At 38.1% G+C, this 56350-nt stretch carries 67 protein-coding genes and 1 riboswitch (2 of these 68 running past the window's edge); of the genes, 51 read left to right on the top strand and 16 right to left on the bottom strand.

Annotated features, from left to right (window positions below):
- From zwf to MMB69_RS14980, 3 genes are all read left to right on the top strand, one after another.
- Positions 1-389, top strand: partial view of a glucose-6-phosphate dehydrogenase gene (gene zwf / locus MMB69_RS14990; RefSeq protein WP_264409093.1) — the final stretch only. 1111 nt of this gene lie to the left of the window's left edge; only the last 389 of its 1500 coding nucleotides appear in the window; its start codon lies beyond the left edge, outside the window; it ends in the stop codon at positions 387-389.
- Positions 390-537: 148 nt separating this feature from the next.
- Positions 538-1593: a tartrate dehydrogenase gene (locus MMB69_RS14985; protein WP_264409094.1), complete on the top strand. Its 1056-nt coding sequence runs from the start codon at positions 538-540 to the stop codon at positions 1591-1593.
- Positions 1594-1866: 273 nt separating this feature from the next.
- Positions 1867-3075 carry an MFS transporter gene (locus MMB69_RS14980; RefSeq protein WP_264409095.1) on the top strand — a complete coding sequence of 403 codons (1209 nt, stop codon included), beginning with the start codon at positions 1867-1869 and terminating at the stop codon, positions 3073-3075.
- A 118-nt stretch (positions 3076-3193) separates the two neighbouring features.
- Here the strand turns inward: MMB69_RS14980 and MMB69_RS14975 are convergent, their stop codons facing one another.
- Entirely contained in the window at positions 3194-3517 is a 324-nt protein-coding gene (locus MMB69_RS14975; RefSeq protein WP_014460492.1) for a winged helix-turn-helix transcriptional regulator, read from the bottom strand.
- Positions 3518-3879: 362 nt separating this feature from the next.
- Between MMB69_RS14975 and MMB69_RS14970 the strand changes: the two genes are divergently transcribed.
- The 3 genes from MMB69_RS14970 to MMB69_RS14960 all read left to right on the top strand — a co-directional run bounded on the left by MMB69_RS14970 (position 3880) and on the right by MMB69_RS14960 (position 7014).
- Positions 3880-4623, top strand: a complete 744-nt coding sequence (locus MMB69_RS14970) for a GTP cyclohydrolase II (RefSeq protein WP_013056667.1) — start codon at positions 3880-3882, stop codon at positions 4621-4623.
- Positions 4620-5711 (top strand): bifunctional diaminohydroxyphosphoribosylaminopyrimidine deaminase/5-amino-6-(5-phosphoribosylamino)uracil reductase RibD, encoded by a 1092-nt coding sequence (gene ribD / locus MMB69_RS14965; RefSeq protein WP_277447921.1) that lies wholly within the window; start codon positions 4620-4622, stop codon positions 5709-5711. The genes MMB69_RS14970 and ribD overlap by 4 nt, the downstream gene beginning before the upstream one ends.
- 427 nt (positions 5712-6138) lie before the next feature.
- On the top strand, positions 6139-7014 hold the full coding sequence (locus tag MMB69_RS14960) for a helix-turn-helix domain-containing protein (RefSeq protein ID WP_014460489.1): 876 nt from the start codon (positions 6139-6141) through the stop codon (positions 7012-7014).
- Between the two features lie 305 nt (positions 7015-7319).
- Here MMB69_RS14960 and MMB69_RS14955 read toward each other — a convergent pair whose 3' ends face one another.
- Together MMB69_RS14955 and MMB69_RS14950 are read right to left on the bottom strand one after the other, a co-directional pair.
- Positions 7320-7466 carry a hypothetical protein gene (locus MMB69_RS14955; protein WP_013056671.1) on the bottom strand — a complete coding sequence of 49 codons (147 nt, stop codon included), beginning with the start codon at positions 7464-7466 and terminating at the stop codon, positions 7320-7322.
- Between the two features lie 12 nt (positions 7467-7478).
- Positions 7479-7703, bottom strand: a complete 225-nt coding sequence (locus MMB69_RS14950; RefSeq protein WP_221782725.1) for a DUF3892 domain-containing protein — start codon at positions 7701-7703, stop codon at positions 7479-7481.
- A gap of 104 nt (positions 7704-7807) precedes the next feature.
- Between MMB69_RS14950 and MMB69_RS14945 the strand changes: the two genes are divergently transcribed.
- The 4 genes from MMB69_RS14945 (at position 7808) to MMB69_RS14930 (ending at position 10107) form a co-directional block, all read left to right on the top strand.
- Entirely contained in the window at positions 7808-8488 is a 681-nt protein-coding gene (locus MMB69_RS14945; protein ID WP_221782727.1) for a class I SAM-dependent methyltransferase, read from the top strand.
- A gap of 65 nt (positions 8489-8553) precedes the next feature.
- On the top strand, positions 8554-8682 hold the full coding sequence (locus tag MMB69_RS14940; protein ID WP_013056674.1) for a YuzL family protein: 129 nt from the start codon (positions 8554-8556) through the stop codon (positions 8680-8682).
- A gap of 366 nt (positions 8683-9048) precedes the next feature.
- On the top strand, positions 9049-9327 hold the full coding sequence (locus MMB69_RS14935; protein ID WP_308123221.1) for a CD3324 family protein: 279 nt from the start codon (positions 9049-9051) through the stop codon (positions 9325-9327).
- A 135-nt stretch (positions 9328-9462) separates the two neighbouring features.
- Positions 9463-10107 (top strand): FusB/FusC family EF-G-binding protein, encoded by a 645-nt coding sequence (locus MMB69_RS14930; protein WP_221782729.1) that lies wholly within the window; start codon positions 9463-9465, stop codon positions 10105-10107.
- Between the two features lie 75 nt (positions 10108-10182).
- On the opposite strand, the gene MMB69_RS14925 is transcribed toward MMB69_RS14930, so the two are convergent.
- Positions 10183-11025: a sulfurtransferase gene (locus tag MMB69_RS14925; protein ID WP_221782731.1), complete on the bottom strand. Its 843-nt coding sequence runs from the start codon at positions 11023-11025 to the stop codon at positions 10183-10185.
- Positions 11026-11270: 245 nt separating this feature from the next.
- On the opposite strand from MMB69_RS14925, the gene MMB69_RS14920 reads away from it, so the two are divergent.
- Entirely contained in the window at positions 11271-12020 is a 750-nt protein-coding gene (locus tag MMB69_RS14920) for a Cof-type HAD-IIB family hydrolase (RefSeq protein ID WP_221782732.1), read from the top strand.
- Between the two features lie 122 nt (positions 12021-12142).
- Positions 12143-12838: a peptidoglycan-binding protein gene (locus MMB69_RS14915; protein ID WP_221782734.1), complete on the top strand. Its 696-nt coding sequence runs from the start codon at positions 12143-12145 to the stop codon at positions 12836-12838.
- Between the two features lie 123 nt (positions 12839-12961).
- Here MMB69_RS14915 and MMB69_RS14910 read toward each other — a convergent pair whose 3' ends face one another.
- Both MMB69_RS14910 and MMB69_RS14905 read right to left on the bottom strand, forming a co-directional pair.
- The gene (locus MMB69_RS14910; protein WP_013056680.1) at positions 12962-13126 is read right to left on the bottom strand and encodes a hypothetical protein; all 165 of its coding nucleotides are present in this window, start codon (positions 13124-13126) and stop codon (positions 12962-12964) included.
- A gap of 463 nt (positions 13127-13589) precedes the next feature.
- Entirely contained in the window at positions 13590-14321 is a 732-nt protein-coding gene (locus MMB69_RS14905) for a polysaccharide deacetylase family protein (protein ID WP_221782736.1), read from the bottom strand.
- A gap of 160 nt (positions 14322-14481) precedes the next feature.
- Here MMB69_RS14905 and MMB69_RS14900 point away from each other — a divergent pair, with 160 nt between their 5' ends.
- Both MMB69_RS14900 and MMB69_RS14895 read left to right on the top strand, forming a co-directional pair.
- Positions 14482-14892, top strand: coding sequence for a hypothetical protein (locus tag MMB69_RS14900; protein ID WP_221782738.1), 411 nt, complete (start codon positions 14482-14484; stop codon positions 14890-14892).
- Positions 14893-14976: 84 nt separating this feature from the next.
- Entirely contained in the window at positions 14977-15165 is a 189-nt protein-coding gene (locus tag MMB69_RS14895) for a hypothetical protein (protein ID WP_014460480.1), read from the top strand.
- 261 nt (positions 15166-15426) lie between these two features.
- Here the strand turns inward: MMB69_RS14895 and metA are convergent, their stop codons facing one another.
- Complete coding sequence (gene metA / locus MMB69_RS14890; RefSeq protein ID WP_013056685.1) at positions 15427-16338, bottom strand: homoserine O-acetyltransferase MetA; 912 nt, start codon at positions 16336-16338, stop codon at positions 15427-15429.
- A 351-nt stretch (positions 16339-16689) separates the two neighbouring features.
- On the opposite strand from metA, the gene MMB69_RS14885 reads away from it, so the two are divergent.
- From MMB69_RS14885 to MMB69_RS14860, 6 genes are all read left to right on the top strand, one after another.
- Entirely contained in the window at positions 16690-18378 is a 1689-nt protein-coding gene (locus MMB69_RS14885; protein WP_221782740.1) for a formate--tetrahydrofolate ligase, read from the top strand.
- A 278-nt stretch (positions 18379-18656) separates the two neighbouring features.
- On the top strand, positions 18657-19175 hold the full coding sequence (locus MMB69_RS14880) for a hypothetical protein (protein WP_028408806.1): 519 nt from the start codon (positions 18657-18659) through the stop codon (positions 19173-19175).
- Positions 19176-19236: 61 nt separating this feature from the next.
- On the top strand, positions 19237-19713 hold the full coding sequence (locus MMB69_RS14875) for a glutathione peroxidase (RefSeq protein ID WP_221782742.1): 477 nt from the start codon (positions 19237-19239) through the stop codon (positions 19711-19713).
- A gap of 124 nt (positions 19714-19837) precedes the next feature.
- The gene (locus MMB69_RS14870; RefSeq protein WP_277447914.1) at positions 19838-20491 is read left to right on the top strand and encodes an HD domain-containing protein; all 654 of its coding nucleotides are present in this window, start codon (positions 19838-19840) and stop codon (positions 20489-20491) included.
- Positions 20472-22370, top strand: coding sequence for an ABC-F family ATP-binding cassette domain-containing protein (locus MMB69_RS14865; protein WP_277447913.1), 1899 nt, complete (start codon positions 20472-20474; stop codon positions 22368-22370). Before MMB69_RS14870 ends, MMB69_RS14865 begins: the two co-directional genes overlap by 20 nt.
- A gap of 63 nt (positions 22371-22433) precedes the next feature.
- On the top strand, positions 22434-23558 hold the full coding sequence (locus MMB69_RS14860; RefSeq protein ID WP_277447912.1) for a conserved virulence factor C family protein: 1125 nt from the start codon (positions 22434-22436) through the stop codon (positions 23556-23558).
- Positions 23559-23590: 32 nt separating this feature from the next.
- Here MMB69_RS14860 and MMB69_RS14855 read toward each other — a convergent pair whose 3' ends face one another.
- A complete protein-coding gene (locus tag MMB69_RS14855; protein WP_269871581.1) occupies positions 23591-24475 on the bottom strand; it encodes a polysaccharide deacetylase family protein in 885 nt (294 codons plus the stop codon).
- Positions 24476-24716: 241 nt separating this feature from the next.
- On the opposite strand from MMB69_RS14855, the gene MMB69_RS14850 reads away from it, so the two are divergent.
- The 15 genes from MMB69_RS14850 (at position 24717) to rarD (ending at position 35967) form a co-directional block, all read left to right on the top strand.
- Positions 24717-25154 (top strand): BrxA/BrxB family bacilliredoxin, encoded by a 438-nt coding sequence (locus MMB69_RS14850; protein ID WP_057243854.1) that lies wholly within the window; start codon positions 24717-24719, stop codon positions 25152-25154.
- Positions 25155-25288: 134 nt separating this feature from the next.
- On the top strand, positions 25289-26068 hold the full coding sequence (locus tag MMB69_RS14845; RefSeq protein WP_277448057.1) for a class I SAM-dependent methyltransferase: 780 nt from the start codon (positions 25289-25291) through the stop codon (positions 26066-26068).
- Positions 26069-26448: 380 nt separating this feature from the next.
- Positions 26449-27051 carry a YpjP family protein gene (locus MMB69_RS14840; protein WP_194273252.1) on the top strand — a complete coding sequence of 201 codons (603 nt, stop codon included), beginning with the start codon at positions 26449-26451 and terminating at the stop codon, positions 27049-27051.
- A 188-nt stretch (positions 27052-27239) separates the two neighbouring features.
- Entirely contained in the window at positions 27240-27554 is a 315-nt protein-coding gene (locus MMB69_RS14835; RefSeq protein ID WP_050690020.1) for a thioredoxin family protein, read from the top strand.
- Positions 27555-27700: 146 nt separating this feature from the next.
- A complete protein-coding gene (locus MMB69_RS14830) occupies positions 27701-27835 on the top strand; it encodes a hypothetical protein (RefSeq protein ID WP_277447911.1) in 135 nt (44 codons plus the stop codon).
- 135 nt (positions 27836-27970) lie between these two features.
- A riboswitch (cobalamin riboswitch) is annotated at positions 27971-28103 on the top strand.
- A 258-nt stretch (positions 28104-28361) separates the two neighbouring features.
- Positions 28362-29321 carry an ABC transporter substrate-binding protein gene (locus tag MMB69_RS14825; protein WP_277447910.1) on the top strand — a complete coding sequence of 320 codons (960 nt, stop codon included), beginning with the start codon at positions 28362-28364 and terminating at the stop codon, positions 29319-29321.
- An 88-nt stretch (positions 29322-29409) separates the two neighbouring features.
- A complete protein-coding gene (locus MMB69_RS14820) occupies positions 29410-30018 on the top strand; it encodes an adenosylcobinamide amidohydrolase (protein WP_153252464.1) in 609 nt (202 codons plus the stop codon).
- A gap of 4 nt (positions 30019-30022) precedes the next feature.
- Positions 30023-31009, top strand: coding sequence for an adenosylcobinamide-phosphate synthase CbiB (gene cbiB, locus MMB69_RS14815; protein WP_277447909.1), 987 nt, complete (start codon positions 30023-30025; stop codon positions 31007-31009).
- Positions 30984-32063: a threonine-phosphate decarboxylase CobD gene (cobD, locus tag MMB69_RS14810; protein ID WP_277447908.1), complete on the top strand. Its 1080-nt coding sequence runs from the start codon at positions 30984-30986 to the stop codon at positions 32061-32063. The genes cbiB and cobD overlap by 26 nt, the downstream gene beginning before the upstream one ends.
- Complete coding sequence (locus MMB69_RS14805) at positions 32060-32620, top strand: bifunctional adenosylcobinamide kinase/adenosylcobinamide-phosphate guanylyltransferase (RefSeq protein WP_277447907.1); 561 nt, start codon at positions 32060-32062, stop codon at positions 32618-32620. Before cobD ends, MMB69_RS14805 begins: the two co-directional genes overlap by 4 nt.
- On the top strand, positions 32617-33390 hold the full coding sequence (gene cobS, locus MMB69_RS14800) for an adenosylcobinamide-GDP ribazoletransferase (RefSeq protein WP_277447906.1): 774 nt from the start codon (positions 32617-32619) through the stop codon (positions 33388-33390). The genes MMB69_RS14805 and cobS overlap by 4 nt, the downstream gene beginning before the upstream one ends.
- Positions 33348-33962 carry a histidine phosphatase family protein gene (locus MMB69_RS14795; RefSeq protein WP_221782758.1) on the top strand — a complete coding sequence of 205 codons (615 nt, stop codon included), beginning with the start codon at positions 33348-33350 and terminating at the stop codon, positions 33960-33962. The genes cobS and MMB69_RS14795 overlap by 43 nt, the downstream gene beginning before the upstream one ends.
- Complete coding sequence (locus tag MMB69_RS14790) at positions 33914-34339, top strand: bifunctional adenosylcobinamide kinase/adenosylcobinamide-phosphate guanylyltransferase (RefSeq protein WP_153252470.1); 426 nt, start codon at positions 33914-33916, stop codon at positions 34337-34339. Before MMB69_RS14795 ends, MMB69_RS14790 begins: the two co-directional genes overlap by 49 nt.
- Positions 34336-34905, top strand: coding sequence for a cob(I)yrinic acid a,c-diamide adenosyltransferase (locus tag MMB69_RS14785; protein ID WP_029714471.1), 570 nt, complete (start codon positions 34336-34338; stop codon positions 34903-34905). The genes MMB69_RS14790 and MMB69_RS14785 overlap by 4 nt, the downstream gene beginning before the upstream one ends.
- Before the next feature lie 135 nt (positions 34906-35040).
- Positions 35041-35967: an EamA family transporter RarD gene (rarD, locus tag MMB69_RS14780; RefSeq protein ID WP_277447904.1), complete on the top strand. Its 927-nt coding sequence runs from the start codon at positions 35041-35043 to the stop codon at positions 35965-35967.
- A gap of 91 nt (positions 35968-36058) precedes the next feature.
- Here rarD and MMB69_RS14775 read toward each other — a convergent pair whose 3' ends face one another.
- A complete protein-coding gene (locus tag MMB69_RS14775) occupies positions 36059-36385 on the bottom strand; it encodes a MerR family transcriptional regulator (protein ID WP_013082852.1) in 327 nt (108 codons plus the stop codon).
- A 294-nt stretch (positions 36386-36679) separates the two neighbouring features.
- Between MMB69_RS14775 and MMB69_RS14770 the strand changes: the two genes are divergently transcribed.
- The gene (locus tag MMB69_RS14770) at positions 36680-36838 is read left to right on the top strand and encodes a hypothetical protein (protein ID WP_013056708.1); all 159 of its coding nucleotides are present in this window, start codon (positions 36680-36682) and stop codon (positions 36836-36838) included.
- A gap of 32 nt (positions 36839-36870) precedes the next feature.
- Here the strand turns inward: MMB69_RS14770 and MMB69_RS14765 are convergent, their stop codons facing one another.
- Positions 36871-37791: a CobW family GTP-binding protein gene (locus MMB69_RS14765; protein WP_269871579.1), complete on the bottom strand. Its 921-nt coding sequence runs from the start codon at positions 37789-37791 to the stop codon at positions 36871-36873.
- A 253-nt stretch (positions 37792-38044) separates the two neighbouring features.
- Here MMB69_RS14765 and panE point away from each other — a divergent pair, with 253 nt between their 5' ends.
- Together panE and MMB69_RS14755 are read left to right on the top strand one after the other, a co-directional pair.
- Positions 38045-38974 carry a 2-dehydropantoate 2-reductase gene (gene panE, locus MMB69_RS14760; protein WP_221782765.1) on the top strand — a complete coding sequence of 310 codons (930 nt, stop codon included), beginning with the start codon at positions 38045-38047 and terminating at the stop codon, positions 38972-38974.
- The gene (locus tag MMB69_RS14755) at positions 38974-39774 is read left to right on the top strand and encodes a GIY-YIG nuclease family protein (protein WP_277447901.1); all 801 of its coding nucleotides are present in this window, start codon (positions 38974-38976) and stop codon (positions 39772-39774) included. Before panE ends, MMB69_RS14755 begins: the two co-directional genes overlap by 1 nt.
- A 50-nt stretch (positions 39775-39824) precedes the next feature.
- Here MMB69_RS14755 and MMB69_RS14750 read toward each other — a convergent pair whose 3' ends face one another.
- Positions 39825-40136, bottom strand: a complete 312-nt coding sequence (locus MMB69_RS14750; protein WP_016763842.1) for a hypothetical protein — start codon at positions 40134-40136, stop codon at positions 39825-39827.
- A gap of 243 nt (positions 40137-40379) precedes the next feature.
- On the opposite strand from MMB69_RS14750, the gene MMB69_RS14745 reads away from it, so the two are divergent.
- The 4 genes from MMB69_RS14745 to proC are packed head-to-tail and all read left to right on the top strand — an operon-like array spanning position 40380 to position 43154.
- On the top strand, positions 40380-41267 hold the full coding sequence (locus MMB69_RS14745; RefSeq protein WP_277447900.1) for a 5'-3' exonuclease: 888 nt from the start codon (positions 40380-40382) through the stop codon (positions 41265-41267).
- A gap of 46 nt (positions 41268-41313) precedes the next feature.
- Positions 41314-41661: a YojF family protein gene (locus MMB69_RS14740; RefSeq protein ID WP_013056714.1), complete on the top strand. Its 348-nt coding sequence runs from the start codon at positions 41314-41316 to the stop codon at positions 41659-41661.
- Positions 41662-41684: 23 nt separating this feature from the next.
- Positions 41685-42347, top strand: a complete 663-nt coding sequence (gene bshB2 / locus MMB69_RS14735) for a bacillithiol biosynthesis deacetylase BshB2 (RefSeq protein ID WP_013056715.1) — start codon at positions 41685-41687, stop codon at positions 42345-42347.
- A gap of 3 nt (positions 42348-42350) precedes the next feature.
- The gene (proC, locus tag MMB69_RS14730) at positions 42351-43154 is read left to right on the top strand and encodes a pyrroline-5-carboxylate reductase (protein ID WP_277447898.1); all 804 of its coding nucleotides are present in this window, start codon (positions 42351-42353) and stop codon (positions 43152-43154) included.
- Between the two features lie 158 nt (positions 43155-43312).
- Here proC and MMB69_RS14725 read toward each other — a convergent pair whose 3' ends face one another.
- The gene (locus MMB69_RS14725; RefSeq protein ID WP_221782775.1) at positions 43313-43711 is read right to left on the bottom strand and encodes a thiol-disulfide oxidoreductase DCC family protein; all 399 of its coding nucleotides are present in this window, start codon (positions 43709-43711) and stop codon (positions 43313-43315) included.
- Positions 43712-43752: 41 nt separating this feature from the next.
- Between MMB69_RS14725 and MMB69_RS14720 the strand changes: the two genes are divergently transcribed.
- Positions 43753-44274: an anti-sigma factor gene (locus tag MMB69_RS14720; RefSeq protein ID WP_277447897.1), complete on the top strand. Its 522-nt coding sequence runs from the start codon at positions 43753-43755 to the stop codon at positions 44272-44274.
- Positions 44275-44359: 85 nt separating this feature from the next.
- Here MMB69_RS14720 and MMB69_RS14715 read toward each other — a convergent pair whose 3' ends face one another.
- A complete protein-coding gene (locus MMB69_RS14715) occupies positions 44360-44794 on the bottom strand; it encodes an Hsp20/alpha crystallin family protein (RefSeq protein WP_221782777.1) in 435 nt (144 codons plus the stop codon).
- A 229-nt stretch (positions 44795-45023) separates the two neighbouring features.
- On the opposite strand from MMB69_RS14715, the gene MMB69_RS14710 reads away from it, so the two are divergent.
- Positions 45024-45404 carry a replication termination protein gene (locus MMB69_RS14710; protein ID WP_013056721.1) on the top strand — a complete coding sequence of 127 codons (381 nt, stop codon included), beginning with the start codon at positions 45024-45026 and terminating at the stop codon, positions 45402-45404.
- A 374-nt stretch (positions 45405-45778) separates the two neighbouring features.
- Positions 45779-46057: an AbrB/MazE/SpoVT family DNA-binding domain-containing protein gene (locus tag MMB69_RS14705; RefSeq protein WP_025752053.1), complete on the top strand. Its 279-nt coding sequence runs from the start codon at positions 45779-45781 to the stop codon at positions 46055-46057.
- An 86-nt stretch (positions 46058-46143) separates the two neighbouring features.
- Here MMB69_RS14705 and MMB69_RS14700 read toward each other — a convergent pair whose 3' ends face one another.
- Positions 46144-47517, bottom strand: a complete 1374-nt coding sequence (locus MMB69_RS14700; protein ID WP_016763847.1) for an MATE family efflux transporter — start codon at positions 47515-47517, stop codon at positions 46144-46146.
- A 220-nt stretch (positions 47518-47737) separates the two neighbouring features.
- Here MMB69_RS14700 and MMB69_RS14695 point away from each other — a divergent pair, with 220 nt between their 5' ends.
- Complete coding sequence (locus MMB69_RS14695) at positions 47738-48490, top strand: SDR family NAD(P)-dependent oxidoreductase (protein WP_221782779.1); 753 nt, start codon at positions 47738-47740, stop codon at positions 48488-48490.
- 31 nt (positions 48491-48521) lie between these two features.
- On the opposite strand, the gene MMB69_RS14690 is transcribed toward MMB69_RS14695, so the two are convergent.
- Positions 48522-50033, bottom strand: coding sequence for a phytoene desaturase family protein (locus MMB69_RS14690; RefSeq protein WP_277447896.1), 1512 nt, complete (start codon positions 50031-50033; stop codon positions 48522-48524).
- A gap of 136 nt (positions 50034-50169) precedes the next feature.
- On the opposite strand from MMB69_RS14690, the gene MMB69_RS14685 reads away from it, so the two are divergent.
- Positions 50170-51273, top strand: a complete 1104-nt coding sequence (locus MMB69_RS14685) for a glycosyltransferase family 2 protein (RefSeq protein ID WP_277447895.1) — start codon at positions 50170-50172, stop codon at positions 51271-51273.
- Positions 51216-51734: a glycosyl-4,4'-diaponeurosporenoate acyltransferase CrtO family protein gene (locus MMB69_RS14680; RefSeq protein WP_277447894.1), complete on the top strand. Its 519-nt coding sequence runs from the start codon at positions 51216-51218 to the stop codon at positions 51732-51734. The genes MMB69_RS14685 and MMB69_RS14680 overlap by 58 nt, the downstream gene beginning before the upstream one ends.
- Here the strand turns inward: MMB69_RS14680 and MMB69_RS14675 are convergent.
- Positions 51731-52183 (bottom strand): hypothetical protein, encoded by a 453-nt coding sequence (locus tag MMB69_RS14675; protein WP_013082868.1) that lies wholly within the window; start codon positions 52181-52183, stop codon positions 51731-51733. The genes MMB69_RS14680 and MMB69_RS14675 overlap by 4 nt on opposite strands.
- Positions 52184-52852: 669 nt before the next feature.
- Here MMB69_RS14675 and ltaS point away from each other — a divergent pair.
- The 3 genes from ltaS to MMB69_RS14660 all read left to right on the top strand — a co-directional run.
- Positions 52853-54790: a lipoteichoic acid synthase gene (gene ltaS, locus MMB69_RS14670; RefSeq protein WP_013056729.1), complete on the top strand. Its 1938-nt coding sequence runs from the start codon at positions 52853-52855 to the stop codon at positions 54788-54790.
- 166 nt (positions 54791-54956) lie between these two features.
- Complete coding sequence (locus MMB69_RS14665; RefSeq protein WP_221782787.1) at positions 54957-55601, top strand: 5-bromo-4-chloroindolyl phosphate hydrolysis family protein; 645 nt, start codon at positions 54957-54959, stop codon at positions 55599-55601.
- Between the two features lie 24 nt (positions 55602-55625).
- Positions 55626-56350 carry the 5' portion of a toxic anion resistance protein gene (locus tag MMB69_RS14660; RefSeq protein WP_221782789.1) on the top strand. It continues 421 nt past the right edge of the window, so only the first 725 of its 1146 coding nucleotides appear in the window; it begins with the start codon at positions 55626-55628; its stop codon lies off the right edge, out of view.

Here is a 56350-nt window from a genome sequence, read left to right as displayed (position 1 = left end):
ACTTATTTATTATTGAAATTAGTCCAAGCGAAAACGTCGCTTTGCAGCTTAACAGCAAAAATCCATTAAAAAATGGTGTTATTGAGCCGGTTCGTATTACGTTCTCAAGAGAAGAAGAAAGTGTGCCAGAAGCATATGAACGAATTATTTACGACGCATTAATCGGCGACTCCACATTTTTTGCCCATTGGAAAGAAGTAGAGCTATCTTGGCAATGGGTGCAGCATGTATTAGATGCATTTGAAGCTGACATGCTGCCGCTTTATGAATATCCATCCGGCTCACAAGGTCCTGAAGAAGCACAAAAATTAGTTGCACAAGAAGGCTTTAAATGGTGGCTCGATGACGATGAACATGGGGAAGCACCTGGAGTGTTTTTGCCGATTTAATAAAGACATCTCTTTTAGAGGTGTCTTTTTCATACTTTGTATATTCTGAATTTTCTTGAGGCTCTTATGTTCCCTGCGTATAATCAAAAGAGTAGATGCATGAAGTATTGTGTAAAGATTAATATAAAAAGACGCAGGGGGATTTTTGATGAAAACGTTAAAAATAGCGAACATACCAGGAGATGGAGTAGGAAAAGAAGTTGTGCCGGAGGCGGTTAGAGTCCTTCGTACGATTGCAGATCTTCACGGGGGATTAAAATTTGAATTTACAGAATTTCCTTGGAGCTGTGATTATTACTTGAAGTACGGCCATATGATGCCGGAAGATGGGCTAAAGCAGCTTCAAGACTTTGACGCAATTTTTTTAGGAGCCGTAGGAAATTTAAATCTTGTGCCAGATCACGTGTCGCTATGGGGTCTGCTCATTAAGATTCGTCGAGAATTTCAGCAGGTAATTAATATTCGTCCAGCCAAGAGGTTAAAAGGCATTGCATCTCCACTAATGAACCCAAAAGATTTTGATTTAATTGTTGTTCGTGAAAATAGTGAAGGAGAATACAGTGAAGTAGGAGGCCGGATTTATCAAGGAGAAGATCAAATTTCTATTCAAAATGCGGTTTTTTCTCGAAAAGGAACAGAACGAGTGATGCGCTACGCATTCGAATTAGCTTCTAAAAGAAAAGCAAAAGTTACAAGCGCAACGAAGTCAAATGGAATTGTTCATTCCATGCCGTTTTGGGACGAAGTGTTTCAAGATGTTGCAAAGAGTTATCCTCATATTGAAACAGACTCACAGCACATCGATGCGCTGGCCGCTTTTTTCGTTACAAAACCAAGTCGTTTTGATGTAATTGTGGCAAGTAATTTATTTGGAGATATTTTAACAGATATCGGAGCTGCTATTATGGGGAGTATTGGCGTTGCTCCTGCTGCAAATATTAATGTGAATGGAAAACATCCTTCGATGTTTGAACCGGTACACGGGTCTGCTCCTGATATTGTCGGAAAAGGAATTGCAAACCCAATCGGACAGATTTGGACAGCCAAAATGATGTTGGATCATTTTGGTGAACAAGAATTAGGCAGTCATTTGTTAGAGGTTATTGAACAAGTGACGGAATCTGGCATCATTACACCAGATGTTGGAGGCAGCGCAACTACTAGTGAAGTAACGGATCAAATTATTTCTCATTTAAAAAAGTGACGCTTCTAAAAGAGGCTGAGATAAAAGTAATGTAGTTGAAGGAAAATCCGAACGATTAATCGTTCGGATTTTTTCATTGTGGTGGTGAATGTAGGTTTCATTTATCGATTTGTTTCTATAGAAAAATGGAATCGATAAATACATGTTGACACTTACATATATGAACCCTATAATAGTTTGAGTTGATATAATTCGTATACATATTATTTCCTGACTATGCTTTAGTTTGTTTTAATAAATAGGTACGAATGAAAAGGTAAAAGGAGGAAAATCATGCAGAAATCGAAATTATGGACAAAAGATTTTTTAGCGGTCTCATTGACTAGCTTTTTTGTTTTTGTCATTTTTTATATGTTAACTGTCACATTGCCGCTGTTTGCAACGGATGAACTTCATGCAAGTAAGCAAAGCTTAGGGCTAATTGTGACAATCTTTTTAGTGTCCGGCATTGTGTTCAGACCGCTAGCCGGTAAGTGGATGACAACATTAGGACAAAAGAAAGTCCTATTAATAGGTGTCTTTATCTTTTTAATTGGTTCTATTTTATATATGAATATTCACTCATTATCTGCGCTGATGCTGCTGCGTGTGCTTCATGGTATTGGTTTTGGAATGAGCACAACTGCTACAGGAGCAATTGTTGCAAATGTAATCCCAGAACAGAGAAAAGGCGAAGGGATGGGGTACTATGCGACGTTTATGAACTTAGCAATGGTAGTAGGTCCGTTTGTAGGCTTAACGTTAACAAATACTTTGGGTCATACAGCGGTCTTTACCGTTGCGGTTGTATCTTCTGTTTTAGCAGTATTATGCAGTCTAGTACTTCGTATACCTGAGGTGCAAGCTTCTTCTGCAACAAATGAAATACAGCCAGCTAAAGGTCTTGCGGCATTTTTTGAATACCGTTCGCTGCCTATTTCTGTTGCTGGCCTTGTGGTAGCTTTTTCATATGCAAGTGTTATTTCGTTTGTGTCTATTTATGCAAAAGAAATGGGCTTTACGCAAGCTTCAAGCTTTTTCTTCGTTGTATACGCGGTGTGCTTATTAGCTTCTAGACCTTTTACCGGAAAATGGTTTGATCAATACGGAGAAAACAGCGTGGTATATCCGTCCATTTTATCTTTAGCTATTGGTATCTTTTTGCTTAGCCAAGCGACAACAAGCTGGGTGTTTTTATTAGCTGGAGCATTGATTGGGTTAGGCTTTGGAACGATTACATCAAGTTTTCAATCCATTGCTGTAAAAAAAGCTTCTCCTCATCGCCGAGGTGTCGCCACGGCTACGTTTTTTGTGTTTTTTGACTCTGGAATGGGATTAGGGTCCTTTTTATTAGGTATTTTATCTACAGCAGCCGGATATAAAGGAATGTATGTATTCTGTTCTATTGTTGCTCTTTTAGCTATAGCAGTATATCTTGTATTGCACGGCCGAAAAAGCCAGAAACAGCGCATTATTTCTCAAAATGAATCATTAGGAAAATAACATAAATAAAAAAAGGCGTGCTCAAGGGGAGCATGCCTTTTTTATTTATGGAGCTCTAAAGAAAACGGCTGTGAGCATATCGATATAGAAGCCCTCCTGATTTCTTTAGAGATTTCTTTTATTCCACTTCTTCTTTTGTAATCCACTCACTGGACCATGTCTGAATTTCCTGAATTACCGGCGCCAGTGCTAATCCTTTGTCGGATAACGAATACTCAATTCGAACAGGAGTTTCCGGAATAACCGTACGAATGACGATTCCTTCATGCTCTAATTCTTTTAAGCGCTCGGATAAGAGCCTTCCGCTTACTGGAAGTGCTTCTTGCATTTGAGAAAACCGTTGTGAGCCGGAAAGCAGCTGAAAAATGATCAAACTCGTCCAACGTTTCGTTAGTATAGTAACAGCCTTTTCAAAACGCGGGCAGAGTGCTAAACCGTCCATGTTATTACCTCCATTCTCTTCCTATATTATAAAACAAAGTCGGCATTTTATCTAGTGTTATGTAATTTAATTACTTAAAGAATATAAATTACTTTACGTTTTTATATTTTAATTATATAATTTATATAATTAAAGAAGTTAATTACTAAAAGTAACTAATAGAGCATAAAAGCTTTACAAGATAAATGTATCGTCATATAATACTTTAAGCAAGTAAAGTTACTTACTTTTAGTAAGCTGATACATCAATTAAAAAAGATAAATGTAGTGAAGTGCTAGAAAAAATATTTGTTCATGTGAGAGATTGAGCACAATGTGAAAATAGTAGATAAGTGAAAGACACATAAGAGGAGGAAATGACTGTGATTAACGAAAAAGTTGTTTCAATTTTAAAAGATAAAATTAACGTAGTAAAAAATGATGATCATTTTATTTATATAGTAGGACCTATCACGCTTCCTGTGAATCTAGATGGCGAGACACAAGTATTTAGTTGGTATTCATGGCTGCGTTCTGATAATGTAAAAGAAGGATCTTTAAGTACGGAAGAGCTTATTGAAAAAATGCAAGGAGCTAATTTAGCTGACATGCAGCAATCGAGTGTTCTTGTGTACGGAGATTTTCAAGAATCGCATGAGGCACTCATTCGTATGCACAGTATCTGCCATACCGGAGATATATTCGGAAGCAAACGCTGCGACTGCGGTTTTCAATTAAAACAATCGATGAAAATGATCGTCGAAAATGGAAGCGGAGCGCTATTTTATTTAGCAAATCATGAAGGACGCGGCATTGGCCTATTCAGCAAAGCAATGGCATACGTTCTTCAAGAAAACGGATTTGATACGGTAGAGGCGAATGAAGGGTTAGGATTTGAAGATGATACTCGCAGCTATAGTGATGCCATCAGCGTGTTAAAAGTGCTGCGTCAAAAACCGGTTACGCTGATTACCAATAATCCGAAAAAGCTAATCGCGCTTGAGAAAAACGGCGCACTTTTATCAGGGCGCGTTCCACTTTGGGGAGATGTATCTCAGTTTAATGAAAAGTATTTAGATACTAAAGTTAAACGTTCAGGACACTTAAAAGAGGAGGTTCTTCTTTGATCAATCACGAATTTTATATGAACATAGCTTTACAAAATGCAAAAGCAACAAAAGGACAAACAGAGCCAAATCCGCTTGTAGGATCGGTCATTGTAAACGATAATCGAATCGTTGGAATTGGTACGCATTTAAAAGCTGGCGAACCGCACGCTGAAATTCACGCGCTGCGAATGGCTGGTGAACAAGCAAAAGGAGCGACTGCTTACGTAACGCTAGAGCCTTGTTCACACCACGGACGTACAGGTCCTTGTGCTGAAGCGCTAGTTGAAGCCGGTGTAAAAAAAGTGGTCATAGCAACTTTAGACCCCAATCCTTTAGTAGCAGGTAATGGAGTTAAAATTTTAGAAAACGCAGGCATTGAGGTCATAACAGGTGTATGTGAAGAAGAGTCACGTCAAATGAATGAGGTCTTCAATAAGTATATTGTAACGAAGAAGCCGTTTGTTTCATTAAAGTCAGCGATTACGTTAGACGGTAAAATAGCAACTGCTTCTTCTCACAGCAAGTGGATTACGTCTGAGGAAGCTCGTTTGGATGTACATCAGCTGCGTCATGAAACAGCGGGTATCTTAGTAGGGGTGAACACGGTCATTAAGGACAACCCCGAGCTGACAACTCGCATTGAAGGCGGCCGAAGTCCAATTCGCATTGTGATGGATTCGAAGCTGCGCATGCCGCTTGCTTCGAAGCTAGCAACTGATTCTTTAGCTCCAACGTGGGTATTTACAAGTCAGAACTATTCAAAAGAAAAAAAAGAACAGCTCGAAAAGCAAGGCGTCGAAGTATTTGTCACAAGCGGTGAGGACAAAGTAAATCTTGAAGATATGCTTTCTATACTAGGTGAGAAATTCGTGTCGTCTCTTTTAATTGAAGGAGGGGGCGAAGTGAATGCCGCATTCCTAGAAAATCGTTTAATTGATAAACTGGTGCTGTACATGGCACCAAAGCTTTCAGGAGGAAAAGAGGCTCCTACTTTCCTAGAAGGAAAAGGCGTAGAGAAAATGTGGGATGCAGTGGACGTCGAGCGTCTTTCTGTGACCTCCATTGGCAAAGACTTTAAATTTGTTGGATATCCTGTTTATAAATAAAAAATGTGAATGAGACTGTAACAAAAATATGCTAGTTGAAGGAAGATCCGAACGATTTATCGTTCGGATCTTTTGCTGTTATGGTGAACATAGGTTTCACGGATGCAGGTGCTTTTGCGATTGATTGGAGGACAAGGCGAAGCCTTGCACGGAAATCGACAGCGATGTAGCAAGTGATCTATATTAGCTTATTCATCCTATTTGTTCGTCTGTAGATTGGATTGATGGAGCTATGTCGCAATCTCATTTTTTAGAGAAGAGAAATAATACACTATTTTACTCTTATAGATTAATTTGCTATTATAGGGAATGGTCAATTTCGAAACATTGTATAAATTTTTAACGTGTTTACAGTTGACTATCTAAATAAAAGCACTATATGTTTATAGAGAGAATATATTATGTGAAAGTAAGGGTGAGAAAAGAGATGAGAGAGTATAGAATTGGGAGTGTTATGAGAGACCTTCGCAAAATGGCAGGGTTGACACAACAAGAATTATCAAGAGACATTTGTACACAAGCGCAAATCAGCAAAATTGAAAACGGTGAAGAATATCCATCAAGCATTACCCTCTATAAAATTTCTAAGCGCCTTGGCGTAGATGTTAACTACTTTTTTGATAGTGTAGAATCACCTCGACTTGATTACGTAGATGCGGTTCAATCGTTAATTCGTCAATATATTCGTCAGAGAGATTATGATGCTATTCATAATATCATTGTAAAAGAAAAAGAAAGTCCCCTGTTTCAAAACCCGCTGAACAAGCAATTTTTAATGTGGCACGAAGGTATTTGCGTGTATTACATTCATCACAACAAAGAAGATGCGCTGTCTAAAATGTACCAAGCGATCGAGCTTACTAAACAATCGGCAACATTTTATAAGGAAAGAGAAATTGAAATTTTAAATAGCATTGGGATTATTCTTTATGAAGAGAAAGAGTATGAACAGGCTCTAGATACATATCAAACAGCACTCAAAAGCTTAAATGAGCTGCCCCAAACAAAAGATGAAAATATAAAAATTAGAATTTTAAATGCACTTGCCAAAACGCTTGGAGATATGAGTAACTATGATGAATCACTAATATATAGCAATCGAGGAATCGATTTGTGCATTAGTAATGAATCAATGTATTTATTTGGAGAACTTCATTACCAAGCAGGAGAGAGCTTAATCAAGTTAGGTAAAATTGAACAAGGTAAAGAATATATGGAAAAGTCTATGACCATTTTCACCCTGCAACGAAATGAGCGATTCGTCAAGCTAGTAGAAAAAGAACTTGAAGCTCTATTTGTTTAAAATATTCCTATCATTATAATTTTTGAGAAATTTCTATTAAAATGGAGGAAATCCATGGTTTTAAGGCGATAAATGCTGATAGAAAGGAATTCATCTACTTTTATCCTGTGATACACTAGAGTCAAATCAAAGAAAGAGGAGGAAATAATTATGAAAAAAGTATTAGTCGGTATGGCATTAGCGTTTACATTAGTAGCAGGTGTTGCTTCAGTTGGAACAAGCGTAGCAACAGGAGATTTTTCAACATTAGGTCTTCCTAGCCAACATTAATAAGAAAAAGCCGTGCTAAGAAGCACGGCTTTTTCTTATTGTGTTTTACTTGACTGATCCTTGTTGCGTTTGTTTCCTTTTGAATTATCCCCGCTTGAAATTTCTTCACCCATTTCTACAAGGTGGTGCTGCGTTTTTGGATTACTTTGATTAGCGCTTCCTTTGTTATTCTTTTTAGTCATCTTCATTCTCCTTTAAAACGATGGCAATGCATCGAGGTTATTTGTTTTGTCATGATCAGGAATGCTGCGAATATACGTACCGCCGTCTTTCCCTACAAAGGTACTCACATGCTCAACGTCCCCGGCTTCTACTTTCTTTAACGCTTCTTCATAGGTTAAAACGTCTCCTGAAGCCGTTTGGAATTCTAAGAGGTCCCCGTTTGCATTTTTACGTACTGCAACGAAACGTTCTTTCATACAAATAAACACCTTCCTTTACATCTATATGGTTGCTGAAATAGTCGTTTTTATTCATTATAAAAAGTGATAAGGTAAAGAAAAGAGTGCAAAGGGGATAAAAAATGACAACATTTAATTGGCATGTTCAAGCTCAAGACGAGTGGAACCAAAAAGTATCATTTTGGAATAGCCGAAGTGAAGAAATGTGGAAAAACGGAAGCCGCAAAACAGTGATTCCATTTATTCAAAAACATCTTAAATCAGGTGGTATGGTGGCAGACGTGGGCTGCGGTGATGGGTTTGGAACGTCTCTTCTAGCTGCTTCTGGATATAAAGCAATCGGTCTTGATTTATCGGAAGAAATGATTCAAAAAGCATCCCAGCTGCATAAAAGTGAAAATTTGTCGTTCGCTCAAGCTGATATTATGAAGCTTCCGCTGTCTTCTGAATCAGTAGAAGGGGTTATGGTAATCAACGCCCTAGAATGGACGGAGCACCCGCGATTAGCTTTGAAGGAATTGCACCGAATTGTAAAGCCAGAAGGATATGCATGTGTAGGTATTCTTGGGCCAACTGCTCAGCCTCGTACCAATAGCTTTCGACGATTATACGGTGAAGACGTTATTTGCAATACGATGATGCCCTGGGAGTTTGAACAGCTTGCAAAAGAAAATGGATGGGAAGTAATCGATGGCGAAGGTGTATATAAGCGAAATGTTACTGATAAGCTGATTGGACACCTCCCAAATGAATTAAAGCAAGCCTTAACGTTTCTATGGCTATTTATGCTCAAGAAACAATAAAAACAGCACACCTCTCCTTATATGTAGCTGTACAAAGGGTACACTACAAACTGGAGGTGAGTGACATGAGTAAAATTAAAAAAGACCGCTCAAAATCAGAGCTAGGTTCACCAAATGTAGAAGGACAAGGGACGACCACTTCTGAACAAGGTGTTCAAAGCAGTTCAGCTAACAAAAAGCAGAAGCGTTCATAACAAAAATAAAACGAACTTGCAGGGAGAACAACGAGCTCCCTGCAAGTTCGTTTTATTTATGGTGTCATCTTTATAAGTAAGAAGGTGTTGTGTGCAAGATTATAGATAGCTTATAATAAAATCTGAGCCAATAATTGTAATTTTCTACAAGTTTGGTTTACATTCGATGTAAAGTGGAGGTGTAATAAATGGTAAATAAAAGATGTTTACCGGATACTGCAGCGTCTCATGCAAAGCCTGATATTAGAAAGGCGATACTTTGCATGGGGTGGACGATTTAGTAATAGACATCGCCTAACCGCGCATATCTCATTTCTAATATATACGGCTTTGCCCCTTATTGTATAAGTAAAAACACATAAGGAGCTGGCAGAAATGACGTATGTAAAAGCAACAAATATTTTACCTGAAGAGCTGATTAGTGAAATTCAAAAATATATTCAAGGAGAAACCATTTATATTCCAAAGCCGCAGAAGGCAAAAAGAAAATGGGGAACTTGCTCTGGTGGAAGAAAGTTGATTGACGAGCGAAACGAACGGATTAAGAATTTGTTTAAAAAAGGAACTTCAATTGAGGAACTAGCTCGTGAATACTTTTTATCAACCGAAACCATCAAAAAAATTGTATATAAAAAGCAACGGTAGAAATCAAGCGCTGGCAACTGAATGCCCGCGCTTTTTTAGGTATAGTTTATTTCTGATTTATTTTTTACATTTCGTAAAAGGAATCCGTACGGTAAAGTAAAAAGTAGCTGATTAAATGAAGAAGGAGTGAAGAACGTGGAAGCGTTTATAAGAAATGATCAATATAACTTTATCAAAAGCCAAACGCAAATCCTTATCAATGGGCATGGAACAGTAAACAATTCAGATGTGCTGCAGGCTTTAAAAGCTCTTGCAAAAGAAAAAGTATTAAATGTGTTTGATGTTCTTAGCGAGGAACAAGAAGAATTACTGCTGTCAGTTGCTGAAGTTAGAAATAAAGAACAAGCAGAGGTGTTTTTAGAAACGATAAAGCCTTACGTGATTCCATTTAAATCTTTTACAGAAGCTGGCGTGAAAAAGCTGTTTCCAAAAGTGAAAAAGTTAAAGATTCCTTCTGCTGATAACATTGATCTAACGAGCATTTCCTATGTCAGCTGGATCGATAAAGGCTCAAACAAAAAGTTTATCGTAGCGCAGGATCCGGATACCCAGAAGTTAAAAGGTATTCAAGGAACGTTTAAACCTATCAACCAGAAGGGAATATGCACACTTTGCCACAGCTACGAGGAAGTCGGTATGTTCACTGCTGAAATCAAAGGAACTGTTCAAGGGACATTTACACAACGAGGAAATTATATTTGTCAAGATAGCGAAGCATGTAATCAAAATTTGCTTACCTTAGAGCGGCTTCATGATTTTATGTTAAGGCTCAGCAAATAACATGCGGCTAATAAGAAGAATACAAAAAAAGAAGGTTCAGTCCCTATACTTTTGGTGAGACTGAGCCTTCTTTGTCTATCTGTTTTTCTCGATTGGATTGTCACGATAGCTAATCCAATCGCTCCAGCTGCCGGCATATAATTTTACATTTGGAAAACCTGCTGATTTTAAAGCCAAAACGTTAGGGCAAGCAGATACACCCGATCCGCAGTATACAATGATTTCAGCGGGAGAATCAATAGCAGAGAACATCTCCTTCCACTCTTTATCTGTTTTCCATAAACCTTCTGAAGTTAACACATCTTGCCAAAAAGAATGAATGGCGCCTGGAATATGTCCTGCTACAAAGTCAATGGGTTCTTCTAAGCCGAGATACCTCTTTTTTTCGCGAGAGTCGACAAGAACAACATTAGGGTTATGAAGATTCTCTTTTACGTATTCAACTCCTGCAAGTCCCCAATCTTGTTGCACGAAAGGTACAAACGTTTGAGGAGAACCTTCTGGTACGTTCTTCGTTGTTTCATATCCCGATTGTTTCCAGTTAGTAAAACCTCCATTTAAAATTTGTACGTATTCAATTCCTATATATCGCAGTAGCCACCATGCTCTTGAAGCCATCATTCCGTTTTGTTCATCATAAACGACGACTCTGGAATCAGCATTAATTCCTAAGCTGCCGAGCTTCTGAGCTAGCTTTTGAACATCGGGCAGCGGGTGTCTGCCTCCGTGGGAAGTAGCCACAGAGGACAAATCTTTTTCTAAATCCAAATAATGAGCATCTGGGAGGTGCTCATTTTGATAAGCATCTGCGCCTGCCTCAGGCTTTCCAAGAGTAAATCGGCAGTCGAGCAAAACAATGGAGTGTTGGGGTTGCTGTAATGCAGTATGTAAGTCAGCTGGTGAAATAATAGTATTCATAACATTCACATCCTTTTACCAAAATTCTAGTTGAAATAACTAAAAATGAAAAGCGTTATATGTAAATTACGGCAAAGCCATTTTGTCTTCCTTCAATTATTCCCCGTAGAATAATTGACCATTTTAGCGCTTATCTGATGCAGAGTGAAATGCTCCTGTGCTACAGTTATAGTAAGAGTTACATAGTATAAGCCAAATGCTCAGCGTAATGTCATACTTACTATTGATGAGAAGGAGAGAGAAAGATGCAAACAAATGAAAAGAAAGAATTTAAACTGATTGCACTAGATATGGATGGGACCCTGCTGAACAATCAGCAAGAAATTTCTGAAGAAAATCGTGCGGCCATTGCTAAAGCTCAAGAACAAGGTGTTCATGTGGTATTAAGCACGGGGCGATCTCTTTTAACATGCCGTGAATACGCGCAGTCTCTTCAGCTGTCTTCTTACCTTATTACAGTAAACGGAAGTGAAATTTGGGATGAATCTGGACAGCTTGTAGAACGAAAGTTAATTGATGCTTCACACATTGAGAAAATGTGGAATTTAACGCAAGAGAATAAGCTTAACTTTTGGGCTGTGACTACGGATAAAGTATGGAGAGATGAATTTCCAGAAGATATTGCTTCACAGGAATGGCTGAAGTTTGGCTACGATATTCCAGATGATGCTTTACGAGAAGAAGTGCTGAAACAAATAGCAGGCATTTCAGATTTTGAAATCAGCAACTCTAGTTTAACGAATCTAGAAATTAATGCACTTGGTATTAACAAAGCAAAAGGGATCATGACTGTATGTGAACGTTTGGGCATTTCAATGGATGAAGTTATTGCACTGGGAGACAGCTTAAATGATATGGCTATGATTGAAGCGGCAGGTTGTGGAATCGCCATGGGAAATGCTCAGGAAGCTGTAAAAGAAGCAGCGGACTGGGTGACGGATACAAATGTCAATAACGGAGTAGCGAAGGCTATCAGCCACTGGGTACTGAAATAACAGCAGCTCTACATGTTGCACAACTTAACTGCTTCCCGCATAAACTGATACTGGATGCCTCCCTTAGAGTTTGTCTTATACGTATATATAAGGAGAAGCCATCTAGTTAAGGAGTGGGGAGTATGAGTGATTTATCATTAGATAAGCTGTTACAAAAAGCAGAAAATAAGTTGCAGAATGTACATGAAATAGTGCAAGAAAAATCGTACGATCTCATTGGGCAAGCATATAAAGAAAGCATATTTGTTAGTATCACTGAAGGGTTTAGATCGATAGAGCAGCAGCATAAACTATATTCACAAGGCCGAACAACACCAGGAAGTATCGTGACTAATGCTAAAGGCGGCTATTCTTATCATAATTATGGACTAGCTTTTGATATTGCGCTGCTTGATAACGACGGAAAAGTTGACTGGACCATTGATCGAAGATGGAACAAAGCGGGAGAGATAGGAAAAAGGATTGGGTTGGAATGGGGAGGAGATTGGACAAGCTTAAAAGATTACCCTCATTTTCAATATACATTCGGTTTATCTTTGTCGGAGCTTCGAAGTGGAAAAGTACCTAAAAAACAGACGCCAAAGGCTTCAAGCATGTTAATTAAATACGGAGATCGAGGAAATCACGTACAGTTAATTCAGCGTATGCTTATTCACTTAGGTTATTCTCTTTTTGGAGGCGCAGACGGTATATTCGGGTCTTCCACTTTCAAAGCGGTAAAAGCTTTTCAACAAGCACTTTATCTGCAGGTAGATGGAATAGTTGGACCGAAGACACTCGAAAAACTCTACAATAATTTTAATAAAACTATGTTCTAAATAACCATAAAAAACTGATAAAGAGAAAAGGAAGAAAAGAGATGGATGGAAATCGTCTCCTTTCTTCCTTTTCTGTAGTTATAGTAGAAAAACTGAAATGTATAAAGAAATAAAAAGGATTTTCTAAGCGTAAGAAACGTTCACGTGATCTAACTGGATAACATTGCTCAACAACACGATATCTTTATATATTTCACTTTTTACAGAGGCGTTTGAACAGTTTTGATAGTCTTTTAACAAGCGGCCAAGTTCTTTAATAAATAACAACGTCTCTTGTTCATTAATCATAGTCAAAACTCCTTGTTTAGAAATGAATCCAGGTCATTATATAGGAATTCTATCATATCTATACGCACCTGTTGACAAAAAAAGTTCGTCAATTTTTTTGTGAGAAGAAGAAATTTAGGGATATGTGGAATGCGTTCGACTCTCTCATTTTATCTATATGCAGCTTGTCTAAAAATATGAGAGTAGTTATAGTAATATTTACTCCTAATCATGCAACTTAAAACCTATTTTAGAGGTTATCCGTAAATTCCCTCTATTGTAGAGCGATGGAACAAAAAAGAATGCTTCATTTTGTACCTTTAGTATGATAACGTTTTGAAGAAATAAGGCATGCTTTTGAGTTTTAAGATGGATTTGAATTAGAACCTTTGACACGCTCTTTTTGTAGGAGAGGCATATTTACTTTCTATTAAGGGAAATCGTAAAGCTCCAACGAGTTTCTAAATCAGAAACTCGTTGGAGCTTAATTTTTTGGATAAGGGATGTGCAAAAGTTCTGGGACGGTCACAAAATGATATCCTTCTTGTTTAAGTCTAGGAATGATGGTATCCAGCGACTTTGAGGTGTTGGAAAGGTCCATGGTCCAATGGCCTCCGTCGTGCATCAAAACAATTGTTCCGGCGTGCATGTTCTTAAATACATTTTTGGTGATTTCTGCTTCTGGGATTTGCTTCCAGTCTAATGAATCAGAAGACCAGTTAATCGCATAGACATTTTCATTTGGCAGCTCGTTGATCATTTCTTGCGTTAAATTTCCATATGGAGGACGAAACAGCTGCGTTTCAAAACCGGTAATGTTTTTAATAATAGCCTGGGTTTTGGCAATTTCCCAGTGAAACTTTTCAGTAGATTCTTTTAGTAAATTGGGGTGCCAATAGGTATGAATCCCAACAGCATGACCTTCAGCTACCATTCTCTTCACCAGCTCAGGATGTTCGTGAGCTTTTGCCCCAATAAGAAAAAAGGTTGCTTTAATACCATGCTTTTTCAATTGATCCAATACATGTGGAGTAAAGCGCGGATCCGGTCCATCATCAAATGTTAGGGCGGTCTGCTTTAGGTGGTTATTACCTTGATAAAGCAAACGGTCACGCACAGCTACATTTTTTACTTGTTCCGCTTTACATAGTGCAGGAAGGGCTCCATTAAATAAGAAGCACAGTGTGAAAAGCAGTATACTAATTCTTCGTATCATGTACATGCACGCTCCTTTCTAGGGCAAAGTATAACGTTATGATACCCGATTAAAAATTTTGTATGAAGCTGAATTTCCCTTTTGTATCAAAACGTATGATATGCATGAAACAGCGCACTATAATAAACAGTTACTATTAGGTGAAGAAAGGAAAAAGCAGATGAAAAAAATACTGATCGCTGTAGCATTGATTTTTTCGCTAAGTTTATCTCCCTTAGCTGAATATATTTCCTATCACGACGACTATAAAGTAAGTGCAAGGTCGTATCGTTCGGGAAAGCGTTCGTTTAATAGACAGCCAAGCGTTAGACAAAATGAGCCGAGATCTAATTTTTCAAACCGCAGAAATGGAACTGTAAATCGAGGCGTTACCCGTTCAAAACGAGGAGGATTCGCCCGTGGACTGCTGTATGGCGGTCTGGCAGGGATGTTATTTGGCGGTTTGCTTGGTCATATGGGTGCACTGGGCGGGATTTTTGGGTTGTTAATTAACATTTTAGCTATTGTGCTTATAATTAATTTAATTTTGCGTTTATTCCGCCCTTCTCGTCGCGATAATAATTGGAGGTAGACCGTAATTGCTGTCATAAACTAATAAGAAAGCGCCATATAAATAAGAAAACGCTTTCTATGGTTAATCGAAAGGATGAAACGTATGTCAGCAAACAGACAGCGCAGCAAATACCTGGCGTTTTGCACAGAATGCGGTCTCCCAAACAGGTTAACATTGTTTCTTTTAAGGCAGTACGTTGCGACAGACGAATATAGCGGATTTTATTGTGGGAATTGCGGAATTCGAAACGAATTTCCAGATTCAGTCATTGAATATATTAAAGAACTATAAAACACAATCTGTTAGAAGAAGATTGTGTTTTATTTATTTGATAAAACTATGTTCTAAATGCGAATTAAAAAGAAAAACATAGCTACTTACAAAAAAAGAAATGTTGAATCTGGAGCAGGAAAATCCTTTTTTATAACAGTTTGCGAGAAGAACATACATATATTATCCACGTTAAAAAGAGAACAGCAGCACATGCAAAAACGACAAATCCATATAAGGACTTGTCGTTTTTTATGTTTGAAATACGGCCGCTCGGTTCTTTCATTCCCACAGATATGGAGTCTCTTGGTAAACATAGTAGTTCAACCAATTCATAAACAGCAGGTTGGCATGAGAGCGCCATGTTTTTAAAGGGTTTTTGTCGGGATCATTGTTTGGGAAATAGTGTTCCGGAAGCTTCGGCTCTAGCCCTTTCTCTGTATCTCGAAGAAATTCTTCCTGCAGTGTTTGAACGTCGTATTCTGGGTGTCCTGTAACGAAAACAAACTTTTCGTCTTTAGACATCGCCATATAAACACCAGCTTCCTCAGAGTAGGAAAGAAGCTCAAGGTCAGGGTGGTTTTTTACTTCATTCATGTCGACGTCGGTGTGACGAGAATGAGGAGAATAAAAGACATCATCAAATCCTCGCAGCAGCTTAATCGGTTCTTCACTCGATACAACATGCGTAAATACACCCGTGCATTTATCAGAAAGAGGCCGCTTGTCAATGCCAAAGTGATGATAAAGTCCGGCTTGAGCTCCCCAACAGATATGAAGGGTAGAAGTCACATTTGTTTTACACCAATCCATAATTTCTTGAAGTTCTTTCCAGTAGTTTACTTCTTCAAATGGTATATGTTCTACAGGTGCTCCTGTAATAATCATTCCGTCATATTTTCGTTCTTTAATTTGTTCAAACGTTTTATAAAACTGATCTAGGTGATTTTTACTCGTTGTTTTTGCTTTATGGCTTGCCGTATAAAGAAGTGTAATATGCACTTGAAGCGGTGAGTTCCCGAGTAAACGTAATAATTGTGTTTCAGCTTTTTCTTTTTCCGGCATTAAGTTTAGGATAACAATATTAAGCGGGCGAATTTCCTGGTTAACCGCGCGCACGTCGTCCATAATGAAAATTCTCTCTTTTTCTAAAATTTCTTTTGCCGGAAGATCACGTGGAATATTAATAGGCAATAAAATTCCTCCTATTCGATTTCGAAGTAATGACGCGTATAAATGTTCTTTCTCACGTGAAGATGAGGTTCAACATTTATGTACAATATACTATTATAGGAATATACAGAATATTAAGCAATTGAATTTTGAAAAAAAAGAGCATTAATATGCGTAATGGCTAAAATGAAATGGTACAATAAGGTTAAACTGGAGCGTTGCTATGCTTTTTTTACTTGACTGAAACTCAGTGAAATTTACAGCGCAGTCGTTCCTGTATTTATTAAACTTCATATCTCCCCCAGAAAATGGATTTTATCCTTTTTTGATGAAGTGTTTAAAAAGAATTCTCAGCAGAAAAGGGGTTTTTATATGACAACTAAGAAGCAAATAAAAAGTGATTTGCAAATTGCACAAGAGGCAATCATTAAACCGATTAAAGAGATTGCCGAGCAGCTGGATATTTTAGAGGCCGAGCTAGAGCCGTACGGACATTATAAAGCTAAGCTTTCTTTGTCCGTTATGGAACGTTTACACACAAAACAAGATGGAAAAGTTATTTTAGTTACAGCTATTAATCCAACTCCAGCAGGAGAAGGGAAGTCGACAGTGACAGTTGGCTTAGCTCAGGCATTACATAGATTAGGTAAAAAAGCGATTGTCGCCATGCGTGAACCATCTCTTGGTCCGGTAATGGGAATTAAAGGAGGTGCCGCTGGCGGCGGTTATGCTCAAGTGCTTCCAATGGAGGATATTAACTTACACTTTACTGGAGACCTGCATGCCATCACAACAGCTAACAATGCGCTGGCGGCTATTTTAGATAACCATATACATCAAGGTAATGAATTGCGTATTGATACACGTAAAATCACGTGGAAACGAGTGGTGGATTTAAACGACCGCGCGTTGCGTCAGGTCGTCATTGGATTAGGTGGTCCGATGCAGGGTGTTCCTCGAGAAGATGGATTTGATATTACGGTGGCATCAGAAATTATGGCTATTTTCTGCTTAGCGTCAGATTTACAAGACTTGAAGCGTCGCTTAGCGTCTATTGTGGTAGCTTATAACATGGACAATGAGCCTGTAACGGTTGCAGACTTAGGTGCACAAGGAGCGCTTACTCTTCTTTTAAAAGATGCGATTAAACCAAACCTTGTACAGACGTTGGAACACACTCCAGCCCTCATTCACGGAGGTCCTTTTGCTAATATTGCCCACGGCTGCAATAGCGTCATTGCAACAAAAATGGCTGCAAAACTAGGCGACTATGTAGTAACAGAAGCGGGATTTGGGGCAGATTTGGGCGCGGAAAAATTCCTGAATATTAAAGCTCGTATGGCAGATATTAAACCAGAAACGGTGGTAATCGTTGCAACAATTCGCGCTTTAAAAATGCATGGGGGAGTTCCTAAAGAGCGTTTAAATGAAGAAAACATTGAGGCTTTAGAAGCGGGAATTGAAAATCTGGAAAAACATATTGAAACGATTCAGGCATTCGGCGTTCCTTACGTTGTAGCCGTGAACCGTTTTGTGACGGACTCAGAAGGTGAAGTAGAAGCGCTTATGAATTGGTGTGATTCAAAGAATGTTCCAGTTGCTTTAACAGAAGTATGGGAAAAAGGTGGAGAAGGCGGCGTCATGCTTGCTGAAAAAATTCTTGAAGTCATGAACGAGACAGAAAGTCAATTTTCTCCTCTTTACGATGTGTCAGCTTCAATTCCAGAAAAAGTAGAAGCTATTGCTAAAACTGTATACGGAGCACAAGGCGTAGATTTTGCTCCAAAAGCGTTAAAACAAATACAGCAATTTGAAGCAAACGGTTGGGATCACCTGCCAATCTGTATGGCCAAAACGCAGTATTCGTTAAGTGATGATCAGACGAAGCTTGGGCGACCAACTGATTTTAAGATTACGGTAAGGGAATTCCGTCCTTCACTCGGAGCTGGGTTTCTTGTGGCGCTAACAGGTTCAATTATGACAATGCCTGGCCTGCCAAAAAAACCTGCTGCGCTTAATATGGATATTGACGAGAATGGACATGCACTAGGGATTTTTTAAGAGAAGAGGCTAGGGTAAGAGTATTCTATTTGAAGGGAAATCCGAACGATGAAGCAAGATTCTTGATGAAGAATCAAACTCGTTCGGATTTTTTCATAGTTATGGTAAAAAGAAGTTTCATAGGTGTAGCGGCTTCTAGATGTAGATTGGGTGGACTTAGTTGTATCTCAATCTCTTTCTTGCAATATAAAACAAAATAACAGGTATGTTATGAATTAATTTGGCAAGAAAGAAGAAGAGCTGACTGTTCGTATTTTATAAAAAAGGAAGTAGTTGAAATGTTTGATCCAATTGTATTTGATAATTTAAAAGTTGTTGTAGAAGGAGAGATCTATGATCTTGACTTGTCTGGGCAAGTATCTGTTACGAATCGCGAAGATTTTGTAGACTTAGCTCAGTTTACTCGAACGTACCGCATTTCTTTTCAACAGCATTTTTGCTGTACCGCGTCGCTAACTTTATCAACCGACTTAGACAACATTCATGCCGAATTAACGCCTTCCCGTGTAGAAAAACCAGGGTGTACAGTTTATATTCACTTTCAGCTAAAAAAACAAAAACCGTTTGAAGAAGCCGAGTTTCAAAACATACAGGAAATGTGTGAGCGGATTTGGGGAACAACAAGAGTTGTGAAGCAGCGTATTACTCATGAAATCGGAGGAAGCGAATATGAAAACAATATTGAGGTAACCTTTAACCGATTTATTTACGAAGACCAAGTAGGAGATTTAATCGAGATGATTGATTACATGCTGCAAACGACTGATCAGCTAAAGGTTCTTTACGACAAATCATAAGAGCGTTTCAGTTGTACTTCCGAAATAAAGTGAATTACAATAGGGAAAAGGAGGCGTTTTGATGAGCGTGTATGAATACTCGGCAAAAACAATTAAAGACGAAGACGTATCGATATCTAACTATCAAGGTGACGTGCTGTTGATTGTGAATACAGCTAGCAAGTGCGGCTTCACCCCTCAATATAAAGATTTGCAGGCGCTGTACGAAGAAGAAAAAGAAAACGGTCTAACAGTTCTAGGTTTTCCTTGCAATCAGTTCGGTGGTCAAGAGCCAGGAAATTCAAATGATATTGAACAATTTTGCGAGTTAAACTATGGCGTTTCGTTTCCGATGTTTGCAAAGGTGGATGTAAAGGGGGAGCATGCACACCCATTATTTACATACTTAACAGAACAAGCACCGGGTCTACTAGGTTCCAAAGGGATAAAGTGGAATTTCACGAAGTTTTTAGTGAATCGTCAAGGTGAAGTCGTGAAGCGATACGCACCTCAAACTGCACCAAAAGATATTCAAAAAGATATAAAAGAATTGCTTTAAAAGCAGGTGGATCTCCATCTGTTTTTTGTTTTTTAGCCAGGGTTTTCAAACGGTGATCCGCTGTCAGTGAGACGAGCGCCTCACTTTGTGCTAAAATAATGGTGGATATAATTGAGGTGAGCAAATGAATAAAATAGTGGAAACGGAAAAGTGGGTTCAAGCAAAGCTTGCGCATGACACAACGGGTCATGACTGGCAGCATATCGATCGCGTGCGTCGAAATGCAGTGCTTTTATATAAAAAAGAAGGCGGCAATCGGGAAGTTATCGAACTAGCCGCACTTTTACACGATGTTGTAGATGATAAGCTAGTGGAAGATGTTGAAAAGGCGTACGAAGAAGTGGGGGAGTGGCTGAAGAGTCAGCGCGTAGAAGAAGAGAACTGCAAGCATATCGTTCACATTTTACAAACGATGTCATTTAAAGGCGGAAACCGTCCGGCTATGGCTACGCTTGAAGGTCAAATTGTTCAAGATGCAGATCGTTTAGATGCGATTGGTGCAATTGGTATCGCACGTACGTTTATGTATGCAGGTGCTAAAGGCACGGCTTTGTATGATGAAAATATTGCTGTACGAAGTGAGATGACGGAAGAAGAATACAGACACGGGAAATCAACGGCTATTGCACATTTTTATGAAAAGTTATTAAAGCTCACTGCGTTAATGAATACTCAAACAGCACGGTCTCTAGCGCAAGAGCGACATACATATATGAAAGAATTTTTAGTTCAATTTAAGAAAGAGTGGAATTATCATTATGAAAATGCTGACTGTTGAAAACTTAACAAAAACGTATGGAGAAAAAGAGCTGTTTCATCAACTAACATTTACCATTACGGAAAATGAGCGAATCGGCTTAATCGGTGTAAACGGAACAGGGAAATCAACGCTTCTTAAAATTATCGCAGGTTTAGAGCTCGGAGACGAAGGAGATATTGTTCATGCTAAAGACTACAGCGTAACATATTTACCGCAGCATCCGGATTTTGATGAAGACTTAACGGTTTTGGAGCAAGTTTTCAGTGGAGATACGCCTCTTCTTAACTTATTAAAAAACTATGAGCTAGCTCTGTATGCGTTAGAGCAAGACTCTGCAAACGAAAAAAATCAGCAAACATTGTATGATTTACAGCAGAAAATGGATGCGATGAACGCATGGGAAGCCAATTCTAACGCACAGTCGATTTTAACGAAGCTTGGAATTTCAAATATGAGTGCAAAAATTGGTGAGCTTTCAGGTGGACAGAAAAAGCGCGTGTCCATTGCGCAAAGCCTAATTCAAACACCTGATTTACTGATCTTAGATGAGCCGACTAACCACTTAGATTATGAGACCGTTAAATGGCTTGAAGAATATTTATCTAAATATCAAGGAGCCGTGCTGCTTGTTACTCATGATCGCTATTTCTTGGATGCTGTTACAAACCGGATTTTTGAATTAGACGGTGGAAATTTATATAGCTATAAAGGAAACTATGCTGCTTTTCTAGAAGGAAAAGCGATTCGAGAAGAGCAGGAAAAAGCAACTCAAGCAAAATTAAGCAACTTATACCGCAATGAATTGGCTTGGATTCGCAGAGGAGCAAAAGCGCGTACGACTAAGCAAAAAGCGCGTATTCAGCGATTTGATGAATTAGAAGGGAAAATCGATTCCTCTGAAAAAGAATCACTGGATTTAAGTTTAGCAGGCAGTCGCCTTGGGAAAAAAGTGTTTGAATTAAAAGATGTGTCTAAGACGTATGAAAATAAAATCATTCTTTCAGATTTTACTCACATCGTGAAAAAACAAGATCGAATTGGAATTGTCGGAAAAAATGGAAGCGGAAAGTCTACCCTGTTGAATATGATTGCAGGACGCATTGAGCCGGACAGCGGTGAAATTGACAGAGGACAAACGGTTAAAGTTGCTTACTATACCCAAGAAAGCGATGATATGGACTTGAATCAACGTATGCTTGATTATATTAAAGAATCGGCAGAAGTGGTGCATACGACGGATGGGAAAATGATCTCTGCGTCGCAAATGCTTGAGAGATTTCTATTTCCTTCACATACGCACGGAACACCGATTCAAAAGTTGTCCGGAGGAGAGCGCCGTCGTTTATACTTATTGAAATTATTAATGACATCGCCAAATGTTTTGCTTCTAGATGAGCCGACTAATGATTTGGATACTCAAACGCTAACGGTGCTTGAAGACTACCTCGAAGAATTTCCAGGTGTTGTTATCACGGTATCACATGATCGCTATTTCTTGGATAAAGTAGCAGATTACTTACTAGTTTTTGAAGGAGAAGGGAACATTTCGATTTATTTTGGCGCTTATACAGATCAATTGGAAGAAGCGATGAAGAAGAAGCAGGCAATGGTTCAGCAGGCTAAAGTGAAAGAAGAAAAGCCAAAACAGCCGGAGAAAACAAAAAAGCGTCGCTTAACGTATAAAGAACAAAAAGAATGGGAAGAAATCGAAGATAATATTGCAGCAAAAGAAGAAGAAATTGAACGCTTAACAAGTGAAATTGAACAGGTGGGCAGCGATTATACAAAAGCGCATAACCTATCATTAGAACAAGAAAAAGTAAATGAAGAATTAAGTGCACTGCTTGATCGCTGGGCAGAGCTTTCAGAGCTGATTGAAGAAATTGAAAACGCGTAAACAAGTCGTTAGACTGAGTATAAAGCACATGCTACAATTTTAATGAGAGGAGTACGATACGATATGAACATTAAATCAATTGAGCCAACGCCAAGTCCGAATACAATGAAAATTAATTTAGACGAAGTGCTATCAGGCGGAAAAAGCAATAACTATACGGAAAAAAATGCTGAAGCAGCCCCTGAAGTTGTTCAAGACATCTTGAAAGTAGAAGGGGTAAAAGGAGTCTACCACGTAGCAGACTTCTTAGCAGTAGAGCGAAATGCCAAATATGACTGGAAGCAAATTTTGCCGCAAGTTCGTGCAGCGTTTGGTGAAGATTTGCAAAGCAGCAGTGAACAGCACAAAATGAATGAGCATTTTGGTGAGGTCAATGTGTCAGTTCAAATGTTCAAAAATGTACCGATGCAAGTCAAGCTAACGGACGGAAATGAAGAAAAGCGCTTTGGTCTGCCCGAACGATTCGCAAAAGCGGTAGCAGAACTTCAACGTTTTTCAGATAATGTGGTATTAGAACGGAAATGGAAAGAACAAGGCGTTCGTTACGGAGAGTTATCGGCTATCGGAGACGAAGTAGTGGAAGAGTTAGCAGCAGCATATCCGCAAGAAAGATTAACTCGCCTTGTGGCTAATGCACAAGAAGAAAAAGAAGGCGGAAAAGTTGTACAGCCGCGTAAAACCTATAAAGTTACAGAAGAAATGCTAGAAGACAACGATTGGTCAGTGCGCTATGCCCATTTAGAACAAATGGATCCAACAGAAGCTGATTTAGACGTTTTAAATAAAGCGCTTGATGATGAAAAAGCATCTATTCGCCGCTTAGCTACGGTCTATTTAGGAATGATTGAATCAAAAGCGGTACTGCCTTATTTATACAAAGCATTAAAAGATAAATCAGTCACTGTGCGCCGTACTGCTGGAGACTGCATGTCAGATTTAGGTTTTGAAGAAGGTATTCCGGCAATGTGTGAAGCTCTTAGCGATAAAAACAAGCTTGTTCGCTGGCGTGCAGCTATGTATTTATACGAGGTAGGGGACGAGACGGCTCTTTCTGCATTAAAAGCAGCAGAGAATGATAAAGAATTTGAGGTAGATTTACAAATCAAGCTAGCAATTGAACGTATCGAAGGCGGAGAAGAAGCAAAAGGTTCTGTTTGGAAACAAATGACGGAAAGCAGAAAAGCATAAAAAAAAGATCATTCACTTGAATGATCTTTTTTTTACGACTGTTTTGCAGCGGGAGTTGGAAACTGCATAGGCTGCATGGTGTTATCAATTTTAATAGGCTGATAGCCCGACTGCTTTAAGTAAGTCAAAATAGCAGGAAGGGATTGTGCCGTAAAGGATTTATCATGAAATAAAATGACTGGTGTTCTTCCATTGGAGTTAACCCCTTGAATATGAGGTTCAAGGCCCTGAATAATTCTAGGTGCAGAACGAAGTGCCCAGTCTTCACTGTCTACATTCCAGTCCCATAATTTAAAGTGGCTTAGCAACTCTGTACGGTGCGGCTCTTTTAAATAAGGAACGCTGCCGTAAGGAACGCGGATTAACTTACTGTCAACACCGGTTACTTTCTTAACTGTCGCTTGACACTCCTGCATTTCTTTTAACGCGGCGCCGTCTTCACTATACATGACATGAATATCATGAGAGACGCCGTGACAGCCGATGGCATGTCCTTCCTGTGCTACTTTTTTAGCAATTTCAGGGTGAGCGTCAATTTGATACTTTAACATAAAGAAAGTTGCTTTTACGTTATATTGACGCAAAGCATCTAAAATGTGAAGGGTATCAGGCGTTGGGCCATCGTCAAACGTAAGGTAAACAGGCTGTGTAAGAGCTTGATTTTGATCGTTCACCGTATTTCCTACATACATATTATGGTGAAGTGTATTAAGCAGCTTCTCAGGTTGTGCTGAAGATGCAGCTTCTTTCAGCGGCAATGCAGTAGATGCTAAGACTTGCTGAGATGCAGCGGGTTCACTTCCTTTGGCTTCTGTAATAAAAAACAAAGAAGCGACGATCACTAACACTAAAGACAAAAATGCATAAAATCGTTTGTTTGGCTTAAATCGTTTGTTCGGTTTAAATCGCTGGTTCAATTTGAAAATCCTTTCTACTAAACTACTATTTACTACTATAGTACAAAAAATGGAATATTAATAGTAAAAATCGACATTTTTATGGAAAAAAATTAGATGATATGACCCGGTTTTAATCTTTTTTTGTCAAATGGAAAAGGAGAACGGGACAGCGATAAGGATTTAAAGAGTGAGTAGCTAGATTTTTCCTGGTTTTTATAGTATGCTTTTAGCGTGAATGATTGTTAGGAGGAATGTTAATATGTCAATGGCATATGAAGAATATATGCGTCAGTTAGTTAAACCAATGCGTCAAGAATTAACTCAAGCTGGTTATGAAGAATTAACAACAGAGGAAGCCGTAGTTGATTTTATGGAAAACGCAGAAGGAACAACTTTTGTTGTCGTTAATTCAGTTTGTGGATGCGCTGCTGGTTTAGCACGTCCTGCAGCGACACAAGCGTACTTACAGTCTGAGCAAAAACCAGATCAAGTGGTAACTGTTTTTGCCGGTCAAGATAAGGAAGCAACAGCTAAAATGCGTGAATATTTTGGGGACATTGAGCCTTCATCACCGTCTATGGCACTTTTAAAAGGAAAAGAAGTCGTTCATTTTATTCCTCGACATGAAATTGAAGGTCAGCCGTTAGAAGTTATTTTTGAAAACATTTTAAATGGCTTTAAGCAGCACTGTTCATAAAATGTCCTGCTTTTGTCACATCTAGTATATAGATTTTTAGAGAAAAATCGCATATACTTTATAAGAAAAAGGATGTCTATCGGCATCCTTTTTCTTTATGTAAATAGCCAAACAGTGTAGGGGGAGTTATGAAAGTGATTGTTACGACTGCTGGTCGAACAAATGAACAGATGATTGTAAAAGCCAAACAAGTAGCCGCTGATTTAAGTATACCTTTTGTAGTAAGAGAGAAGAAATCCGTTGCAGATCTTCAGAATCTTCAAGCTGCAGATGTGCTGGTTGTCGGTAAGAATAGAGTAGAGTTGCACGTTCAAAACGAAGAGGAACCTATTTTTTTTCATCCAAACTCCGCTATGTTTAGAGTGAAGAGATGGCTGCGGGGAGAAAGTGATCCGTTTATTGAAGCGGCTGGTTTAGAAAAAGGAATGAGCGTGCTTGACTGTACACTTGGCCTTGCATCGGATAGTATGATGGCGAGCGCAGCGGTAGGAGAAAGCGGGAAAGTTGTCGGACTAGAAGGCAACCGCTATGTAGCTTATTTAGTCAAACAAGGGCTTTTAAATTGGGAAAGTGACGTACAAGAGTTGAACGATGCAATGAAGCGTATAAACGTGGTTCATCAAAATTTTGAATCGTTTTTGGCGTGTTGTGAAGATAATTCTTTTGATGTTGTCTACTTTGATCCTATGTTTCAAGAGCAAATTGATGAATCGAATGGAATTAACGGTATTAAAGCAATAGCACTGTATACCACGCTAACGCCAATGGCTATACAAGAAGCAAAAAGAGTAGCCAAACAAAAGATCGTGCTCAAAGATCATTGGAAAAGCACTCGTTTTGAAGAACATGGATTTACCGTGCAAAAACGAAAAACATCAAAATTTCATTACGGGACAATTGATATACAAAAATAAACAAAAAAGTAAAATGAATAACGCTCATTGAAAAGACTTCCAAAACCTTTTAGGAATTAAAAAGTTTTGGAAGTTTTTTTTATGAATTTCATCTAAAGTTCATAAAAGTATGATATATTTTTGAACATAAAAATACTTTTGTGTTTAAGCATCCAGCAAAAAAGGAATATCTTGTATAGGTTTCCGCTCGGTGTGATAACCGCAAACAGAAGAAGGAAGGTGCTAACTAAAAAGTAGTCGAATGCCCGTAGACAGCATAAATGAATAAGCAAATATAGGTAAAAAATTAATAAGTATGTTACAATACCTAGTGAGTTATGATAATGAATTTTACAATATGAAAAGACCATATGGGAAAAGATGAGAAAGGAAAGATACGAATGCCTAGATGGATAAAAAGAATGCTAGTTGTATTTATTACAGTATTTACATTTGGGCTTGTCACTCCACCAGAATATTTATACGTTGATGATGCAAAAGCGGACAAGCAACATAAAGCAGGGTATGTAAGAGAAACAACTCCTATCACAGCTGTTATAGAAGATATTCATTTGCCATATGAAGAACCAAAATATGAAGACGTTTCATCATTTGTTACGTATGCAATGGAATCAGCTGAAAAACAGTCAGTGGAAAAATTCGGAACAAAAATTGGACCTGTCATTGAAGATGAATTTCGTCAAGCAGTGTTACCTAAAATTGAAGAAGTGCTGACTGACATTGGCACTGAACGTGAACAGTCGATTCAGAATCTCGAGATAAGCGAGCACCCTGCTGCTGGCTACGGTGAAAAGATTTTCCATGTATATGACCGGGAGACCGGTCAGGACTTAATACGGTTTCATGTACGACGTGAAAATCCTCCAAAAGATGGATACTGGTTTAATTTTCACTATCATGCGGCTGCAGATAATTTTCAAAAGCATTATGATTTAGGGAAAATTTATTGGAACCGAAATATGCCCCCTAAATGGTTTAGCTGATAATAGACACAACATTCTACGATTTCGAAATGTTAGCTTTTTTAAGCTAGCATTTTTTTACGTCTAAAACCGTTATGGTCTAAATAAGCTGAAACATTAGCACAACGATAAAAAAATCGTTTATAATGAAGTCAGACTTCTTACCATAGAATAGGGAGAAGGAACGAATAGATGCTGGAGGTAACACAATGAAACAATTTACGGAAGAAAAACAATTTCGCGAACAAATTAAGAACGAAACACTAAGCGTTGGGATTTTTACGACAACGTGGTGTCCTGATTGCAAACGTTTGGATATGTTCATTAATGAAATCGTTGACGAAAATACAGATAAAGCATGGTTTAAAATTGACAAGGATGAGTTTGAAGAACTTTCTGCTGAAAACAATGTAATGGGTATTCCTTCTCTTCTTGTATATAAAAACGGTGAAAAAATTGCACACTTGCACAGTGCAAATGCTAAAACGCCTGAAGCGGTCCGTGAATTTTTAGCAACTCTTTAATTACCTAAGGAGACTAGGACAAACGTATTTTAGTTGAAGGGAAATCCGAACGATGAATTAAGATTCTTAATGGAGAATCTAACTCGTTCGGATTTTTTCATTGGTAGAGTGAACGTAGGTTTTATGTGTTTAGTTGCTTCTAGCGGTTGATTGGAGAGCAAGGAGAAGACTCCTGCGGGAAAAGCGGAACAGGGGAGACCCCGCAGGAGCGTCAGCGACGAGGAGGCTCACCGGCCGCCCGCGGAAAGCGAAGCCTGGCACGGAAATCAACAGCGCTGTAACAAGCGATTCATATTAGCTTCTTTATCCCATTTGTTCATCTTTAAATTGGAGTGATTTAGTTATGGCTCAACCTCTTTTTTTGTGAGAATTGCTATTTCCATTTTTCGATGAGTGGGGTATACTAGGACAAGTGAATAATCGTAAAGCAATAAGGTCTCAATTTAAAGATTGAGTGAAAAGGGAAGTCTGGTGAAAAACCAGCGCGGTCCCGCCACTGTAAGCGCTTTGTGCGTAAGTCAGGAGACCTGCCTTATTGTTAGCTGTGAAACCTTCGAGGAAGGGTGAAGCAGGGTAATGAACATACATATCAAGTATAGTGAATGGATTCTTTTCCTGCTTATCTTGACGTTACCTGCTTTGCTTTCAATTGAAAGTAAAGCTTTTTTATTTTGAAGCTGCCTGCGAGCAGTATACATAGTCAAAGCGGAAAAACAGGATAGCGCTGCTTTTTGCATGATCATTTGCTTTTTCTTTAACGTGGAGGTTTCGTATTCACAATGAACAATATATAGGGGGAGTATTTAGATGAAAAAATGGCTTTCGTATTCTATTATTGCACTGTTAGTCATCGTACTTGCTGCATGCGGTGCAGGCAGCCAAAGCAACAGTGATAAAAAAACGAAGCAAGATACAGGACAAACGTCACAAGCTGCATTTCCTGTGAAGGTAAAAGACGCGCGTGATAAAGAAATTACGTTAAAAAAACAGCCTAAGAAAATTGTTTCACTAATGCCAAGTAATACGGAGATTGTATATGCCCTTGGCCTTGAAAAAGAATTAGTCGGTGTCACAAGCAACGATGATTATCCTAAAAGCGTAAAGAAAAAAGCGCAGGTAGGAGATATGAACGTTAATGCAGAAAAAGTTATTGCTTTAAATCCTGATTTAGTGCTGGCACACGCTTCAAGTATGGGCGTTTCGGATGAAGTATTTAAACAAATTGAAAGTGCGGGGATTCCGGTATTTGTTGTAAAAGATTCAACAACGTTTGATACGGTTTATGATTCTATTACGCAAATCGGTAAATTAACGGGCAAAACAAAAGAAGCTAATCAAACAATTAAAGACATGAAAGAAAAAGTAGCTTCAATTGAGAAAAAAGCAAAAACGATTTCAAAAGAAGATCGTAAAAAAGTATGGATAGAGGTATCAGGAGCTCCTGAGATTTATACAACAGGAAAAGGTACGTTCATGAACGAAATGCTTACTATGATCGGTGCTGATAACGTAGCGGCTAGTGAAAAGGGTTGGGTTAAGTTTTCTGAAGAGCAAGTTGTTAAGTTAAACCCTGACGTTATTATCGCAACGTATGATGCAGACAAAAATGAGATTATGAAGCGTCCCGCTTGGAGCAGCATGACTGCTGTAAAAGAGGGTAACATCGAGAAGGTTGACCAAAACAAAATCAACCGCTTAGGACCTCGTATTGTAGATGGCTTAGAGGACTTAGCAAAAGCAGTATACCCTGAGGTGTACAATAAATAAGAAGAGGGACCATATTCCAGTTCGAATTGAAAAGGGGATTGGTCCCTTTTCACATCTTAAAATTGAAGAACGGCCTGAGCTTTTAATTATGAAAACCGAGACTTCTTATAAAACATACAGCTCAGGGGTTTTAGGAACAGGCATTACGGAAACGGACACCTTTTACAATCGATTTGTTCACAAAGACTATTATTCAGATACTCCTTCTTTGGAGTATGAGCAATATTTGATGAAAGAAAATGTGCGCCATGAGCAAATCGTAGGGTTGATGACAGCTGTTTGGTTAAAAGAAAGAGCAGTTTACTGTTATGAAGGCTACGGAGTAAGAGTAGCTTCCGTGATAACGGCTGGAGTAGGAAACGCAGTAGATATTACAGCTGACGAAGCTGTGCCGTTCTATTCCTCTCCCGGTACAATTAATATGTTTTTTTTCGTTGAAGGTACGCTTACGGATGCTGCGTTTTTACAGCTTTTTATTGCGGCCACAGAAGCCAAAACAAAAACGCTGTCACAGCTGGGTATCATAGATCCAGCTACAAAGACGATTGCTACAGGAACATCTACGGACAGCATCTCAGTTGCAGCGTCTCAGCAAGGAACATTATATGAATATGCAGGCTCTATGACCGCTTTAGGTCAAGCGGTAGCCAAGCTGGTGAAAATAAGCTTAGAGCAGGGACTTAAGGGAAAGAGGTGAAGAAGTGAGTATTACACAAGCGATAATTGCACACATGACGGCCATGACGATTGCTTTAGTAATTGACCGAATTATAGGCGACCCTGAAAATTGGCCGCATCCCGTTCGTTGGTTTGGCAAGTGGATTTATTGGATGGATTCCAGATTAAATAAAGGTGCAGGAAAACGATTCAAAGGATTTCTTCTTGTGATAAGTATGGCTGTGCTCGCAGGAGTTGTTCCCTTTTTGTTCCTCCATGCTTTATACGAAGTTCATTTTATACTAGGTGTTTTAGTAGAGGGCGTAATGATTGCGACTACTATATCCACTCGTTCTTTAAGCGAAGCTGCTTATAAGGTACAAAAGCCGCTTCAGCTAGGAGATATGGAGAAAGCTAGATATGAAGTAAGCATGATTGTGGGACGAGATACAGATCGTTTGTCAGAAGGAGAAATTGCCAGAGCGACGGTAGAGACCGTGGCTGAAAATACAAGTGATGGTATTACAGCTCCGCTTTTTTATGCATTTATAGGAGGAGGAGCCCTAGCCTTTTTTTACCGAGCTATTAACACATGCGATTCAATGGTTGGGTATAAAAATGAACGCTACTTTCTGTTCGGCTATTTTAGTGCAAAAACCGATGACGTATTAAACTATATTCCAAGTCGGTTAACTGCAGTGGTGATGACCGCTGTTAATGTAGCAAAAAGCCAGTATTCTCTTTGGCATGTAACGAGTTTGATTAAGCGCGATGCTAAGAAGCATCCAAGTCCAAATAGCGGATACGGGGAAAGCGCAGTGGCTGCTCTTTTAGGTATTCAACTAGGCGGGCTTAATACATATAAAGGCATAGAATCTAATCGTGCAAAAATGGGTGAACCACTCATTCCCCTGCAAGCCGGTCATATTGAACAAGCTGTTTTCATTATGAAAAGGACGGTCTATGCTACGTGGTTATTATATCTTTTGTTAGGAGGAGTTATTAGTGCTATTACCTACACATGGAGCTAATCCTACTGTCTTTTTAAAAGCAATAGGGGCCAAGAATTTATCGCATCTAAAAGACTTTAGCGTGAACACAAATCCTTTAGGGGCTCCCCTTGTGCTTCACGAAAAGTGGAACAAATTCAAGGATGCAGCGTTTAGTTATCCTGATCCCCAAGTAACAGACCTGAAAAATAAACTTGCAGCTCATCATCATGTTTCAGCTGCTCAAGTGCTGCCTACAAATGGCGCCGCTGAAGCGTTTTTCCTTATTGCTTCGTTATTTTCAGGAGAGAAAGCAGGGATTGTACAGCCGACTTTCGTTGAATATGAACAGGCAAGTAAAGCTTATGGATGTGAAGTGACATACGTTCCTTTAGCTGAAGAAAATGGCTGGAGCTGGGATATAGAGTTGATTATGAGCATTCTTCCGGACATAAAAGTACTGTGGATTTGCCATCCAAATAATCCAACGGGCGTTATGTATAGTCATGAGGAATGGATGAAAGTAGTAAAAGCTGCTGCTCATCATGGTACATACTTAATGATTGATGAGGCATTTATTGATTTTGTCGAACATCAGCCTTCATTTGATTCTCTTGTTCTGGATTATGAGCATATTATTGTTGTGCGTTCCATGACAAAGATGTTTAATATTGCCGGGCTTCGTCTTGGCTATATTTTGGCAAATGAAAAAATCATTAGCAAGATGTCTAAAAAGCAGCCTCCTTGGAGTGTAAATGGATTGTCGCAGCAAGTAGGAATGATATGTGTGGATGAAAAAGATTTTGTGAAAAAAACCGTACATTATATTAAACAAGAACGGGAACGGATCTTGAGTCAACTAAAGGAATGGGGGCTTTTGGTTTCTCCTTCTCAAACAAACTATTATCTTTGCAGCGTTCCGTCTTCTATTAAAACGCGCGAATGGCTGGTCTATTTAGCAAGCCATGGCGTGGTAGCTCGTCATACTGAAAACTTCCCATTTTTAAATGGACGCTATATCCGTTTGGCTGTGAAAACGAAAGAAGAAAATGACTATTTACTTAACGTAATCAAACAAGGACTCGATGAAATATGATCATCTTTATTAGCGGAGGCGTTCGAAGCGGCAAATCAGGTGCAGCGGAGAACATGGTTCAAACCTTTTGTACAAAGCGCGCTGTTTATATTGCCACAAGCCGGCAAACAGATAGTGAAATGAAAAAACGCATCCAGCTTCATCAAACAGAACGCCAAGCAGCGAACACGCCTTGGGTAACGATCGAACAGTCTGTAGATTTACAACAAATTCTGCCAAATCTTCAAAGTGATGATGCTATACTTTTGGATTGTGTCACGAACTGGCTTGCCAATGAGCTTTTTTTAACAGAAAAAAGGTGGCAAACAAAAGAGGGCAAACAAGAGGTTTTTCGTCATATGATAAAAGCGCTCGATAAGCTGTTTATGCGGTCTCAGACGGTTGTGCTAGTATCTAATGAACTGTTTGAAGCGGGCGTATTAGAGGAGCCCACATATAGCTATATGAAGATGTTAGGAAAATTACATCAGTATATTGTAGAAAAAGCAGATGTGGCTATTTGTGTAGAAGCGGGAATTTATCGTTTTAAAAAAGGAAAGGAATGTGTAGATAAATGAAAGAATGGATAGCCATACTACGAATTTCTCTCCAGTTTTTTACAATTTTACCGCTAGCTAAAACCGTTCAATGGACTGAAAAAAGGACGGCACGCTCGCTTTTTGTGCTGCCGTGGATTGGTATGTTACTAGGCTTGATGTTTTATAGCTTTTTACAGCTGCTTCAATCTTCACCTATCACTACGATTGTTGATAGTATTTTAGTTTTGCTTTTACCGCTTATCTTAACGGGTGGTCTTCATTTAGACGGCTGGATGGACGTAAGCGATGCGTATTTTTCTCATCAGTCAAAGGAAAAAAAACTGCAGATTTTAAGTGATCCGCACGTTGGGTCTTTTGCTATTCTTTCTCTTATGGTTCTGCTGCTGCTGCGTTTTAGTGCGATCTATGAATTAGCGTCTCTTTCTTCTTTATCAATTTGGGCATGCTTAGTTGTCTTTACACTTCCAAGAATTGGAACAGCCTTTTTGTTGATGAGAGATAAGCCCGCTAAAGATACGGGTCTGGCTGCTTATTTTCAAAAAGGAGTCACCAAACGGTCTATTTATGGATTTATCATCATGAGCCTATTCTTAGTTGCTATTTTCGCTGTTTTTATGGACAATAAATTCATTATTCTTTTCTTTGCCGGTTTTTTATGGCTTTGGATACGGTTTTATCGTTCGCAGTTTGGTGGGGTAACAGGAGATGTTATAGGGGCAACCATTGAAGGAGGAGAAACGTTTTTATGGATAATTCTTTGGTTATCACATGTATTCGTCACGGCATGACGCTTGAAAATCAACAAAAAAAATATATAGGGTGGAGTGATCCGCCTTTAAGTACAGAAGGGAAAAATGAATTAAAAGAGCTTTTTCTAGAACCTCAGCTCGTTATTTCCAGTGACTTAAAAAGAGCGCTAGAAACAAGTTCAGTTGTTTTTCCTAAATCTCAGGTGGTTAGAAGTAAAAATTGGCGTGAGCTGCATTTTGGAGATTGGGAAGAGAAGACGTATGAAGATTTAAAAAACATACGGGCGTATAGAGATTGGATTAACCACTGGACAGAACATACGCCTCCGAATGGTGAAAGCTTCTCAGGCTTTTCAAACCGAGTTTGGGAAGCGTGGGAAGAAGCGGTGGATTTGGCGGCCAGTCAGCAATTGCATCACATTGCTATTGTTTCACACGGCGGACCACTGCGTTTACTTGCATCCCATTTTAAACAGACAGCGTCGCTTTGGGATGTTTCTTTTTCTTACGGAGAAGGTTTTTCAGTAGCGTGTACATACAAACAGGCAAAGGAGAGAAGAGCATGCATTTCGTATTCGGCGGTGCATTTACCGGCAAAAGAAAATGGGTGAAGCAGCATTATGCCAGTGAGTCGATAAAATGGCATTGTTTGTATGAAGACCCTGTTTTACCAGCGTTTGAGTTCGAAGAAAGTTACATTGTGCTAGAAGGATTTGAGCACTATGTTAAGGAATTAATACATAGCGAGCTGGAGTCTCCGCACCTTGTTATTAAAAAGTTAATACAGAAGTGGAGAGACAGCGGTGTATGGGAACAGTTAATAGTGATTGGAACTGAAGTCGGCAAAGGGATTGTTCCTTTAGATGCAACAGAGCGGCAGTGGAGAGATGAATGCGGGTATTCGTATCAGTATTTAGCAGCACATGCCCGGAAAGTAGATCACATTTGGTACGGAATTGCTAATCGATTGAAGGAGGAAATACAATGAACATTTACACAAAAACAGGGGACAAAGGGCAGACAAGCTTAATTGGAGGAAGAGTAAATAAAGATGATATTCGAGTGGAAGCATACGGTACGATTGATGAGCTAAATGGCTTTGTAGGTCAAGCGATTTATCAGCTGGATGAAACAACATTAAAAGATGTAAAAGAAGAGCTAATTACGATTCAACATGAGCTTTTTGACTGTGGAAGTGATTTAGCATTTGCAAAAGATGATCATCCGTACAAAGTAACAAACGACATGATATCTGTACTTGAAAAACGCATTGATGTCTATATGTCAGAAGCGCCGGCCATTGAGCGTTTTATTTTACCTGGAGGCACACCTGCAGCGACAACGCTTCATATTTGCCGGACGATTACACGCCGCGCAGAACGGCTTGTTGTTGGCGTGCAGCGTGAGCATAAAATTAATGTGGCGGTGCTTCAGTATTTAAATCGTTTATCCGATTATTTCTTTGCTGCGGCTCGAATCGCTAACGCGCGAGAAAATGTACAAGACGTAGAGTATATTCGCAGTGCCAAAGTATTTAAACAGCCTAAAAAATAACGTATAAAAAACGGTCGAGCTAAAAGCGATCGTTTTTTTTATGAGCTATTTCGATAGGCAAAATAAAGCTATAAAAAAGAGGTAAATGCATCTATAATGATAAGAGACAGAGAGATAAAGAAAAGAGGTTGAGAAATGAATCAAGATTCTAAACGAGCAGGTATTGTTTATACAGCCAGCGCTTACGTTATGTGGGGGCTTTTTCCGCTTTACTGGAAGCTTCTTGGCGAAGTGCATGCGAATGAAATACTCGCTCACCGCGTTATATGGTCATTTGTTTTTATGCTTTTACTTTTGCTTGTGACCAAGCAAATGAGTTCTTTAAAGAAGACGCTTGGTTTATTATTTCGTAATACGAAACAAGCGGTCATTTTATTTGTGGCTTCAGTGCTGATCAGTATCAACTGGTTCGTTTACATTTGGGCGGTTAACCATAATCATATTATTGAAACAAGTTTAGGTTACTACATCAATCCGCTCGTTAGTATTTTGCTTGGTATAGTCGTTTTAAAAGAGAAGCTTAATTTTTGGCAGGGTGCTTCTGTTGGATTGGCTGCTATAGGTGTTATCGTTATGACAGTTACATACGGACATATCCCATGGGTATCATTAAGCTTAGCGTTTAGCTTTGGTTTGTACGGTCTTGTAAAAAAGACTATTCAATTAGAAGCAAAAGTAGGATTAACGATTGAAACGATGATGGTTGCACCTATTGCAGTTATTTATTTTATTTTTCTTTTAGTGAAAGGATCTTCAAGTTTTTCCCTTCAGTCGCTTGATGTGAGTGCTCTTTTAATTGGAGGCGGTGTTGCTACAGCTATGCCACTATTGTATTTCGCTAAAGGGGCCCCGCTTATTCCGCTATCGATGGTCGGTTTTTTACAGTACATTGCTCCTACCATGACGCTTTTATTAGGGGTATTCGTGTATCACGAACCGTTTTCTAGCGTGGAGATGATTGCCTTTTTGTTCATTTGGGGCGGATCGGTTATGTTCATTTTATCTAAAACTAAGTTCATGAGCTCTCATCAGCCGAAATTCTTTAAAGGGCGTTCAGCTTAACGGACAAAAAAGCGGATATCTTTAGATATGCGCTTTTTTGTCTGCCGTAAAGAAATAAAAACGGAGACGGAAAAGTCACCGTATGTATACTTTATAGCTTCCGCTTGAAATGAGCGTTCAACTGACCTTGAAGCATTTGGTTTTTTACTTCTTTCATTTTTCTCGCTTCATCTTTTTTAGCCAGTTCTGTGCGTATTTCACTCGTTTGAACTCCTTCTTCTATACGATCAGCAATATCCATTAATCGTTCGACGTCTGAAAACGAATATTTCCGGATACCCGTATTGGTTCGGTCCGGAAAGAGCAGGCTTCTTTTCTCATAGTAGCGAATTTGCCTTTCTGATAAACCGGTTAATTCTTTTACAATCCCAATAGACATGACTTTTTTATCTCGATATGACGCTTCATTCGTAGACAATCTCCCTCACCCCTGAGTACGTAGTAGTATGTTATTATAAAGGAAAAAAATACAAAAAATTATAACATGTAATACATTCTAACATATATATGTTATATTTTTGAATTACTATGTGAGAAAAAGTAACATAAATAATGAAATAGGGAAAAGAGTCCTATAAACTAATGATTAACTCGATCCTAAGTGGTTAACCATACAGGATAAAGCCTTGTGGTTAATCACTTGCTTTCAAAATGATGAATAGAAAATAAATGTGAGAATATACATAAATTCTAAAAGGGAAGGGCGTTTTACATGGCTGTGCAACAATTGAAAAAAGAAGAGATTATTGAGCTGGCAAAAGAAATTATTGAACTCGATTTGAAAAGAGATGAAAAATTTGAAGAATTGACAGAGTTAGCCGGAAATCGTGCATATGAAATTTTGCGCAGAGTACAAAATGCCTGTTTATAAGTAATAAAAAAATCCCGCCTAGAGCGGGATTTTTAATGAGATTGCTGTTCAAGATTAAATAATTCTTGTTTCATCATAGCGTGATCGAGGTTTTCCCCTATAAAGACAAGAGTGGTGGGCAGCTTCATCATTTCTTTCATATATAGAGGCATGCCGTATGAATATTGAAACGAATACGTATCATTCGAATGAGTGAAGCGCATATAGCCTTTAATGCGATAAATGGTATCTGGCATTTGGCGCAGCCAATTTTCAAATAATTCAAGATCCACTTTTTTTGTAAACTCATATACAAATGTTTTCAAATGAAGATGATCTTCAACATGAGCCTTATGGTGCGGCTGTTTTTGAGACAGCTGAGCTTTTTGAATCACATCAAGCTTCACGCGGGAAAATGTCGTTAATAATGTTATTGCACGAGCGTTAATGGATTGAATCTCAAAAAGCAGGGAAGACTTTTCTGACTCAGACAGCATGTCCGTTTTATTTAATAAAATTACATCCCCATGTCTTACTTGTTCTTGAAGAAGTTTTTGAAGTTGAATGCTTAAGGAACCACGTTCTTTCCACCTTGTTGCATCCAGTGTGGTGATAATACTTTTAATCGTAACTTGATGCGCAAAAAGAGGAGACATACAAGCATCTAATACTTCAATGGGATGGGCAACTCCCGTTGTTTCTATATAGATAGCATCCAATGTGTTCTCCTGTAAAAGTGAATGAAGCTGCGTTTCAAATTGACCTTGAATAGTACAGCACACGCAGCCATTTAGCAATTCTTTTAACGGCGTGTCTTCTTCTACTTCATTTGAGTCAATCGAAACTTGGCCAAGCTCATTCATCACAACAGCAATATTGCGATTACGATCTTTTTCTTGCTGAAGCAGCTGTTTAAGCAACGTTGTTTTTCCGCTGCCTAAAAATCCAGATAAAATGTAGATTTCTGTTTTCATTTCAGTCTCTCCTATGTAAATAACATTGTTTAAATCGAAATTTTTCCGATTACGGATTGGTAAATAGTATATCCAAGAGGGGATAAATGTCTAAGCATAAATTTTTATGCTTTTTTTGTATTCATTATAACAACTTTAAAAGCGCTATGGCTATCTTTTGTAAAAAACTCAAAATACAATGAAATAAGAATATTATAAAATTTCAAACTAGCTGTGCTACAATAAAAGAAAAAGAAAAAGGGGAGCAAAAGTTATGCGAATATTAGTTTTAGGCGCAGGCGGCGTTGGAGGTTACTTTGGAGGCAGGCTTGTGGAAAAAGGAGAGGATGTTACTTTTCTTGTCAGAGAACGAAGAAAAAAAGAGCTGGAACAAAATGGACTTGTTATTAAGAGCATACACGGTGACTTCACTTCACCTGTACAAGCTATTACAAAATCTGAGGTGAAAGAACCTTATGATGTTATTTTGTTCACAACTAAGGCTTATCATCTTAAACAAGCAATTGATGATGTGCGTCCTTTTGTAGGGAATCAGACAGTTGTCGTACCTTTGTTAAACGGTATGGCTCACGTGGGTCCTTTACAAGAAGCTTTTGGGGAAGAAAAAGTCATTGGGGGACTGTGCTTTATTGAGACGACTTTAAACAAAGATGGAGATGTCGTCCAGACGAGTCCTGCTCACAGACTTGTATTTGGTGAATTTAAGCAGAAGGAAACAGAAAGATCACAACTGATTGAGCAAGCGTTCAGTGGTACAAAGGCTTCGTTTGTAAAAAGTTCATATATTGAACAGGATATGTGGCATAAGTATTTATTTATTACGGTTATGTCAGGCATGACCACTCTTATGCGCGCACCTGTTGGCCCAGTCTTAGCAGCAAAAGGAGGTCGTCAGTTTGTACAAGAGCTTTTTAAAGAAGTTGAAAATATTATGATGGCATACGATGCCCCATTAGCTGAAGGGATTATTGAACAGCATATGAATACGATGGATAAAATGACGTATGACATGAAGTCATCGATGCAGCGTGATATGGAAAAAAGTTCTCAAATTGAAGGAGACCACCTTCAAGGATATTTGCTGACATTAGCTGAAAAATCGTCTATACACGTACCGCTTCTTCAAACTGTGTATACGCATCTAAAAGTGTATGAAGAAATGTTAAAAGGTTATCAAAAATAATGACAGTAAAAATCGATTTAGCAGTCATGCAAGTATTGCAAAAGCTGCTAAGTACAGCAGAAATAGGACAATTGCCTTCCGCTCCCGGCATTTATTTTTTCTTTGATAAACCCGGCAGGCTTTTATATATCGGAACAACGACGGGCTCTCTATCAGAAAGAGTAAGAGCTCACGTTGCAGGAAAAGGCGTTAGCAACACAAAAAAATTTCACAAAGAAATTTATGCTGTTGGATATATTGAAGTTCATGGATTAAAAAAAGAATTGGATATGCTGAGAACGATGCTTGTAAATGGTTATTTTCCAAAATACAATAAACAAGATGTAAAAAGAGAAAATGAATACGACATTTACACCGTTCACGGCAGAAGCCTCAGGGATACAAGAGTTGATAAGAAAAAAGTCTCCAAGCGAAAAACGGTGCTAAAGCCAACGTTAAAAGAGATAGAGATTTGTCAAGAAAACAGCGATATTACATATGCACGAGTCGCAAATATGAATGCTGAAGATCGAGTGAAAAAATTGTGGTCTTGTCAAGAAGCAGGGGCGCAGCTACATCTTCCGGAGTCGAAAGTGTTAGCAATAAGCGACCGGCTCTTAAAAGAGCAGTATACATTTCAGCGAGATATGAAAAAGAATATGATGTTTACGATGCGGGATTTAGTTGTTATTCAAGTGTTGTTAAATTTAAATCCGACTCATGACTTGAAAAAGAGAGAAATAAAGGAAGCCATCAGTTTAGTGCGTAAATTTGGCATAGAAGAAGCTCTTCGCATCTCTGAAAAATTACTCAAAACGTAATAAAATCCATGATCACAATGATCATGGATTTTATCATTTATCATTCACACTTAAGCTAATTCGTCAATAACTTTTGGTAGAGCCATAATGGAAATAACGCAAAGTGAACTGACAACTTGATGCATTTCAAAAATGGCAATGATGAATAACATCAGTGATATATATAATTGAAGGCCTTTTAATCCCCACGGCTTGCGATCGAAAAAAAAGTCGCTAAGTACAAATACAAAGAAAATGAGCGAACTGAACAAAATAATCATGGATGTAGACATGGAACGATCATAAGCAATGATAAATAACAAAGCGAGAAGCGACACAACAGATATAACTTTTAATGTTTTAATCATCGTGTTTTTATTCACTTTTTTCACCTTCATTTGTAGGATTGATCTTTCATCCTCATTTTATAGGATAGTCAAAAGTTCTAAAAGTCAAACGAATAAATCATAACAACAATTTAACATCTTTATACTACATTTACATTGAGAGAAAAAAATGGGCGTGTTTTGAGCTTTGTACCCTTCATTGACGCGTGCAAAGAACAAGTGCTATAGTATGTTTGCTCTAAAAGCTAAAGGAGCAAAGTTTTCAAAGGACGTGACTATGTGAACGAAACACTATTAGTAATTGATGGATTTAATTTATTAAGCCGCTGTTATTTTGCTACTTCTTATGGCAGAGATGAAGCAGCGTTGACAAGAAACAGTAAGGGCCAATTTACGAATGCCCTGAGAGTAACGATTCAAAAAATGCATGCATTGATTCATCAATATGAGCCAAGCCATATTTTCGTCGCTTGGGATGTTAAGCGCGAGGATACAAAACGTAAAGATACATACGCCCTATATAAGCAAACAAGAGCAGAGCTTCCTGAGCCGCTGATTCAGCAGTATGAAACGTTAAAACAATTTTTTGACACAGTAGGCATTTATCAAATGTCATTGTCTTCTTATGAAGCAGATGATTTAATTGGAGCACTTGTAAGCAAGTGGAGTAAGGAAAAGCAAAGTCCAGGGTACATCTATAGCAATGACCGAGACTTGCTTCAGCTCCTAGATCAACATATTTCGCAAATTATTGCCAAAAAGCAGGTTGGCGATCTTGTTTATGGCTTTAAGCACTTTCAAGAAGAATACAATATTCATCCTCGTCAATGGGTGGACGTAAAAGCATTGCTTGGTGACAAATCTGACAATATTCCGGGCGTTCCTGGTGTAGGAGAAAAAGCCGCACTGCCTCTTATTCAACAATATGGCTCTATCCATGAAATTTATGCACAAATTGAACAATTAGATCCAGCTTTTAATCGTTACAAAAAAAAGCTGGTCGAAGGAAAAGAACTAGGTATGCTTAGTCGTGAACTTGCTGAGATTATTATAGACATTCAAGAAATCAGTATGTTAACTTGGGGAGAATTAACATTTATGTATGATTATGAAAGATGGAATAAAGAAATTCAAAGTCTAGAACTAAACATTAGGATTCGCTCATGATTTTTAGTACAATACAATTTATGAACATGAGAAAGGAGTAACAAGCGTGCAACCAATTCATAAAGAAACAGTCCAAAAAAAAATACAAACATTTTTAAATAAAGACGTATATGTACACCTTGAAACGACAAACGGTGCATATGCTTCACACGTAAATGAAAAAGTAATGACAGTTGGGGCTTTTATTCGCAATGGTAAAGTCACTATTTCAAACGGAAAGATAACTGGAGAAGGTCCTTATCGTGTAGGTCTTCAAATTGATTTAGGATGGATTTATGCAGAGGGATTAACAGATTGGGAAATTGATGAAGAAGGCCGACTTCTTCTAGCTGGGCATGACTTTGAAGGTCGTTTAGCAGTTGCCCTTCAATTAAGTGAACATCCGTTTTCATAACAGAAAAGAGAGGAGAATAGAACATGGAAGAAAGATTATTAATTGTATTTCCGCATCCTGACGATGAAGCATATGGAGCGGCAGGAATGATCACGCAAGCTAGACAAAAAGGAACGCCCGTTACATATGCCTGTGTTACGCTAGGTGAAATGGGACGAAATATGGGTAGGCCGCTGTTTGCTAACCGTGAAACTTTACCTCAAATCCGAAAAAAAGAACTTTTAGATTTAGCGAACGTTTTAGATATTCAAGATTTGCGTATGCTAGGGCTTCGTGATAAAACGCTGGAATTTCTTGATATTGATGTTTTTGCAGATAAAATTGAAGAAATCATTAACGATGTAAAGCCGACTCACATTTTAACGCATTATCCTGGCTTTGCGGTACACCCTGATCATAATGCTACGGGTGCAGCTACGATTCAAGCGGTAAAACGTATGCCGAAAGAAAAGCGTCCGGTTGTTTGGTGTCATGCGTTTTCAAAAGATCGTATTGAACATATTGGAGAACCAGATGTTATTTTTGATGTAACAGCGATGAAAGATAAAAAAATTGAAGCGTTAAAAGCCCATCGTTCTCAAACAGAAGGAATGATGAACGCAATTGACTTCGACCGCTTATCTGACTATCCGCAAATGGAACGTTTATTAACTAGAGAAGAATTCTGGACATATAACTGGGAGTAACAGATGAAAAAACAGCGAATTTTATTTATTGGAGCAGGACGAATGGCTGAAGCTGTAGCGGCTGGTTTGGTTACGAGCAGCGCTGACAGTATTGAGGCAGTGGTGATGTCAAACAACGGAGATATTGAGCGGTTACAGCGTGTTGAAAAAACGTACGCCGTACAAACGACGCAAAATTGGCGTCAAGAAGTTAACAATTCGGATGTTATTATTTTAGCGATGCCTCCCAACGCCCATCCTTCCGTGCTCAAGGAACTTTCGACTCATTTAAATCAACAATTTGTCGTAACGTTAGCGGCAGGAATTGGTCCGAGTTACTTAGAAAATCACCTTCCGCAGAATACGCCTGTCGCTTGGATTATGCCAAATACAGCTGCTATGATTGGACAATCGATGTCTCTGTATACACTTGGAACTTTTGCCACAAAAGAGCATAAGGAAGTGCTTCAAATGATTTTAAAAGGAATTGGTGAAGCGCATGAGTGTTCAGAGAAAGAAGTACATGAGCTAACGGCTGTAACTGGCAGTGCACCGGCGTTTCTATATTATTTTGCAGAATCGTTAATTGATGCAACTACCGCTTACGGTGTGGACGAAAAAACAGCCAAAGATTTAGTTATTCAAATGATGTATGGCTCTGTACAGATGCTGCATGAAACCAAAGATCCTGCGTCTTTAAGAGAGCAAGTAACAACTCCAGGCGGCGCTACTGCCGAAGGGTTAAAAGTGATGAAAGAACAAGACTTCTCTTTAATAATGAAACAGGCAATTGAAGCAACGAATAAAAAAGCAATGGGTGAAAGTTAAAAAAACTCGTACAACCATATGTTAGCTGAAAAATCCGAACTATAGTTCAGCATTCTTTCATTAAAATGTTGAATCAGTTCGGATTTTTTAATGAATAGATTTTCTTAACATAAATATATTCCTCTTTAGAACTGTTTTTTTCTATATCCCAAGCCTTTTTAGTTATCAACAAACCGCTTTTTCGTATCAGAAGTTGGGAGCATGCAGTGTTGTTGTTTGCCAAACCACTTATATCGGTTGCGAGCGATCCAGTTGTATACTATATCTCGAATAGGCGCAGGAATGATAATGAAAGCATATAAAAATTTAACGGGTCCATCTAAGCGCTTGGCTATTTTTAAAGCAGCCGTTGATTTTACATATCTTTGGTTTCCATGAATATATACAATGCTGTCTAATTGCTCAGGAAGTAAGCCGTGAGAGGCTAGCTGCTGCTTTCCGAAATCTGATTGAAGAGAAGCGAAAGAAAACAAAGCTTGTTCATCATGTTTAATAATATATTGAATACTGCTATTACATAAATTACATATGCCATCAAAAAGAATCAAATGTTTCATTGGACAATTTCGCTCCTATTCCATAAAAAAAGTATAATTACTTGTCATTTTTGAAAAATAAAGGTACGTTTAAAAGATGTGAAAGTGATCCAAATTCAAAGGTAATTCGATTATATAATAAGGACTCATTGGTTACTATATCCATCATTATTGGATTAGCTGCGGCACTTCTTTTATCCTTTGCAGGAAACAGCTACTTTCTGTTGAAAGATGAAGACAAAGGCAAACAAGAACCAAATGTTTCGGTTGCTCCTCAAAATGAACCTCTTACATCTGAAAAAACAATGAAGTTGCAGGCAGAGCCGAACGTTTCTGGTGAAGCAACAGCATCTCTTACGAAAAAAGGTGGAAATTTAAATGTGGTCATTCAAGCGAATAACTTGAAAAACGTAAAGGGAAATGAAGTTTATCAGGTGTGGGGCATAAAAGGTGATACGCCTCATCCGGCAGGTGCTTTTGTAACAGATAAAAATGGAAACGGGACAGTGGTCTATACGATGAGCCAAAAAGAACAGACTGAAAAGTGGGATGTTATGGCGATTACTTTAGACGAATGCGAATAATAAGACGCCAGAAGGAAACATTGTGTTAAGTTCAGCGCTCTAACAAAAACCCTTCTGCTAACAGAAGGGTTTTTGTTACGTGCAGTTAATCCTCTTCAAATTGTATGGCAATGGTTTGGTCATTTTCTATCTTATTCAGTCGAATTTCCAATAATCCATTTTTGTACTTAGCGCGAACTGGTTCGTCTGTGTAGTGAAAAGGAAGTTTGACCGTGCGAGAAAATACGCCTGTATGGCGTTCGTTGAGCTTTAACTTTTGTTTAGATGCTTCATAAGCATAAGGAACGTTCCCTTCAACTGTTAATATATTTGCGTCCAACTTGATTTGAATGTCGTTAGTTGAATGCAGTCCAGGAACCTCAACGACGATAATGCCTTCTTTATCGGTTTCATATAAGTCGACGTTTGGAAATCGCTTTGGTAAGATGTGATTTAAATCGCTCCAAAAGTGATTTCCAAGCATATCTTCTACCTTATGCTGAATCGAACCCCAATCAATCTCTTCATATTTTTTACTCAAAGGAACCCCTCCTTATATTCACGTAAATTCCTTCTATATATATGAAAAAAAGAAAATTCAATGACTGCTTACAAAGAATGAGAAAAACGCGTAAATAAGTGAAAAAATGTGAGAAAAAAAAGAGATTTTGAGTGAAAAAGAAGGATTATGTAGAATAAAAAAAGTATAATTACGTATAGAGCTTTCTATTATCCTGAATGAAAGCAAGTATGTGAAGGAGGAAGTTGAGATGAGAGAAAAGCGTACATCCAGTGGTTTTCTATTAAAACAACGTGCTTTCTTAAAATTATATATGATTACAATGACAGAACAAGAGCGTCTGTATGGCCTTCGGTTATTAGATGTGTTGAGAGATGAATTTCGCCCTTTTGGGTTCAAACCTAATCACTCTGAAGTATACAAAGCTCTTCATGACTTGATTGAAGATGGTGTCCTCAAACAGGTGAAGCGTAAAAAAGAAGGAATGAAGCTTCAAGAAGTGGTTTATTATACATTTACAAATGAGGGAGAAGAGAAAGCTAAATTATATAAAAAACAATTAAAAGTAGAGCTGGAGCGGTGTGAAGCTATGATTCAAAAAGCTATTCGTGACAACTTCGGGTCCAAATGAACGTGTCTTTAGTTAGAAAAGACACGTTTTTTCTATAGCTGATTTTGTCGTCTTATGTCGGAATAAAAGTTATAAAATGGGTACAAAGTAGTGTAAAAGATGGATATATAGTTATATTATGGATAAAATACACACTTTTAACATATATGGATGAATTCGATTTTAAAGATTATGCACTATTCATAAATAGTGTACGAATTGATATGATACAAAGTGTATATAAATCTATTTAATGCGTTATTTGCCATATTTTAAGAACTTATAAACCGTTATCAGACCATCATTGAAGCATTTTGGTTTTAGCAACTCTGACGAATTTGACTAGATTTGTATCGAGAAGATATTATTTGTTTACTATGAAAGGAATGGATTTTATGAAGTCTACAGGAATTGTAAGAAAAGTAGATGAATTGGGTCGCGTAGTAATTCCTATTGAATTGCGCCGCATTTTAAATATCAACACAGGTGATCCAGTAGAAATATATGTTGATGAAGATATTATTATTTTACAAAAGTATAGCCCGTACGGTGCTTGCTTAGTAACTGGGGAAATTACGCGTGAAAACTTAACCTTTGGGAATGGAAACGTTGTGTTAAGTAAAAAAGGTGCGGAACAGCTTTTACAAGAGTTAGAGCGTACCTTAAATAAATAAGAAGTTTTAAGTCTTAGTATAAGGAAGAATATCAATCCATCTTTAAACCAAAAAAGAACGTTCTTTTGAGAACGTTCTTTTTTTGATTAAGCCGTTCGAGAAGATTTATTCTCCTCTAGCAGCTGCTTTTTTTGTATTTTTATCAAACGATACGCAAGTCCTGTTGCTCCTGCAGCAAGCCCCGCAATTAGTCCAATCCAATAGCCAAACGCCTGCAAATCGGTGTATTTTGCTAAAACAATGCCTAAAGGTAGACCAATTACCCAATAAGATACCAAGGACATTAAAAAGGTAACATTTACATCCTTATATCCTCGCAGAGCGCCTTGAATAGGAGCTTGAAGAGCATCAGAAAGCTGAAAGAAAATTGCATAAATCAAAAAATGAGAAGTTAATGCGAGTACCTCTGCATCTTTTGTATACAAAGAAGCTACTGATTCTCGAAGAGTAAATAAAAGACCTGCGCAAACAAAAGCCATGCCAACAGCGATAGTTACACCAATCCTGCTATAGCTTCGTGCATCTTGATGACGCTTAGCACCCGCTTCAAATCCCACAACAATCGTTAAAGCCATAGAAATACTCAGCGGAATCATATAGAGAAATGAGGCAAAATTAATAGCTGCTTGGTGAGAAGCGATTGTAATGGTATTATACGAGCTCATAAACAGCGTGACGGCTGAAAAAATACTTGTTTCAAAAAATACGGAAAAACCGATAGGTAAACCTATTTTTAATATTTCTTTCCAAGTAGAAAAAGAGATACGGTGAAATCTTTTAAATAAATCGAAGTTAGAAAAAGGTTCTTTTTTATGAATAATTACAATGGATACAATGAGTATGCACCAATACGTAACGGCAGTTGCATAACCGGAGCCTACTCCACCCAAGTGGGGGAAGCCTAGCTTACCGAAGATTAATACATAGTTTAAAGCTACATTAACCGGAAGCCCTAAAATGGTGATAAGCATAGACGTACGAGTTTGCCCTAAAGCATCAATAAAGTTTCGTAAAACCGTATAAATAAAAAGCGGAATAATACCAAAAGATAAAGCAATTAAATACTGTTTGGCAATGCGCATTACGTTTGCTTCTAAATTCATCCCTTTTAAAATAGGATCAACAACAAAAAAGCCGATTAAAATAATAACAACGGCCATTAAAATGGAGACATAAAGCCCTTGAATGACGGAGAACGGAACTTTTTTCTTTTGATTAGCTCCGACAAGCTGTGCAACAATTGGCGTAATAGACATTAAAATTCCGCTTAGCCCTGTAAAAACAGGTACCCATAAGCTTGAACCAATCGCTACCCCTGCCAAGTCGTCTGCGCTAACTCTTCCTGACATCATCGTATCAAAAAAAGTCATTGAAAACATTCCAAACTGGGTGACCAATATCGGAAATAAAATAAAAACGAACTGCTTAACTTTTTGAGACGTTGAAAACGTTTGTTGCATTAAAAAACCCCCAATTTGAAAACATTTACACCAAAAAGCATTATATCACGCCGTGGCTTGTTTTTGCTAAGAGTTCTGACAATAAATTCAAAGAACGTATCCATAAAACGCAGCGATTTAAAAGGAGTAAAAAGGTAAAACAGTATATGATTTTAATTTTGGCATGCAGTGAGCTATGATAGAAAGTATAGCAATTATCATTTAACGTGGAGGGATACGTGTGGATTTACAGTTGCAAAATAAAAATGTACTTATTACCGGTGGGTCAAAAGGAATTGGGAAGGCTATTGCTGCCTCGTTTATTCAAGAAGGAGCAAACGTTGGAATTGCGGCAAGAGGAGAGGAAGCGTTACAGGATGCACAGTCAGAATTAGAAAACGTACGTACATATACAGCAGACCTAACAAACGAATCAGACAGAGTTGCATTAATCGAGAAATTCATTAAAGATTTCGGAAGCATTGATATTTTAATTAATAACGCTGGAGGAAGTAATGGAAGCAAGGCCATGGAAACAGATTTATCCCTTTTCAAAGAAGCGATGGAGCTTAACTATTTTTCAGCTGTCCACTTGAGCAAGCTAGCAGCAGCTCGTATGACAAAAGATGGGGCAATCGTTAATGTGACGTCTATTTTCGGGAGAGAAAGTGGAGGGAAAGTCACGTACAATAACGCAAAAGCAGCGCTTATCAGCTTTACAAAGTCGTTTGCAGATGAAATGATTTCTAAAGGAATTCGTGTAAATGGAGTAGCGCCGGGAAGTATTTTGCATGAAACGGGTAATTGGAAAAAAAGAATGGATGAAAATCCGGAGAAGATTAAGCAGTTTGTTGAAAATGAAATACCAGCAGGACGCTTTGGAGAGCCGGAAGAAGTGGCAAACGCCGTTGTTTTTTTAGCATCTTCTCAAGCTTCATGGATAGTGGGTGCGACGTTAAACGTAGACGGTGGACAGTCAAAAATGAACTTTTAAAAAAAGTGCAGGAATTTCCTGCACTTTTTCATTATCCAATATCTTTTTGCATACGAGGAATCTGAAAATCTTCATTAATTGCGTCCGCTGTAAGCTGACCTGATAATGTCACCATTGGCACGCCGCCTCCAGGGTGTGTAGAGCCGCCCACAAAATAAAGGTTAGAAAGAAGCTGACTTCTTGCCGGAATTTTAAAACCTCCATTTTTCTTACGGTCAGTTGCTACGCCATAAATGGACCCGCCGTTAGCACCGTAAAGCTCTTGGATATCATTGGGAGTAAACGTATATTCAAACTCAATGCTTGAACGCAAGTCTTCTAATCCCATTGCCTCAAGCTTTTTCAATACGACATCACGGTAGCGGTCTTTTAATGCAGCCCAGTCGTCGCCTTCCTTTAAAGGAGGTACATGAGTAAGAACGAACAGGTTTTCTTTTCCTTCAGGAGCTTGCGTAGGGTCTGATTTAGACGATACGCCAACGTAAATTGTCGGATCCATGGCTATTTTCCCTTTGTTAAAGATTGTATCAAACTCTTCTTTCTGATCCTTTGAGAAGAAGAAATTATGATGTTGAAGCTGCTTGTACTGTTTGTTAACCCCTAATAAAAGAACAAGGCCAGAAACGGTAGGTTCGAATTTAGCAAGCTGCTGAGTTTGCTTAGCTGCTTGCGTATGATCTTTTAATAAATAGCGGTAAGTTGGAATTGCTTCTAGATTAGATACCACAATATCTGCTGATAGATTCTCACCATTTTTTAGTGTAATTCCAGTTGCCTTTGCTCCGCTTGTTGTGATTTCTTTTACTTGCGTATTTAGATGCACAGTGACGCCAAGTTCTTGAAGGAGCTTATCCATCGCTTCAGCGATTTTGTACATTCCGCCTTTTACGTAATAAATACCTAATCCTAGCTGAACGTGAGCAAGCTGTGTTAATACAGCTGGTGCATGATAAGGAGAAGAACCGATGTACATAATTAAAAAATTAAACAATTGACGCAAATGTTTGTTTGAAAAATATTTGCGTGTAGTAGCATCCATAGATCTCATTGGATCCATTTGAAGCAGTTCTTTTACCGTATGCATCGTTCGTAAATCGTGCAGTCCAGATAAACTTTTTTTATAAAAACTTTTTAAGTTCGATTCATACATTTTATTTGCATAAGATAAATAGTCAAAAAAACCTTCAACGTCTTCTGGAGCAAGTTCTTGAAGCTGCTGAAGCATGCGAGGAAGGTCACTGGTCAAATCAATTTGTGTTCCATCTTGGAAAAAAGTTCTCCACTGAGGCTCAATTCGTTCTATTGTTAAGTAGTCGTGGATCTTGCGGCCTGCACTTTCAAACAGCTGCTCTAGCACCCACGGCATTGTTAAAATAGAAGGTCCCGTATCGAAAGAAAATCCTTTGCCGCTGCGAATATTTAACTTACCGCCAATTCGCTCGCTTTTTTCAACGACTGTTACATCATATCCATCAGCTGACAGACGAATAGCAGCTGACAGACCACCTAAACCTGCGCCTACAACAATTACTTTCTTTTTCATCTTTTTCCTCCTTATAAAACAAAAGCGAGTTGTCAACAATGTGTATAAAATGACTTCACGCAAAATAAAAATAGGTCTACAACTTTTTATTTTGTCCAGTTCGCTAATTTTCATACGTGAAGGAAAGGAGAAAGAGATGTCTTTTTTACTGGTTGCTCTTGTTTTGACAGGTACGCTTGTCAGCACTATACCTACATTTAAACGTGTAAAAATAGTAAGAAACGATATGTCATGTTTGTCCATTATTATTCCAGCTAGAAATGAAGAAAGAAACCTTACCTTTTTATTGCAGTCACTCCAGTTAGGGAACGCTGACTTTGAAGTGATTGTTGTAGATGACAACTCAACAGATAATACTGAGAGGGTAGCCAAAGCATTTGGCGTAAAAGTAGTGCACCCAGGAACACTTCCAGCTGGGTGGCTAGGAAAGTCATGGGCATGCTGGAATGGAGCACGAGAAGCAAAAGGCTCGGTGCTTTTGTTTTTAGATGCTGATATTACAGTAGAGAAAGACGGAATTGAAAAAGTCTTTTTCTACTATCAACAGCAAGGGGGGGTGCTGTCAGTTCATCCTTATCACCTTGTTAAGAGGCCTTATGAAATGTTTTCTGCTTTATTTCACTATGTTACGTTTGCATCAATTGGCGCGTTTCATCCCTTTAAAAATTGGAAAAGTCCTTCTGTCGGTTTCGGGCAGTGCTTGCTTTGCAGCGCAGCCTCCTACTTTCAAAGCGGAGGCCACGAAGGGATAAAAAAAGAAGTGGTGGAAAATATGGCGCTGGTTGAAAAAATGAACAAACAAGGTGAATTTATCACGTGTATGAGTGGACAGGGAGCTCTTTCCATGCGCATGTATCCAAATGGTATGAAAAGCCTTATAAGAGGGTGGAGTAAAAGTTTTGCTTCAGGTGCGGGGAAAACGGAAGCCATTTATTTATTTCTAGTAAGCTTGTGGCTTACTAGCATGATTAATTATGTCCTTTTTTTACCTACTCTATGGAATCAACATGCAGGCTTGGCAATTAGCAGCTATGTTTGCTATGTAAGTCTTTTATTTAATAGCTTAAGAAAAATAGGTTCGTTTAATTTTTTTTCTTTGTGCTTATTTCCTATTCATGTGCTATTTTTTCTGGGGCTATTCGTATGGTCTTTCATCCAAACAGCGGTGAGAAAGCAAGTTAAATGGAAAGAACGCAGCATATCTATAGAAGAAGAAAAAAAGAAGAAAGTGATAAAATGACAGGTGCTCAGCTCTTAATTAATATCATGGCATGGTTTGTGATTCACATGTTCATCGCCTACAGATGCACAAAAATTTCTGCTTTTTATTTAAAAAAGGAACTTGCGCTGTTTAAGGTTCAAAGCTGGGAAACAGTTGGGATATATAAAAAATTCGGGGTGCACCGATGGAAAATGTGGCTTCCTGATGCAGGAAAGCTATTTAAACGAGGATTTTATAAAAAGAAATGGGAGAGTAGAACGAAGGAATATGCACAGCTTTTTTTAATTGAAACAAATCGAGCAGAGTTAACTCACTGGATCAGCATACTTCCTTCTATTCTTTTTTTTATATGGAACTCTCCTTCTATAGGTGTTTGGATGGTTATTTATGCGATTGTTGCAAACGTACCGTTTATTTTGGTTCAACGATATAATCGAATACGGATTCATCAAGTCGTTTTGAAACTCAAACGAAATTAATTAACGTGTCTTTGGCTCCGAGTAGGGGCCTCGGTTTTTATTTTTTTCTCTTTATTCGAAGACAATAACCTCTTGGATAAAAGAAAAAAAGAAGCAAAGGCGATATAAATACTAAAAAAGACTAAAAACCCCCATAAACCTGCTATGGCATCATCAAATTCCATATTGCCCCGGGTAGTAATTCCTTGCTGAATTTCAATGGCAAAAACTAAGACAAGCATAACGGTAAGGGTATAGATAAAGGAAATAGCTGTAATACTAAATTTCCATTTTGACAATAATTTAAAGATCATATAAACGCTTAAAAACGTGAGCAGTCCAATAATGCCAATAATCCAAAAGTGAAGTTCTTTATCTGAAAGAGAAAATCCTAGTAAATAAAAAATATAAATTAATCCGTCGTGCAATACATTAATAATATTTGTAATGAAAACAATACATTCTTTCATTTTTTCTCCTTTATAAAAATGTAAGACGTTTAAACTGCCAGGCATACAAGCATGCATAGCCCGTACTCATTCCAATTTTATATAAAAAATGCACTTTCTAGATCAGACGTTAAAGAGATCTGAAATTTCAAATAATATTTATAATTTATATTATAAACAAAAAGATAAAAAAATAAAAATTTTCGATGCAAACTGACACATTTTTTTCATATTTAAAGAAAGAAATAACTCAAAATATGTGGTTTACTGTAGAAAGAAAAGAAAATAAGAGGTATTGATATAACAAATATTCACAAGTGCTTTTATGCATTCTCTTGTAAAGTAGAAGGAAAACTAAGGCAAGTGTTAAATTTATATGTATAGTGGACAAAATAAAAAATAAATATAAAATAGTGAAACTTAAAGAGAAGCTGTCCGTATTAAATAGTGAGAAGAAAAAAGCACAGGATACATTTGTGTTTAAAAGCCGATAGAGCTGGGAATAAGAAAGTAGTTATTTTCTCACGTTTGGTGAAAATTATACGTAGCGGTGTTGACAATTTTTTTTAAAGAGTTAAAATGTGAAAGAACAGATTAGCTCTCTTACATTTTTTGTAAGAGAGATTTCTTTTTACATTTACTATAAAAATAAAAGTGAGCTTAAATTTCAATAGAGACAGAGGTGGGAATATGAAACAGCTCATGACAAACGGTAAAAATATTTTTTCGAAACAGCTGCCGTTATTTCTAATTGCAGTTTTGTTGTTTTGGATTAAAACGTATACCGTTTATCGTATCGAATTTAACTTAGGGCTAGATAATTTTATGCAAAAGTTCTTACTTTTCATAAACCCAATTGGTTCGGCAATTTTCTTTTTTGCCATTGCATTACTATTTAAAGGGCGCGGAAAAGTACGAGCACTGCTTGGAATGAATTTTTTACTTTCATTCATCCTGTACGCAAATGTAGTATACTATCGCTTCTTTAATGATTTTATTACTGTTCCTGTATTGACTCAGTCAAACAACTTTGGTCAATTAGGCGGCAGTGCCATGGCTTTAATTAGCCCAACTGATATTTTATACTTCACAGATTTCTTTATTCTTTTAGTTTTAGTACTATGGAAAAAAGTTGACTTACCAGCAACAATTAGTCGACGTACTGTGACAGGTGTATTTTTATCAGGGATTTTATTCTTAAGTGCCAACATCGCACTAGCGGAAATGGATCGTCCTCAACTATTAACGAGAACATTTGACCGCAACTATTTAGTAAAATATTTAGGAACGTATAACTATACGATCTATGACATCATCCAGAGCTCGAAATCTTCAGCACAGCGCGCGCTAGCAGATAGCAGTGATGTGGCTGAGGTAGAGAACTATGCAAAAGCAACATATGCTGAGCCGAACAAAGAATATTTCGGTCAGGCAAAAGGCAAAAACGTTATCTATATTTCATTAGAGTCACTTCAGTCATTTATGATTGGTTATAAGTTAAATGGTGAAGAAGTAACGCCATTCTTAAATTCACTATTAAAAGATCAGAACACAATGTATTTCGATAACTTCTTCCATCAAACAGGGCAAGGTAAAACGTCAGATGCTGAATTCATGATGGAGAACTCATTATTCGGCTTACCTCAAGGTTCTGTATTTACAACAAAAGCAAATAACACCTATCAGTCGCTGTCTGGTATTCTAGATCAGCAAGGCTATACAACATCTGTGTTCCACGGAAATGGAAAATCGTTCTGGAACCGTGACGAAATGTATAAATCAATGGGTGTAGAAAAATTCTTTGATTCAGCTTATTACAATATGTCGGACGAAGATACGCTGAACTATGGTTTAAAAGATAAACCATTCTTTAAAGAATCAATGCCGTATCTAAAAGGCTTAAAGCAGCCATTTAGCGCGAAGTTCATTACGTTATCAAACCACTTCCCTTATCCGCTAGATAAGGAAGACCAAACGATTGGACCTCACAATACGGGAGATAAGTCAGTTGACCAATACTTCCAAACGGCTCGTTATTTAGACGAATCAATCAAGCAATTCTTTGAGGATTTACAGGCCTCTGGCTTAGCAGATAATACGATGGTCGTGATGTACGGTGACCACTACGGTATTTCTGAAAACCATAAGCGTGCAATGGGCAAAGTAATGGGTAAAAACATCAATGATTTTGAACAAGCTCAGCTGCAGCGCGTACCATTATTTATTACTTCACCAGGCCTTAAAGGCGGCGTAAATCATACGTATGGTGGAGATGTAGATGTTCGTCCAACAGTGATGCATTTATTAGGTCTTGATACAAAAGACTATATTGACTTTGGTACAGACTTATTATCAAAAGAACATCAGCAAGTTGTACCTTTCCGTAACGGTGACTTTGTTACACCTAAGGTAACAAAAGTTGATCAGAAAGTGTATGACAACGCAACGGGCAAGCAGCTTTCAGATAAGGAAGCGAAACAGTATGATAAGTATGATGAACTAGTTAAGAAAAAGCTAGAACTATCAGATAAACTTGTTTACGGAGATTTACTCCGCTTTCATACACCAGAAGGGTTCAAACCAATTGAACGCTCGAAGTATGATTACAACAAGCGCGAAGATCAATAAAAAACAGGCAGCTTTTAATAGCTGCCTGTTTTTTTGTTTTGTGAAACCTTTAAAGGTTTTATCCGTATATAAATTATAACAGTAATCGTTTTAAGAGACGGGAAGACAATGGTATAATATGTATACGTTTAAAAGTTCGGTCACATTTGAGATAGGAGTGAAAGCGATGAAAGTCGTTCGAATCATAAAAAAGATTCTTGCCATTTGGGTAACAGGAGCAGTAGCCGTTCCGGTCAGCTATTTTGGATTTAGTACCACGATGATTCAGTCCTTTGGCATTAGTATAGGAGTAATGGTCGTGATGAGCCTGTTTTTTATTATGAGCAGTGTTCGACGTCATTATCAAAATCCGTATAGAGAAGAAATTGCATACGTTCGTCATCAAGTAAAAGAGGCAAGAAAGCAATTAAGAACCATTGGAAGCTATCGTTTTAAAATTCGGTCTGTTCATATGTGGACAGAACTTTCTAAACTATACAAAGTAGGTAAAAGCATCATTGAAATGGTAGAAAAAGAGCCCGCACGATATAAAGATGTTCAGCCCTTTTTTACGAACTACTTACAATCAACGGTTACCGTCATTGAAAGGTATATGTTTTTATTATCAAAACCAACGAAAAGCATAGAAGTAAAAGAAAGTCTTCATGAAGCGGAAGACATGCTGCGCGGGTTATCAGGGAAGTATGAGCATTTATTAACAAATGCCCTTTCACAAGATAAGCTGACATTAGATGTAGAGCTTAAAGTGCTAAAACAAGCATTTGAAGAGGAGCAGCCGTATATACCGACAGCTACTAATCGCACAAAGTAATGTAAATGCAAAGGATGGGATTTTATGATGAAAGAATATGATCAAAATCAATCGTTAGATGCGCTCCTTGATGATCCTTTTGCGTCGCCTACCCCGCAGATACAATCGGACTCTCGCGCTGCAAAAAGAAACACATACGATGATTTGACACCGGAATATCAGGAAAAAGCGCAGAAAATCGCAAATCAAATTGATTATAAAAATCAGCAGGCTATCTTACAGTACGGGGTAGCAGCTCAGTCAGAACTATCTCAGTTTTCTCAATCTGTACTACAGCATGTTCAAACGAAAGATACGGGACCAGTAGGAGACGTTATAGGAGATTTAATGAGTAAGATTCGCCAAGTGAATCCCGATGATTTTTCTGCAAAGAAAAAAGGAGTCATCGGTCGATTGTTTTCAGGAGTCTCTAGGCCTATTCAAAATTTATTAACAAAATATCAAAGCATTAATGTTGAAATTGATAAAATTGCAGATAAGTTAGAGCGTTCAAAACAAATGCTGTATCGAGACATTACGATGCTAGATAGCTTATATGATAAAAATAAACAGTTTTACGAGGCGCTTAACGTCTACATTGCAGCGGCAGAATACAAGTTAGTGGCGCTGCAGAATGAAACGCTGCCCCAGCTTCAGCAAACAGCATCTCAAAAAAATGACTACTTGATGGCTCAGGAGGTCAATGATTTAAATCAATTTATCAATAGGCTAGAAAAACGAGTGCATGATTTAAAACTGAGCCGTCAAAT

This window comes from Priestia sp. P5, from assembly GCF_029522155.1.
GTDB classification, from domain to species: domain Bacteria; phylum Bacillota; class Bacilli; order Bacillales; family Bacillaceae_H; genus Priestia; species Priestia megaterium_E.
Note: the sequence above shows the minus strand (reverse complement) of the source record. Positions and strands in the feature narration are given on the sequence as shown.

Bases quoted from the DNA above. Each gene is read 5' to 3' on its own strand.
- MMB69_RS14985 (WP_264409094.1), top strand. From the start codon at position 538: ATGAAAACGTTAAAAATAGCGAACATACCAGGAGATGGAGTAGGAAAA.
- MMB69_RS14980 (WP_264409095.1), top strand. From the start codon at position 1,867: ATGCAGAAATCGAAATTATGGACAAAAGATTTTTTAGCGGTCTCATTG.
- MMB69_RS14975 (WP_014460492.1), bottom strand. From the start codon at position 3,517: ATGGACGGTTTAGCACTCTGCCCGCGTTTTGAAAAGGCTGTTACTATA.
- MMB69_RS14960 (WP_014460489.1), top strand. From the start codon at position 6,139: ATGAGAGAGTATAGAATTGGGAGTGTTATGAGAGACCTTCGCAAAATG.
- MMB69_RS14955 (WP_013056671.1), bottom strand. From the start codon at position 7,466: ATGACTAAAAAGAATAACAAAGGAAGCGCTAATCAAAGTAATCCAAAA.
- MMB69_RS14950 (WP_221782725.1), bottom strand. From the start codon at position 7,703: ATGAAAGAACGTTTCGTTGCAGTACGTAAAAATGCAAACGGGGACCTC.
- MMB69_RS14945 (WP_221782727.1), top strand. From the start codon at position 7,808: ATGACAACATTTAATTGGCATGTTCAAGCTCAAGACGAGTGGAACCAA.
- MMB69_RS14940 (WP_013056674.1), top strand. From the start codon at position 8,554: ATGAGTAAAATTAAAAAAGACCGCTCAAAATCAGAGCTAGGTTCACCA.
- MMB69_RS14925 (WP_221782731.1), bottom strand. From the start codon at position 11,025: ATGAATACTATTATTTCACCAGCTGACTTACATACTGCATTACAGCAA.
- MMB69_RS14920 (WP_221782732.1), top strand. From the start codon at position 11,271: ATGCAAACAAATGAAAAGAAAGAATTTAAACTGATTGCACTAGATATG.
- MMB69_RS14915 (WP_221782734.1), top strand. From the start codon at position 12,143: ATGAGTGATTTATCATTAGATAAGCTGTTACAAAAAGCAGAAAATAAG.
- MMB69_RS14910 (WP_013056680.1), bottom strand. From the start codon at position 13,126: ATGATTAATGAACAAGAGACGTTGTTATTTATTAAAGAACTTGGCCGC.
- MMB69_RS14905 (WP_221782736.1), bottom strand. From the start codon at position 14,321: ATGATACGAAGAATTAGTATACTGCTTTTCACACTGTGCTTCTTATTT.
- MMB69_RS14900 (WP_221782738.1), top strand. From the start codon at position 14,482: ATGAAAAAAATACTGATCGCTGTAGCATTGATTTTTTCGCTAAGTTTA.
- MMB69_RS14895 (WP_014460480.1), top strand. From the start codon at position 14,977: ATGTCAGCAAACAGACAGCGCAGCAAATACCTGGCGTTTTGCACAGAA.
- MMB69_RS14885 (WP_221782740.1), top strand. From the start codon at position 16,690: ATGACAACTAAGAAGCAAATAAAAAGTGATTTGCAAATTGCACAAGAG.
- MMB69_RS14880 (WP_028408806.1), top strand. From the start codon at position 18,657: ATGTTTGATCCAATTGTATTTGATAATTTAAAAGTTGTTGTAGAAGGA.
- MMB69_RS14875 (WP_221782742.1), top strand. From the start codon at position 19,237: ATGAGCGTGTATGAATACTCGGCAAAAACAATTAAAGACGAAGACGTA.
- MMB69_RS14870 (WP_277447914.1), top strand. From the start codon at position 19,838: ATGAATAAAATAGTGGAAACGGAAAAGTGGGTTCAAGCAAAGCTTGCG.
- MMB69_RS14865 (WP_277447913.1), top strand. From the start codon at position 20,472: ATGAAAATGCTGACTGTTGAAAACTTAACAAAAACGTATGGAGAAAAA.
- MMB69_RS14860 (WP_277447912.1), top strand. From the start codon at position 22,434: ATGAACATTAAATCAATTGAGCCAACGCCAAGTCCGAATACAATGAAA.
- MMB69_RS14850 (WP_057243854.1), top strand. From the start codon at position 24,717: ATGTCAATGGCATATGAAGAATATATGCGTCAGTTAGTTAAACCAATG.
- MMB69_RS14840 (WP_194273252.1), top strand. From the start codon at position 26,449: ATGCCTAGATGGATAAAAAGAATGCTAGTTGTATTTATTACAGTATTT.
- MMB69_RS14835 (WP_050690020.1), top strand. From the start codon at position 27,240: ATGAAACAATTTACGGAAGAAAAACAATTTCGCGAACAAATTAAGAAC.
- MMB69_RS14825 (WP_277447910.1), top strand. From the start codon at position 28,362: ATGAAAAAATGGCTTTCGTATTCTATTATTGCACTGTTAGTCATCGTA.
- MMB69_RS14820 (WP_153252464.1), top strand. From the start codon at position 29,410: ATGAAAACCGAGACTTCTTATAAAACATACAGCTCAGGGGTTTTAGGA.
- MMB69_RS14805 (WP_277447907.1), top strand. From the start codon at position 32,060: ATGATCATCTTTATTAGCGGAGGCGTTCGAAGCGGCAAATCAGGTGCA.
- cobS (WP_277447906.1), top strand. From the start codon at position 32,617: ATGAAAGAATGGATAGCCATACTACGAATTTCTCTCCAGTTTTTTACA.
- MMB69_RS14795 (WP_221782758.1), top strand. From the start codon at position 33,348: ATGGATAATTCTTTGGTTATCACATGTATTCGTCACGGCATGACGCTT.
- MMB69_RS14790 (WP_153252470.1), top strand. From the start codon at position 33,914: ATGCATTTCGTATTCGGCGGTGCATTTACCGGCAAAAGAAAATGGGTG.
- MMB69_RS14785 (WP_029714471.1), top strand. From the start codon at position 34,336: ATGAACATTTACACAAAAACAGGGGACAAAGGGCAGACAAGCTTAATT.
- rarD (WP_277447904.1), top strand. From the start codon at position 35,041: ATGAATCAAGATTCTAAACGAGCAGGTATTGTTTATACAGCCAGCGCT.
- MMB69_RS14770 (WP_013056708.1), top strand. From the start codon at position 36,680: ATGGCTGTGCAACAATTGAAAAAAGAAGAGATTATTGAGCTGGCAAAA.
- MMB69_RS14765 (WP_269871579.1), bottom strand. From the start codon at position 37,791: ATGAAAACAGAAATCTACATTTTATCTGGATTTTTAGGCAGCGGAAAA.
- panE (WP_221782765.1), top strand. From the start codon at position 38,045: ATGCGAATATTAGTTTTAGGCGCAGGCGGCGTTGGAGGTTACTTTGGA.
- MMB69_RS14755 (WP_277447901.1), top strand. From the start codon at position 38,974: ATGACAGTAAAAATCGATTTAGCAGTCATGCAAGTATTGCAAAAGCTG.
- bshB2 (WP_013056715.1), top strand. From the start codon at position 41,685: ATGGAAGAAAGATTATTAATTGTATTTCCGCATCCTGACGATGAAGCA.
- proC (WP_277447898.1), top strand. From the start codon at position 42,351: ATGAAAAAACAGCGAATTTTATTTATTGGAGCAGGACGAATGGCTGAA.
- MMB69_RS14725 (WP_221782775.1), bottom strand. From the start codon at position 43,711: ATGAAACATTTGATTCTTTTTGATGGCATATGTAATTTATGTAATAGC.
- MMB69_RS14710 (WP_013056721.1), top strand. From the start codon at position 45,024: ATGAGAGAAAAGCGTACATCCAGTGGTTTTCTATTAAAACAACGTGCT.
- MMB69_RS14705 (WP_025752053.1), top strand. From the start codon at position 45,779: ATGAAGTCTACAGGAATTGTAAGAAAAGTAGATGAATTGGGTCGCGTA.
- MMB69_RS14700 (WP_016763847.1), bottom strand. From the start codon at position 47,517: ATGCAACAAACGTTTTCAACGTCTCAAAAAGTTAAGCAGTTCGTTTTT.
- MMB69_RS14690 (WP_277447896.1), bottom strand. From the start codon at position 50,033: ATGAAAAAGAAAGTAATTGTTGTAGGCGCAGGTTTAGGTGGTCTGTCA.
- MMB69_RS14685 (WP_277447895.1), top strand. From the start codon at position 50,170: ATGTCTTTTTTACTGGTTGCTCTTGTTTTGACAGGTACGCTTGTCAGC.
- MMB69_RS14680 (WP_277447894.1), top strand. From the start codon at position 51,216: ATGGAAAGAACGCAGCATATCTATAGAAGAAGAAAAAAAGAAGAAAGT.
- MMB69_RS14675 (WP_013082868.1), bottom strand. From the start codon at position 52,183: ATGAAAGAATGTATTGTTTTCATTACAAATATTATTAATGTATTGCAC.
- ltaS (WP_013056729.1), top strand. From the start codon at position 52,853: ATGAAACAGCTCATGACAAACGGTAAAAATATTTTTTCGAAACAGCTG.
- MMB69_RS14665 (WP_221782787.1), top strand. From the start codon at position 54,957: ATGAAAGTCGTTCGAATCATAAAAAAGATTCTTGCCATTTGGGTAACA.